Origin of the sequence: Streptomyces sp. MMG1533, assembly GCF_001279775.1 — a bacterium.
Lineage (GTDB): Bacteria > Actinomycetota > Actinomycetes > Streptomycetales > Streptomycetaceae > Streptomyces.
Genome location: NZ_LGDG01000266.1, coordinates 1 through 44,774 on the forward strand (window position 1 = coordinate 1; position 44,774 = coordinate 44,774).

Below are 44,774 nucleotides of genomic sequence, written 5' to 3' on the forward strand. Positions count from 1 at the left end.
GAGTTCTCCGGGCAGGCGGTCGGCGATGAAGCAGAAAACCCCACGGCGCGAGCCGTAGGAATCCCCCTCGTTAACGAGGGGGAGGAGGTCAAGAACGGCCCTCCTACAGGCCGAACAAACGACCCAAGGCGGCGATCACCAAAGCGTGAGTCGGGCCCTGGGCTGCTGTCGAGGCCTTCGGCTCACTGATCCGTGTTGCTCAGCCGACCGGTCCCGTCATCGCGTGCGGCCGTACCGCCGGTTCGAGCAGCGACAATGTCCGCTGCTGCGCGTCGAGGGCGACGCGGATGCCGACCGGCATCGGCAGATTCGGGCCGGCGTGTCCGAACTCGACGTTGCCCAGGACGGGGATGTCGCGGTCGCCGAGGACGTCGAGGACCAGCTCGGGGAGGGTCGGGGACGCGTCGGGCGAGTCGAGTCCGTCGATCGCGTGCGGGACGCCCACGACCATGCCGGCGATTCGATCGAGGATGCCGCTGTGGCGCAGTACCTGCAGATAGCTCCACACATACGCTGCTTGGCCGCCCATCTCCTCCCAGAACAGCACCGCGCCGTCGAACCATTCGAGCGGCAGCGCGTAACGTGTCGCCTGCGTCAGCACGATGCGATTGATCACCCCGCCGATCAGCCGGCCTTCGGTGCGACCGGCACGCCAGCACTCCCACGACGGGGTGGCCGGCAGCGCACCGATCGGCTCCGTACCGGTCAGCAGCGTCGAGTAGAGCTTTTCAAGTTCCGCTCTGCGGGCTGCGGGCGCGGCCTGCCAGTGCCCGCCGAGTCCAGGGGTGGCCACGTCGGCATGGAACCCGACCAGACCCGTGCGCGCGTAGAGCACCAGATGCAGCAGCGAGATGTCGCTGTAGCCGAGGATCGGCTTGGGGTCGGCAGTGATCGCCTCGACGTCGATCAGGTCGAGGTAGCCGAGCGCCGTCTGGCCGCCGTCGTGCGCGATGATCGCGCGCACCTCGGGATCACGCAGTAGTCCATTGAATTCCTCGGCGATCTCCGCCGGCGTAGCCGCGCTCCACCAATGGTGCCGCCCTGCTTCGAGGAGCGGTGCCCGACGTACACGGAATCCCATCCGCTCGAGCACGACCACAGCCTGCGCGAGGTCGGGCTCGTAAACGGCATGGAGCGGCCCGGACAGCGATGCGACAACGACGAGATCTCCGGGCCGCAGGGCACGAGGTCGAAGCAGCTGAGGCAGTGCAGAACCGGTCACCGACGCAGTATCCCGACACGCACAACAACACGCTACGCATATATCGATCGACCGCCCAGCAGGGTGCGTTCCAGAGCGGAGCCAACGGGGAGTGCGCAGCCGTGTCGCTGCGCGGCTGGTGCACGGGCGCTCAAGTCTGTCCCTCGGGAGACATCTCGCTCGACAGTCCGAGGGCCTCGTCTGTTACACCTCGCCGTCCGTCATCCGGTCAGCGGCCACTCTGAAGAAGCTCATTGAGTGGGCAGCCGCACACCTGGCCCGGTGCCAGTACCAAAACCCTTTGACGGGCGCGCCGCCCAGCCCCGACGATCAGGCGCGTGTCTGCCGCCCTGGCGCCTCTGCGCCACCGCCCGTTCCGTCACCTCTTCATCGGTACGACGGCCAACCTGCTCGGCAACGGGGTGGCCCCGATCGCCCTGGCCTTCGCCGTGCTCGATGCCACTGGCTCGGTCGGCTCGCTCGGGTTGGTGGTCGGCGCCCACTCCCTCACCAGCATCCTTTTCCTGCTGTACGGCGGGGTGTTGGCGGACCGGCTGCCGCGCGGCCCGCTGCTGGTCGGCAGCAGTGTGGTCAGCGCCGTGATCCAGGCGGTGATCGCCGCTCTGGTCCTCACCCACAGCGCCGCCATCCCCCTGCTCATGGTGCTCGCCGCGGTCAACGGGGCGTCAAGTTCCTGCTACCAGCCCGCCGCCCAGGCCCTGCTGCCCCAGACGGTGCCGGCCGAGTCCCGCCGCGCCGCCCTCGCGCTCTCCCGGATCGCGGGCAGCAGCGCGATGATCGTGGGCGCCTCGCTGGGCGGCGTACTGGTCGCCGCGGTCGGCCCCGGCTGGGGCCTGGCCGTCGACGCGCTCACCTTCGCGCTCGCCGCCGCGTCCTTCGCGCTGGTCCGCGTCCAGGTCGCGCCGCCCGAGCCCAGCCCCGGCCTGGTGCATGAACTGCGCATCGGCTGGCAGGAGTTCACCTCCCGCAGCTGGGTGTGGGTGATCGTGGTGGCCTTCTGCTTCCTCAACGCCGGCATCACCGCCTCGTTCACCGTCCTCGGCCCGGCCGTCGCCGACACCACCGGGATCGGCCGCACCGGCTGGGGCCTGGCCGTCGCCGCGGGCTCGCTCGGCGCGGTCGCCGGCGGCGTACTGTCGCTGAGATGGCGGCCCCGGCGCGCGATCCTGGTCGGCTGCGCGCTCATGGGCCTGACGGGGATGATGCCGCTGCTGCTCGCGCTCGCCCCGTACACCTGGGTGCTGGTCGTGGCCAACTTCGTGGCGGGCGTGGGTATCGAGCAGGCCGGCGTCGCCTGGTACTCGACCCTCAACGAGCAGATCCCCGAGGACCGCCTTGCCCGCGTCTACGCCTACGACGACCTCGGCTCCTACCTCGCGCTCCCGCTCGCCCAGTTCGCCGCCGGACCTGCCGTACTCCTCCTCGGCCTCCATGCCACCCTCTACGCGGCCGCCGCGCTCATCCTCCTCGCCACCCTCGCCATGGTCGCCACCCCCTCCATCCGCGCGCTGGGCCCGAAGATCGCAGAACCGCTGCCCGCCTCCGAAGATCCGGTGCCTCGCTGAGTTCGACTCTGACGCGTGAACAACCACGGGTGGGTGGTATTTCGGGGAACGACGGCGCGCCCAGCGGGTCCGTGCCCGCTGGGTTTCGTTCCGGAGGGTTCATCCGGTGCTCTCCATGGGGTCGAGGGTGTCAATCCCCCGAAAACGACCCGGCCTCCCCGGACCGCCAGGGCGCGACAGATTCGCACACGGGAACAGCGGTTTCGTTGCCGCTCGTTGCCAGGTGGGCTTCCGCGCGTCGATAGGCTGGCCCTCGAAGGGGCATTGTCTGTCTCACCGCGTACACCTGTTTCGCGGTACTCTGCCCGAACGCCCGGCACACGTGTAGCACCATGCCTGGTGGAGGCGACCAGAAACCTCGTCCTCCGTCGGTAGCCGCCGACGGTGTGCCAGGACGAGGCTCTGGCCCCGGTGACGTGAGCCCTGGCTGTGTGATCAGCTGGGGCTTACGTGTGTCAGGTCCACGGACGCTGCTCGACGAGCCACGCGATCCAGCGAAGGGTTTCGCCGGCCATGTGCACACGCTCACGGGTGAGATGCGGCCGTCCGTGGTGCCTGTACCGGTCCTTGAGTGACTGGATGAACGTCTTCAAGGACCTCTCCCTCCTGGCCTGTGGGCCAGGCGAGGCGGGGGTGCGCCCCGCTCCGCTGGGGACGATCGTCCACGCCCCCAGCTGGAAGGTGCAGCACGATGCCCCGAAGGATTGGACGTGACTCTACAGCGCCCGGGACCTGCAGTGATGCCAAAATCCCGAAGAAAGCTGCATATATGCAGGTCAATCGCTAGTTCTGTGTGCCGCCCGAGGGGGTGGCGAACCGAGCGAGGAGAGACGACCGGCGGCCGTGGGAATCTCCACGGGCTGAACCCTGCACAGACGAGCCGAACTGATGGGCACTCATGTTGCGGCAAAAGTCCGGCAATTGACTGCGCACAGTGGCATCCACGACCTGCAGGCCGCCCTCGCTCGCAGCGGCGGGCGCCGGGTGTCGGCGGCGGGGCGGTCCGCAACAGCAGCACCTCTGAGGAAGCAGCTCAGCCCTTGACGGCGGAGCTGGCGACGCCTTGGACGAACCAGCGCTGGAAGAAGGCGAAGACGATCAGGACGGGCAGGACGAGCAGGACGCCGAACGCGAGGATCTGGCCCCAGTCCGGGGGCAGTTGGGCCTGGAAGACGCTCATCTCCAGGGGGAGCGGGCGTACCGAGGGGTCGGAGACCATCAGAACCGGCCAGAGGAAGGAGCCCCACTGGGTGAGGAAGGTCAGGATCGCCACGGAGGCGAAGGCCGGCTTCGACATCGGGACGATGATGGCGAAGAAGGTACGCCAGGGGCCCGCGCCGTCGAGGCGGGCGGCTTCCTCGATGCTCGGCGGGATCGAGCGGAAGAAGGTGTGGAACTGGTAGATGGAGAAGGCGTTGGCGATGAACGGGATCGCCTGGATGAAGAGGGTGTTGCGCTGGTCGTTGAACATGTAGAAGAGCGGGACGGCGACCGACTCGAACGGAACCAGCATCAGCAGCAGGACGAGGGTGAAGACGGCGTTGCGGCCGCGCCACTTCAGCCGTGACAGCCCGTACGCAGCCATGGAGTTGACGAACAGGCCGCCTGTCACGACGACGAACGCCAGCAGCAGTGAGATGCCCATGAAGCGCCAGAAGTAGCCGGAGCTGTCGGAGTTGAGGCTGTCGAGGACGGCCGTGTAGTTGTCGAAGGACAGGTGAGTGGGGAGGAAGCCGGTCAGGCCGTTCAGGACTTCGTCGGACGGCTTGAGGCTGCCCATGAACAGGTAGATCACCGGCAGCACGAAGATGAACGCCAGCACGCTGAGTACGGCGTAGTCGAGGAAGCGGCGCAGGGGTGTGCGGGAGAGGCCCGTGTTGGTGCTCATGGTCAGTCCTCAGTCCTCGTTGTCGGGCCGGACGACGCGGCGCTGGATGAGGGTCAGGGCAACGACGATCAGGAAGAAGACGACGGTGATCGCGGACGCCTGGCCGACGTTGTTCTGGTCGAAGGCGGTGGTGACGGCCTGGTACATCACGGTGCGGGCGGCGTCCTCGTTGAGGCCGCCACCCTTGACGAGGACGTAGACCTGGTCGAAGACCCGGAAGGAGAGCACCGAGGTGAGCAGGGCGACGAAGACGAGGGTGCCGCGGATGCCGGGCAGGGTGACGTGGCGGAACTGCTGCCAGCGGCTCGCGCGGTCGAGTTCGGCGGCTTCGTAGAGCTCGCCCGGGATCTGCTGGAGGCCGGCGAGCAGGATGACCATCTGGAAGCCGACGCCTTGCCAGATGGACAGCACGATGATCGAGACCATCGCGGTGGCGGAGTCGCCGAGCCAGTCGAAGGCGCCCCAGTTGCCGAAACTCACCGCGTGCAGCGCGGAGTTGAGCATGCCCTGGTCGCTGCGGGCGAGGATGAGCCGCCAGATCACGGCGACCAGCGCCATCGGGAAGACGACCGGCATGAAGAAGAAGGACCGGAACAGGCCGATCGCCTTCAGCTTGCGGTTGAGCAGGATCGCCAGCCCGAGCGCCAGCCCCGTCTGGACCGGTACGACGACCACGGCGAAGGTCAGGTTGTTCAGCAGGGCCCGCAGGAAGGGGCCGGACAGGTCGGGGTCGGTGAACAGCCGCCGGTACTGCTCCAGGCCGAAGAAGGTGGGCGCGAGCGGGGAGCCGAGGCGGACGTTGTAGAAGGAGAGGACGACGGCGTAGCCGAACGGGATGCCGACGAAGGCGATGAGTCCGGCGACGGCGGGCGTGGACATGAGCAGCCCGTGCAACCAGTCGCGGTTCTTGCGCACGGAGCGCGCGGGACGCGCGGACTTGGCGGCGGTCACGGGTGGGGCCTTCTCCCGGGCGGGGGGCGCGGCGTGCGCCGGTTCGACGGATGTCACGGATGGGTCCTGTTCCCGGCGGGGGCAGGCGCGGCGCAAGCGGGCCCGCCCCCGGCCGATGGTCCTACGGGATCTTGTAACCGGCGTTGTCGGAGTAGTCCTGGTCGATGGCGCGGGCGGCCTTCTCCAGGGCGCTCTTGGGGTCGGCACCGCCGTAGATCGAGTTCAGGGCCTCACCGAACTTCGCGGTGATGGTCGGGTATCCGGCGGTCACCGGGCGGGTGACGGCGACGCACGTCTTGGTGATGTCGCTGTCGCCGCAGGGCTTGGCGAGCTGGTCGGCGAAGAGCTGGAGCGGTCCGCCCTGCTTGTACAGGGGGCTCGCGGCGAGTGCGGTCCTGGTGGCGGGCGGGGCGCCGTTGGCCGTCGTCATGGCGGTGACGTTGGTGTCGTTGAGGAGGTAGTCCATGAACGCGCCGGCGGCCTTGGCGTTCTTGCTGTCGGAGCCGATGCCCCAGGCCCAGGAGCCCTGGCCGGTCTTGGGGCCGTTGCCGAAGTCGGGTAGCGGCAGCACGACGAGGTCATCGCCGAGGGCCTTGCTGTAGGTGGGGTACATCCAGTGGCCGACCCAGCTCAGGGCGACGCGGCCCTTGGCGAAGGCGTTGCCATCGGTGTTGGGGTCGACGTACGTCTTCCAGGACTGGAAGGTCTTCAGGGCCGAGACCACGGCCGGGGTGTCGAGGGCGCCCTCCGCCTTGTCGCCCTTGATCAGCGTGCCGCCTGCCGACCAGACGATCGGGGCGAAGCCGTAGGTGCCCCACTCGGTGGCGAATCCGTTGCCCTCCTGAACGTCGAGGGTCTTGCCGTCGGAGTCCTTGGCCTTGAGTGCCTTGAGCGCGGCGGTGAACTGCGCGGCCGTCCAGTCGTCGGAGAGGCTGGTCGGGTACTTCACGCCGGCCGCGTCCAGCAGCTTCTTGTTGCCGTAGATCCCCAGGCCGGAGTCGTACATGCCCAGGCCGTAGTGCTTGCCGCCGATCTCGCCCTGGGACTTGCTCGCGTCGGTGGCGTTGGCCATCGTCTTGGAGGAGACGTAGTCGTCGATGGGGGCGAGCTTCTTGTTGTAGACGAAGTTCGCCATCGTGGGGCCGTCGAACTCCATCACGTCCGGCAGTTCGGAGGCGCTGGTGGCGGTGATGGTCTTGGTGTAGTCGTTGCCGGGTATCAGCTTCAGCTCGACCTTGATGTCGCTCTGCGAGGAGTTGAAGGACTTCACCGCGGCCTGCACGGCGGCGTCCTCGCTCTTCTGGCCCTGGTGGGCCCAGACGCTGATGGTGCCCTTGCCGCTGCCGCCCTCGGCGGAGGCGTCGGTGCCGCTGCTTCCGCCGCAGGCGGCCAGTGCCGCCAGGGGCAGGGCGAGAGCCAGGCCCGTACAGGCTGTGCGGCGGTACCTTCTGCTGGTCGAGCTCATGATCAGTGCCTCCGTGCTGTGGCGAGGGTTCGTGGTGCGGGAGTGTGTTTCGAGGCGTGGGGGTGTGGGGCTCAAAGGGGGTCCGGTGTTACTGCGGTCCGCGCGGGCGGGGCGGTGCGGTGGTCTCGCGCAGGACGAGGCGGATGGGCATCTGGACTTGCCCCGGGGATTCGGCGTCGGGTTCGTCGAGCTGGCGCAGCAGCAGCCGGGCCGCCTCGGCGCCCTGCTCGGCAACCGGCTGGGCGACGGTGGTCAGTCCGACCACATCGGCGAGTTCGTGGTCGTCGAAGCCGACGACGGACACGTCCTCCGGCGCCTTGAGCCGGTGGCGGCGCAGGGCGCGCAGCGCGCCCATCGCCATCTCGTCGGACTGCGCGAACACGGCGGTCGGCGGGCGCGAGGCGGCCAGCAGTTCGGTCATGGCCCGCTCGCCTCCCTCGACGGTGTAGTCGCCGTCCGCCTCCAGCGCCGGGTCGTGCTCGATCCCGGCGTCGGCCAGGACGTCCAGATAGGCGTTGCGGCGCTCGATGGGGGTGGTCCAGTGCAGCGGCCCGCTGGCCCCCGAGATCATGCCGATGCGGCGGTGGCCGAGGTTGACCAGATGCCGTACGGCGCTTTCGGTGCCGGCCCGGTCGTCGATGCCGACGACGGTGAAGCCGGGCCGGGTGCCGCCGACCGTGGTGGCGAGCGGCACCCCCAGTGAGCGCAGTGCGGCCGACTCCTCCTCGTCAGGGATGAGTAGCGACAGCACCGCGTCCACTCGCTTGCGGACCGGCAGCTTGGTGAAGAAGCGCTTGCGTGTCTCCGGCGAGCCCAGGTTGTACAACAGGACGTCGTACCCGGCGGTGCTGAACACCTTCTCGGCCGCGTCGAGCACGGTGCCGAAGAACCAGCGGCCCACGTAGGGAACCAGGACGCCGATGGTGTAAGTGCGGCCGCTGGCCAGGCTGGAGGCGGAGCGGGAGGCGGTGTAGCCGAGCTGGGCGGCGACGGCCGCGATCCGGTCCCGCACCTCGTCGGACACGCCCGGACGACCGCGCAGTGCGCGGGACACGGTGGACGCGGAGACGCCGACCGCCTGGGCGACGTCGTTGATGCTGGCCGTCACGGCTCAGTCCCTCCCGTTGGTTTCACGTCGATGTGATCTGTGGGTGACGTGACCGTAAACCCGGCCATCTTGTTGCGCAAGCGTTTGCGTTCATATTTACTTGGGCCGATTCCGAAGAGAGTCCGTTTTGATCAATGGTCAGCGCACGCGTTTGGGCGCTGTGAGCCGACAGGAACTGCGCATGCGATACGCCCCGCCCGGCCTGTGCGTGAACGACTTCGCCCTCCTGCGGGACGAGGACGGCACGTACGCGGTGCTGCACCTGCAGGGGCCCTGGACCGCCGAGTTCGACCACCTGCGGATGGAGACCTCCTACGGCCGGGCCACCTCCACCGACCTGGTCGACTGGCAGCCGCAGGGCACCGCCTTCGGGGTCGGCCTGCCCGGCCGCTTCGACCAGCAGGCCGTGTGGACCATGCACCCCATCCGGCACGGTCACGGAATGGCGATGTTCTACACGGGCGTGAGCGGACTGACGGCAGGCGGCTGGCCGTTGCAGTCGGTCGGGCTGGCGTACTCCGACCGCACCGACGGCACCGGCTGGCGCCGCCACGGCACCGGGCCGGTCGTCGAGGCCGACCCGCGCTGGTATCGCACCGGGGAACAGATGGCCTGGCGCGACCCGTTCGTCGTACGCGACGACGAGTCGGACGGCTGGGCGATGGTGGTCTGCGCCAGCGACGCCTCCCTCCCGGTCGAGGCCGGCGGCTGCGTCGCGCTGGCCACTTCCGGCGATTTGGAGCACTGGACGGTCCATCCGCCGCTCATCTCACCCGGCGACGTCGACGAGTTGGAGTGCCCGGTCCTGGAACGCATCGACGACGGAACCTGGCTGCTGCTCGGCTCCATCGGCGCCACCCGGGGCTTCGAGTCGTGGACCGCCCCGAGCCTGCGGGGCCCCTGGACCCGGCGCGGCCCCCTCGGCCCGACCGGTTCCTACGCCCCCCGCGTCACCGCCGCGCCCGACGGCTCCCGCGTCGTCCTGCACACCACCCCCCGTCAGGTCGGCCTCACCGACACCGGTGACCGCTGCCGCGGCATGCTCGCCCAGCCGAAGCTCCTGGTCACACCTGCGGACGGAGCACCGCGCCTGGAGTGGTGGCCCGGCCTGAACCCGTGGCTCGGCGAGGAAACCGACCAGCCCGCCCTGCACGCGGTCGGCGACCTCGACGTAACCTGCCCCGTCGAGATCACCCTGCGCACTCATACCGACGAAGGAGAACAGCCCGCTCTTGCCGTCGGCTGCGACGGCAAGAACCTGTGGGTCACCGGCCCGGACGGCACCCGCCTCGGCGAGGCGGTGCTGACCGAGCCCGCCACGACCCTGCGCATCCTCACCATCGGCGAGTACGTCGAGGTCTACGCCGACGGCGTCTTCGCCCTGACGACCCTGTGCTACTCCGGCCGTCCCGCCAGGTGGACGGCCGTCGCCGAAGGCCACGAACGTAATGTCCCTGTCCGCCCGATCCGGCTGCCCGACCCGCATCGCGACGATGCCTCCGCCGTCTGGTCCGACCCCTCTTCGCGCTGACCCGAGCTCCCCTCCGGCAAGGCCCACTCATGAACGTCACCGCCGACGGTCTCCGCCTCCCCGACGGCTTCCTGGGGGGCCTCCGCCGCCGCCCACCAGATCGAGGACAACAACGTCAACAGCGACCGGTGGCAGATGGAACACGGTGGCGGCGCCATCGCCGAAGCCCGCCTCGACGCCGCGGACAGCCACCACCGCTGACGCGAGGGCATGGACCTGCTCGCCGAACTCGGCTTCACCGACTACCGCTTCAGCCTCGAATGGGCCCGCATCGAACCCGCTCCCGGCCACTTCTCCAAGGCCGAGATCGCCCACTACCGGCGCATGGTCGAAGGCGCCACCGAACGGGCCTGCGCCCCATGGTCACGCGACCACTTCACCGTGCCGCGCTGGTTCGCCGAGCGCGACGACTGGATCGGCGTCCAGTCCTACGCCCGCACCAGGATCGCCACCGACGGCCCCATCCCCGCCCGCGACGACAGCAGTCGTACGGCTTCGGGAGGCGGCCCGCCGCTGCCGACGTCGATGTTCACGAGAACGGGAGGCATCCCGTCCCTGGCGGGCGTGGCTGTAGGGCCCGGCCCCTTTGGTGAGGGTGGGGCCCGGGCCGGTGGCTTGATCGGTCTGCGAGTCTTGATCGCTGCCGAGCCTGCTGATTGGGTGGCCGGCATGACTGAGCTCGGACCCGTCGCCTGGCCCCCTGCACCGATCAGGACCGAGAGGCTCGTGCTCCGTGAGCCCGAGGCCCGGGACCGTGCGGCGTTCATCGAACTGCTCGCCTCGCCAAAGGTGCACACCTACCTCGGCGGCTCCCGGCCGCGTGAAGAGCTTGAGCGCGAGATGCCCGAGGTGCCCGAGCGGTGGCCGGGGAGTTTCGTCGTTGATCTCGACGGGGAGATGATCGGCCAGATCCTGCTCAGGAGAGCACCGGAGCACAGTCGCCCGGCTGCCGCGGGGAAGGTCGATCTCGGCTACATGTTCCTGCCGCGGGCGTGGGGATTCGGGTACGCCGCCGAGGCGTGCGCGGCGGTACTCGACTGGTCCGACGGCGTCCTTCCCGGCGAGCCGGTGGTGCTCCACACCCAGGCTGCCAACGTCGGCTCGATGCGCCTTGCGGCGAAGCTGGGGTTCGCCGAGGTAGAGCGGTTCCAGGCCTGGGACGCCGAGCAGTGGCTCGGCCTGCGATCCCCGGTCACGCCCTCCGATTGAGCTCGTGCTCGACAGCGCGGATCCTCAACTCGACAGCACTACTGGGACGGAGCCCAGCGCTGTTGAGACTCGTGAACATCTCACCAGGCGTCCGACCTCCTGTCGCGAACCCTTATTTGCTTTCGCATTGAGCCACCGAGCACTAGTGTCCGGGTACAGCGAGTGGACCCACGAGGAGTTGCAGACATGGTCGGTCGCCCGAGCGCGCGTTGACGTTGTAGGCCGATCGGCCTGTCATCGCGTGCTGCCCTTGAGGTTGCGGCACAGCGAGCCTTCTCCTGCCTGAACCGTCGGCGCACCTGTCGTGTGCCCGGTAGCGGGCCTCGTTGTCGGCAACCCGAGAGGTCCCTGTGCCGTCCGCTTCCTCCGCTGTATCCGATTCCGGGCGACCCGTTCCGTCAAGCCTGTGGCGGGACAGCGACTTCCGCAGACTCTGGGTGGGGCAGACCGTCTCCCAACTCGGGGAACACACAGGGCTGGTTGTTCTTCCGCTCTTCGCCGTCCTGACGCTCAATGCCAGTGCCACCCAGTTGGGCGTCCTGCGCGCCGTGGGCCAGGCGCCGATCCTGTTGCTCTCACTCTTCGTCGGCGCATGGGTGGACAGGTGGCGCACTCGCACGGTGATGGTGCTGACTGACGTCGGCCGGACCCTGGCACTGGGCGCCGCCGCCGTGGCCGGCCTCTTCGGCGGGCTCGGCCTGCCCGCGCTCTTCGTGATCGCCTTCGCCGTCGGGGCCCTTTCCGTGTTCTTCGACGTGGCATACCAGGCGTCTCTCGTACGGCTGGTGAAACGCGATCAGCTGGTGCGGGGCAACAGCGCGCTCGAGGGCAGCCGGTCCGCGGCGCAGATCGGCGGTCCCGCCCTCGGTGGTGCGTTGGTGTCCCTGCTGTCGGCGCCGATCGCTGCCGCCTCCAGTGCGCTGTTCTTCGCGCTGTCGTTCCTGTCGATCCGACGAATCCGTCGAGTCGAATCGACCGCGGAGCGCCTGGAACGTCCCGCTTGGGTCTGGCGGCGGATCCACGAGGGACTCCGATTTGTCGTCAGCGATCCCTCGCTGCGGACCGTGTGCCTGGCCTCGGCCGCCTTCCAATTCTCCTTCGCGGCCGTGATGACCGTCTATCTGCTCTTCCTGCCGCGGGAACTGCACCTGTCCGGCACCGCCGTCGGGCTGGCACTCGCAGCGGCAGGGCCGGGCGCGCTCCTGGGCTCCATGCTGGCCGCCCGCCTGCCGAACCGGTTCGGGTACGGCCCGGTACTCCTGGCCGCGGCGGCGCTCGGCGACGGCGTGTTCTTGTGTGTACCCGCGCTGCACAGCTCCTCCGCGGTGACCGTTCCCGCGCTCATTGCGGCCAACTTCGTGTTCGGGGCCGGCGGCCAGTTGGTGAATGTGGCGGTCATGGCCGTCCGACAGACGGTCACTCCAGACGGAATGCAAGGCCGCGCGGCCGCGACGATCACGTTTGTCGGCATGGGGCTGTCCCCACTCGGCTCCCTGCTCGGCGGATTCCTCGCTGCGGAGTGGGGGTTGCGCACCAGTCTCTTGGCGACGGCCGCAGGCATGATGCTGTCCCCGGTGGTGATGGCCTTGTCCCCGCTCGCACGCCTTGGACGGACGCTACCGGCCGCGCCGCCGACGCCGTACGCGCGCAAGGGGCCTCGACCCTGAGGAACTGCGGCGACCAACCACCTCGGCCACTTCGCCCTGACCACCGGCCTGCACGACGCACTGGCCGCCGACGGCAAGGCACGCATAGTGGGTGTCAGCTCCAGCGGACATCTGATCTCCCCGGTCGTCTTCGAACGACATCAACGTCAACTACCGCCCCTGAGACCCGCTGGTTGCCTACGGGCAGTCCAAGACCGCCACCGTGCTCTTCGCCGTCGAGGCCGGCCGCCGCTGGGCGCCGACGGGATCACCGCCAACGCCCTCATGCCCGGCCCCATCGCCACCAACGTCCAGCGCCCCACGGGGGCCTCAAGACCCCGCCCGAGCGCGTAGGTCCGCAGTGCGCCCTGACCGAAACCGGCCGCCTCCGCCCGGCTCTGTTCGTGGTATGGGACGGCTGGCCGGCACGACGGGCAGCCGAAGGCATTCAGGTCTCGCTCACTACGGCCAAACGATGGGCGGACCGCTACCGCGAGCACGGCGAGGTCGGAATGCGGCAGGACCAATCGAAACGGGCAACCCGCCCACAACGCCCTGTCTGGCTGGTACCCAGTCCGGTGCCGTGCCGTGCCGTGCCGTGCCGTGCCGTGCCGTGTCGTGCCGGGCGCCGCGGCGTGCGATCGCGGGCACGATGCTGCGATCGCGGACTTGGTCGCTCTGGATGTCATGGTCGTAGCCGCGGTCGGCGAAGGGTGAGCCCGGCTTGCGGCGGGGACGGCCGACCCGGCCTCGGACCGGCGGGATCGCGTCGAACAGGGGGGAGTAGCTGGGTGATTTCGTTAAGGTTGCCGCCGGTGCGCAGGATCGCCAGCGGGGTGCCCTGCCCGTGAGGAGGTCTCCGGCACCAGCCTCAAGCTCAAAGTGCCTACGGGGAGTTCGACCAGCCTGACATCTCGGACGCGGACAAGATCATGTACGGCAGGCTGGAGATCCCGAGCGGCCTCACCCTGATGGGCGCCGACACTCCACCCGGCATGGGGCACACGCCGGGCAGCACCTTCTCGGTGCGCCTCAGCGGCGGCGACGACACCGAACCGTGCGGTGGACCGGCAAGTGCCCGCCCTTCTCCCGTACTTGGGGAACGACCGTCAACAGGCCTGACATCGATGGATGTTACGTGTGATTGCTGTTGCTATCTCGTTAACTGGAACCCTTGACGCTGAACGCGCTTACGCAGTTGGCTTTCACCACCTGGTCGCCAGGCTGCTCTCTAGCCCCGGAAGGCACCTGCAGTGAACGCTTCACCCGTCATCCGCTCCGCCGCGCGTCGTTTTCCCCTTGTCGTGGCCGTTTCCACATCGACCCTGTTGCTCGCCGCGTGCGGCGCCATCGAGGGCATCGCCGGGAGCAGCAGCTCCGTGAGCCCGACGAAGGGAGACGACATCACGGTGGGTCTTCTCCTGCCCGACAAGGACACGAGACGCTTCGAGAAGTTCGACTACCCCCTCATCAAGGAACGGGTTGCCTCCCTCACCAAGAAGAAGGGCACGGTCCGCTACGCCAACGCCGGAGCGAGCGCGGCCAAGCAGAGCCGACAGTTCAAGGAGATGATCGACGCCAAGGTGGACGTGATCCTGGTGGACGCAGTCGACGCCAAGGCCATCTCGTCCGACGTCCAGAAGGCCAAGGACGCGGGCATCCCGGTCATCGCCTACGACCGGCTCGCGCAGGGGCCGATCGACGCCTACGTCTCGCACGACAACGAGCTCGTCGGCCAGGTGCAGGGCCGCGCCATCGTCGGTGCACTCGGCGACAAGGCCAAGACCAGCAAGATCGTCATGATGAACGGCTCGCTCGCCGACCCGAACACGGCACTCTTCAAGGAGGGCGCGCTCAGCGAGTTGGACGGCAACGTCATCATCGCCAAGCAGTACGACACCAGGGAGTGGCTGCCGTCGGTCGCCAAGGCGAACATGGCGAAGGCGATCCAGTCCGTCGGGCTCGACAACATAGCCGCCGTCTACTCGGCGAACGACGGGATGGCGGGTGCCGTCATCGACGCGCTGAAGGAGGCGGGAGCGAGCAAGATCCCACCGGTGACCGGGCAGGACGCGGATCTGGCCGCGCTGCAGCGGATCGTCTCCGGCGAGCAGTACATGACCGTGTACAAGCCGTTCCTGCTGGAGGCGGACAACGCCGCGGAGCTGGCCGTGGCCAAGGTCCAGGGCCGCTCGCTCGAGTTCGACGCGCTGACCCCCGACTCCGTCGACAGCCCGACGGAGAAGGACATCCGGTCCAACCTGGTGCAGGTGGTCGCCGTCACGAAGGACAACATCAAGGAGACGGTGATCCGGGACGGCGTCTACACCGTCAAGGACATCTGCACCTCGCAGTACGCGGCGGACTGCGCGGCGATCGGGCTGAGTTAGCGAGAACCCGAGCGCGGGCGAGACGCTCCGCCGAGGGCCTCGCCTCGGCGACCTCCTCGGGCGGGCCAGGCGGCCGGTCGGGTCTGCCCGAGCAGTGCACGACGCTGCTCCGGGGTGAGAGCCTGTGTCTGAACCACCGTCGTCTGCCCGAAGGGCAGGCGCAGCGCCGTTCGGTGCGTGCTCTCGGCGTTCGGCGTCGCAGGTCATGTGGCGGCGTCATGAGCGACGTAGTGCCGGGTGGGTCACGGCCCGCCGCCCTGGTGTGCCGACCAGACATCACCGAGCAATGCTCAGGACTTGTGGATCGGTTCGGGGAGGACATGCGCAGGGCGTACCTTCCCGGAATGATCCTGTGATGGTCACCGAGTAGGCCCGCGTTCGCAGCGCGGGTCGGGAAGGCACGCCCGTGCTCAGCGTAGTGAACGCCGACGGCTCCACCGAGTCCGGCTCCCTGATCGACGAGATCGTCCGCGAGTGCGCCCGGCGGATGCTCGCCGCCGCGCTGGAAGCTGAAGTCAACCAGTACATAGCCGAGTTGGCCTCGGAGACGGACGAGGCCGGGCGCCGTCTGGTGGTCCGCAACGGCCACCACCGGCCGAGGACCGTGACCACTGCCGCAGGTTCCGTCGAGGTCACGGCCCCGCGCGTCAACGACAAGCGGGTGGACGAGGCCACCGGCGAGCGGATGCGGTTCTCCTCGAAGATCCTGCCGCCGTGGTGCCGCAAGTCACCCAAGGCCAGTGAGGTGCTGCCGCTGCTCTACCTGCACGGGCTGTCCTCGGGGGACTTCGTGCCCGAAGCTGGAGCAGTTCCTCGGCTCGGCGGCCGGCCTGTCGCCGGCCACCGTGACCCGGCTGACAAAGCAGTGGCAGGACGACCACGCCGCCTTCCAGCAGCGCGACCTCGCCGAGTCCGACTACGTGTACGTGTGGGCCGACGGGGTGCACCCCAAGGTCCGGTTCGGACAGACGCACTCCTGCGTCCTGGTTCTGATGGGTGTGCGCCTGGACGGCACCAAGGAGCTGATCGCACTGGCCGAGGGGCTGCGTGAGTCGACCGAGTCGTGGGCCGACCTGCTGCGCGACTGCCGCAGACGCGGCATGCGCGATCCCGAGCTCGTCGTCGGCGACGGCGCGATGGGCCTGTGGAAAGCGCTCGCGGAAGTGTTCCCGGCTGCCCGCCACCAGCGGTGCTGGGTCCACAAGGCCCGCAATGTCACAAACGCCCTGCCGAAGTCCGCGCAGCCGGGCGCGACGAAGGCGATGCAGGAGATCTACAACGCCGAGGACCGCGGCCACGCCGAGAAGGCGATCGAGGCGTTCGCGAAGACCTACGGCGCCAAGTTCCCCAAGGCCGTCGCGAAGATTACCGACGACCGCGACGAGCTGCTGGCGTTCTACGACTTCCCGGCCGAGCACTGGATCCACCTGCGGACCACGAACCCGATCGAGTCGACCTTCTCCACCGTCAAGCTCCGAACCAAGGTCACCCGCGGCGCCGGCAGCCCAGCCGCGGCCGTCGCGATGGTGTTCAAGCTCGTCGAATCCGCCCAGGCCCGCTGGCGCGCGGTCACCGGAGCCCACCTCGTCGCCCTGGTCCGCGCGGGCGCCAAGTTCGAAAACGGCATCCTCGTCGAGCGCGCGGAGGCCGCAGCCGCCTAAAAGGCCGCGATCGGATCGGTGGCGCGTTCGCGGCGGGCCAAGGTGCGCATCACCGGAAGGACGCCGTGACGAATCACGGCCATGCGGGTGAGGCAGGCGATGACCAAGTCGGTGGCCTCGGCCGGCACCGACGGGGTGGGTGCCTCCAGGCTGACGGCAAGGTCGTCGAGGTGGACAACAAGTTCCACGAGCCGGGTTAGCAGACACTGATCGAGCGGCAGTACGTGGGCGAACACGCCGACAGGCTGGTCGAGCTGCATGGTCGGCAACTGCACTGCGAGCCGGGCGCGAGCGGCGTCAAACTCCTCGACCAGGGTGGCAGGCCCACCGGCCGCCTCCTGCTCGCCCACCTCGCGGATCCGACGCGGCACCGCATCCTCCAGATGCGGCGCCGGGCCGGCGCCAGACAGGAAGTACGCGACAGCATCGATGGGCGTCCCGCCCGCCGGTGGCAGCTCGGCCAGCCAACGCTCGACGTTGAAGACCGCCCGGGCCAGATGCCCGGCTAGACCGCTGATCCGGAACTCGGCCAGTGCGCTCGGCTGCTCCCACCGTTCGGCCAGCACCGGCGAACGCAGCAGCCGGGACGCGACCTCGGCCGTGTCGAGAAATGCGGAGATCACACCGGCAGGCTAGCGGCTGGCCTGCCACGTTGCCATCCGCTGTCCGAGATTTCCATGGCGGCCCCCTCTGACTATGCGCGTGATCCGCCAGACAGGCCCTAATCACAAGTCACACGATCCACAACTCTTGACAATTACTCGACATCACCTCTCCCTGCCGTCCCTATAACTTTTCAGGTTGCCCCCGCATGCTCCTGAAGGAGAATGCGGGGGCAGCTATTCGACATAGGGGGATGCGTGACGTCTTTCAGCAAGGGTGCAGTCGCGATACTGACGGCGGGAGCTGCCGTCCTTACAGTGGGGCTCGGGGCTTCGCCGGCATCAGCCAAGGCGTCTGACGGCTTCGTCCGCGGTTACGACAAGTTCACCGACGACTTCGACGATGAGGGCACGCTCAGTACGACGGTCAACGAGAAGTCCAATGCGACCTGTCTGTGGCAGTCGATCCTGTGGGCGGAAGGAATCAACGCCAGCAGGGACAGCGTCGACGGGGTCTTCGGCGACAGGACGGCCGAGGCCACCCGCATTCTCCAGGACCGGTGGGGCCTGACGAACGACGGCGTGGTGGGCAAGGGGACCTTCGCTGAGGCGGGAGATCGTCTCGAGTATCGCAACGGCAGCACCTTCCGCGGCGAGGAGCTCGGAGTGACGTACAGGGGAAGCAAGTACGCCATCTGGCTTTACCGAGACGTCCAAGGCCGATACCAGTTCCGAGACGGCAACGGTGACATGCGTATCGCCGGGTACGACCACTGGACCTGCACGACCTGATCGCGGACCGCCCCGTGCGCCGTGAGGCGTACGGGGCGACGTTCCCTCGGCCTGACGAAAAGACGCGGGAGTGGAGGCTTGCCCTGACGGAACGACTGTTGGCGGCGCAGGACTGCGCTGAGCGGCTGGCCGATGAGAACCGTCAGCTCGCGGAGGAGAACTGGCAGCTCAGGCTGGCGCGCTCCCGAACGGTCATGCGGCTTGTGGCATCACGTAGCCGGGGGCGACGTCGCGCCGTTCGGCCGGACGATGCGCGCGGCGGGTGAGCCGCCGGGTCATGAGCGTGATCGCGGCCCAGGTCATGAGTGATTCGCTCATCTCGGGGAGTCGTTCGTGGTCGCGGCAGTGCCTTCGGGCCCTCATGATCCACGACCATGATCGTTCAACCGCCCAGCGGCGCGGCAGGACGACGAAACCCTTGGTGTCCGGCGGCCGGCGCACCGTCTTGACGGTGATGTCGAGGTACTTCTCCGCCCAGGGAATGAGTCCGTTCTTGGCGTAGGCGGAGTCGGCCCAGACGATGGCGATCTCCGGATGCAGGAACGCGAGGCGGAACAGCAACTCGCGGGCGACCAGGGAGTCCTGGGCGTCGGCGGGGGTGACCATCACCAGCAGCACGAGGCTGCGATGGTCGCAGATCAGGTGCCGTTTCCGCCCATTGATCAGCTTCCCGCCCTCCCATCCGCGGGTGGCTTTGCTGACGGTCTCGGAGGCTTTGATGGACTGGCTGTCCACGATCACTGAGGCAGTGTTGGGTGCCTTTCCCGCGGTGAGGCGGATCCGGCGGCGGAGCTGGTCGCGGATGACGCCGATGACCCCGGCCGCCGCCCAGCGTCTGGCGAACCCGTAGATCGTGCGCCAGGGCGGGTAGTCGGCGGGCATGGCACGCCATTTTATTCCGTTATCGACCAGATAGCGGATGCCGTCAATGATCTCCCTGCGGGGCCACTTCTCGGGATGGCCGCCTCGTTTGGTCTGGCAGGCGGGGGTGGGCAACAGCGGTGCGATGAGGGCCCATTCGGCGTCGGTGGTGTCGGAGGGGTAGCGGGATGCGCGCATGAAATAGGAGAAAGGGGCCGGTCCCGGGGTGCGGACGGCGGGCCGGGCCGACCCCCTGTTCTCCTTCGTGGTGGTGGGCTCCGCCGCTGCGGCTACTGGATCTGCGGGCGGGCGATCATGTCGAGGGCGCTTTGGACCGCGTTCATCTGGGCGACGACGTACTTCACCCAGCGGCTCTTGGGAAAGAGCCTGGCGTGCGGGGCCAGGACACCGGTGATGACCCGGCTGATCTGCGTGAACTTCACATCAGCCCACTGCTGTTCCCATTCCTCCAGCGCGTCGGGGTCCAGGCAGAAGCGGTAGCCGTCCCTCGGTGACCACACCAGCGGCGGCCAGTCCTTCTCGCCGGCCAGTTCACGGAAGGCGGCCAGCCCGCGCACCAGCTGGGAGCCGGACAACTCGGTGACCGCCATCAGCCGGGGCTTCTTCAGCCCGGCCGGGGCGACCTCCATCAACGCGAGCCGGATCGAGTCGGCGTGACGGCCCGCCGTGGGCGAGCGGCGTCTGTCACGCTCCGTCGTTCGGGAGCGCGCCATCACTTACTCGCCCCGCAGGAGCCGGGCCAGTGCCTCGTCCACGTCGACGTCGCCGGTTTCGACGGCGTGCTCGATCCATTCGAGGGCGGCCCTCACCCGGGCGATGTTCTCGCCCAGCACTGCTTTCTCGTCCTCGCGGACGGTGCGGCCGTGCAGGCCGGGGACCACCCGGTTGGCGGTGGCCACGAAGGTGTGACAGGCCCCGACGAGGTCCAGGAACTCCGCCGTCCGCTCGAACCGGTGGACGGCCGGCGCCAGTTCACTCGTTCGCTCGTGGTGGTGCGCCCGCCCGACACCCCCTCCCCGCAGACCCTGCGCAGCAACTATGTCCACGACGACAGGTACATCGCCGCTGACGACAAGCGGGTACGGCGCGTGGAGCGCGACGTCCACACGGGCGTGAGCAGTAGCGAGGTAGGGCAACTGGTGGACCGGAAGGTGTTCTGCGAGCCCGAGGCGGACGACGACACCGACGAGGCCCGCGTCGCCGCGATCGTGGAGGCCGTGTTCGCGCTGCTGCCCGTCTGCGCGGGCCCGTGCGAGCAGGGTGGGGTGGGGCGGCGCGGGCCGATCGGCGAGCCGTTCCCGCTGGAGCAGGTGGGCCGCTGGACGTGGGTGCAGGGCCCGCAGGGGCCCGTCATCATCCCCGACCGCCTCGAACGCCTCACCAACTGGTGCGTTGAGCGGCGCCCGCCGTTTCGAGCAGCACCGCCGCGAGCGTCGCCCGACAGAGCACACCGAGCTTCGCGCAGACATGCCCGAGGTGGTTCTCGATCGTCTTCACGCTCAGCAGTTGCTCCCGCCCGATCTGCCGGTTCGTCAGCCCGGTCGCCGTCAGCCGGGGCACGGCCAGCTCCTGCGCGGGGAGCCACGCGCCGCTCGCGTCCCCGCCCGTTGGTGTCCTGTCTCAAGCAAGTCCGGGCAGGAGCATGCGTTGACCTGCGGTGCCCGGACTTGCGTGAGACGGGATCTTTCGTCGCGTCTCACGCAAGGCCCGGATGCAGGTCGCGTCTTCGGGATCCGTGGGCAGGTCACTCGTACTGTGAGTCTTCGCCATCTTCGAACATGCAGGTCGGAGGCTCTGGCGTGGCGCTCGCTCGGGACACTCATGCTGATCTCGGGCGGGAGTCTGCGGTCTTGATCATCTGTCATGTCGTCGGTCGGCTGTCACATTTGGGTCATCGAACCCAGCCCAGCCAGCCGGGTTGTCAATGTCAAACAGCCGCTCGCGGCGGCGCGGCCCGAAGGGCACATCAGCCCCCAGCGTCATCTCCCGGTGCGGTACGCTCTCGCGGCCCACGGCCGGCGACGGCGTCCGCGAGGGGCGCAGCCAGCTCTCCGTTGCATGTAGCGTGCGGAAATGACAACAAGCGAGCGGCTCGCGGAGCAGCTGGACTGGTACTGGCACAAAAACCTGCGGCCGCGGCTGGACGGTCTTACCGATGAGGAGTACTTCTGGGAGCCGGTGCGCGGCTGCTGGAGCATCCGCCCACGTGGCACGTCGGCCGCACCGATGTCGGCAGGTTCGGGGGAGTGGACGATGGACTTCGCGTCCCCTGACCCGGTGCCGGCGCCGGTGACCACGATTGCCTGGCGGCTGGCGCACATCATCGTCTCGTGCCTGGGCTATCGGGTCGGATGGTACTTCGGCGGCCAGGACGTCGACTCCGAGACATTCGCTTACGCGGGGACCGCTGACGAGGCGCTGAAGCAGCTCGATGAGATGTATGGGACATGGAACGCGGGGGTCCGCGAACTCTCGGACGCTGACCTGGAGAATCCGCCCACGGTGGGTCCCGAGCGGTTTCCCATGGAGAACAGGGTCCTGCACGTCAACAGGGAGCTGATCCATCACGGCGCCGAGATTTCCCTGCTGCGCGACCTCTACCGCTGGCAGGACGGAGCCGTACCGCGCCGAATATGACTTTCCGGTAACCGGCGATCGAGCTTCGGAAACCTACGTGGACTCCGTGACGCTCCGTGGCTGCGAGCTTCAGTGAAGCTGCGCCCTCTTGAAGTAGCTGGTCAGGGTGGTGGCGTGAGGGTCGTTCGGGGTGGTCATGCTGGTGTTGGGCGGAGGTCTCGGGTGTAGATCATCTGTCAGCGGGCTCCTTGAGGTTCGTCAGGACGAACAGGGCGCGCAGCACGCCGGTCGCGCGGGCGGGATCGGTGCGGAGCTTGGTGAGGATCCGCCAGTTCTTGAGATGGGCGAAGCCGTGCTCGACCGGGGCGCGTGCGGCGGCGAGCGCCCGGTTCGCTTCCTTTTCGCTGGTGGTGAGCTTGCGGGCGCGGGTGGCCTTGAAGCCGGTGACGACCACGGGGTCATCCGGGTCGTCGTCCAGGCAGAGGAAGCCGAGATCGGCCAGGGCGCCGAGGCCGGCGGCGCGTAGGTGGGACAGGATGCGGTCACGTCGGGCGGCGGTGATGTCGTGAGTGCGGCCGGGCCGAGCCGCGGAGATCCAGATCATACGAGGACCCGCAAAACCAACCCTGCCAGCCGATCCACACCTCAGACTGCCACCCACCACCAGCACGAGCACCCCGAACGACCCTCACGCCACCACCCTGATCAGCTACTTCAAGATGGCGCAGCTTTCTATGATGGGCCCGTTTCCGCTGATGTCGCGTCAAGGATTGCGAGGTCGAAACCGGCCTCGGTCAGGACAGCGGCGGCAACTCCGCGGCCGACCTGGGCGAGACCGATCAGCAGGTCGTCGCAGTCGATGCGGTCGGAGCCCTTCTGCTGGGATCGTGCCTCCGCGAGGTCGATCGCCTTGCGGGAGTAAGGGGTCCAGGCGATCCGTTCGGCCGCTTGGGAGGCGCCCATGCTCAGCCGGGCTCCGACGGACTTGTGGACCGACTCGGGAGAGATGCCGGCGGCCTGCAGGAGGCGGGTTGCGCTGTTGTCCTCGGCGGTAAGGCCCCGCAGCAGGTGCTCTGTGCCGATGTAGTTGTTGCGGTGGTGCACGGCCGCTTGCTTGACGTGGACCATCGCTTGGCGGAGGTCGTCGGTCATCGTCTCGGGGCTGTAGCGCTTATGCGGGGCGTGGAAGCGCTGCTGGACCGCTTGCCGGGTCACTCCCAGAGCGGTGCCGATGTCCGTCCATGAGGAGCCGTGCATCCGGCAGTGCTCGACGTAGTCCTCGACCAAATCGTCCGCCAGGGCCTGTAGTTGGCCTGCGAGTTGCGCGGCAACCGTCAGCAGGGCGAGCCAGTCGGGCTGCTCTTGGCCGCCGGAGTGGTGAGCGGTGTCGCATCTCCGGTCGACTTCCGCGATGAGATCGTCCAGGTCTGGAAGAGCCATGAGGCAAGTACGCCTTGACAGTTCCAAATTGTCAAGACGTACTTGCCTCTCTTGCTTGGTGGTGCAGTGGCCGGACATGACTGAGACGTCAGCTCACTTGCCCGGAGATCTCCGAGACTGCCCGGACATCACAGAGACAGGACAGTTGGGCCGCTCCCGGCCGCACGCCGCCGGCTCGGCCGCCGTACGGGCTTCGTACGGTACGGCGCCCAGCCCTCGAACAGCGCGTGCGCCGCCTCCAGGTCACCATGGGTGCGAGTAGCCCGGCCGCCGCCCTTGCGACGGGGTTCAAGCTTGCCGAGTCCGCCCGGGCGCGCCGGCGTGTGGTCACCGCACCCCACCTCGTCGCCCTCGTCCGGGCCGGCGCCCGCTTCGAGAACCGTCAACTCTTCGAAGTCCCGAGGAACCCGCCGCAGCGTGACACACCTCAACCGACCTGCAACTCCTGACAGTTGCTCATGGAACCAGCGCCGGTGGCGCTACGCTGCTGTGTCGTGCAGGAGACGCGCCTCGACACTGCTCGGATCCGGGCGGCTCGCCGGGTAATCGACCCGGTCTTTCTCGACACTCCGCTGTACCGCTGCGAGGCTCTGGAGCCCGAGCTCGGGTGCACGGTGAGCATCAAGCTCGAAACGGCGAACCCGGTCCGCAGCTTCAAGGCCCGCGGCACCGAGGTAGTCGCGAGTCTGCTCGCCGAAAGCGGCTCGCGAGCCGTGGTGTGCGCCAGCGCAGGCAACCTTGGCCAAGCCCTCGCTTGGTCCGGTCGCGGCCGGGGGCTCGACGTGACCGTTGTGGCATCCCGCTTTGCGACTGTGGCCAAGCTTGATCGCATCCGCGCATTGGGCGCCAGGCTGGAGCTGGTGGACGGCGACCACGAGATGGCTCGCGAGCGGGCGGCGGCCATCGCGCGGTACGACGGCATCCGGCTGGTCGAAGACAGCCTGGACATCGAGACCTGCGAGGGCGCTGCGACCATCGGCCTGGAACTGGTGGACACCGCGCCGTCGTTCGACACCGTCCTGATTGCTCTCGGCGGCGGGGCGCTGGCCACCGGCGTGGGTCATGTGGTGAAGGCCTTGGCACCCGAAGTCGAGGTGATCTGCGTCCAGCCGCTGGGCGCACCGGCGCTGACGCACTCGTGGCGCCAACGACGTGTCGTCACCACCGACTCCACCAACACCATCGCCGACGGCGTCGCCGGCCGACGTCCCATCCCGGCCGTCCTGGACGACCTCCTCCTGGTCGCTGACGACGCCGTCCTGGTCCAGGAGGCGTCGATCACCGCCGGTATGCGGATGCTCCTCGACCACGCCGGCCTCGTCGTCGAACCGTCGGCCGCGCTCGGCATCGCAGCGATCCTCGAAGACCGTGACCGCTTCGCCGGCCGACACGTAGTCACCATCGTGTGCGGTAGCAACGTCGACGTAGACGCCTATCACCGCTGGGTCGGTGCGGCTCCCATCCACAAGTCTTGACGGGGGCCTCGCACTGCTCAACGACCCCGTTTGGGGCATCGGGCACGCGTCGGGGTTGTGGCTTGGGCGGCGGTGGACGACCGGGAGGCTGCGAGAGCGCCGCCAATGGTGCCAAGAACTGCAGTGGCTGCGGCGACGGCCAGATGCAGCCGGGTGCGGTTGGCCCTGCAGCATCCAGTGTGGCGCCGGGCCGGACGGACCCCTCCTTGTTGCCGTCGGGAGCTGAATGGAGGGGCTGCTGGGTGCCTTCGGTGCCGGCTTGCGGAGCGAGGGGTTCACCCCCGCCGGATGGCCTGGTCTGGATACGGTTTTCTCTGGGACGGCTGTGAGGGCTGCTCGGGCCGAGGGGGCGGGGTGGGGCTGAGTTATCAGGATGCTGTTCGCCTGCTGGGGGCATCGCAGGGGCGTACGGTCGAGGCGCTGGACCGCTTGACGGGAGGACTGCTGCTTGCCACGTCGGCCACGGGCATCGGTCTGCTCTCCAGCCTGTTCGACGCCAGGGGCGAGCTGGCCCGGTTGAGCGCGGATCTGGTGCGCGGTGTGAGTGAACAGGCGCGGGGGCTTGCTCGTTTCGATCGCAGTGAACGCCTGGCCGCGGCCCACGCCGTAGTGGTTCTCTCGGCCTATTTCGAGATCCTCTCCGAGACGGACCTCCCGTGCGACGCACGGGAGTTGGAGCTCACCCGTGCCGAGCAGGCAGCCCTCGCGGGGAGCGATTCGGTGGCTGGCCGGCGGCTGGGTTCCCTGGCCGCCGGTCTGCTTCAGGCCGAGGTTCCGATGCCCGTGCCGCAACGGCCTTACGAGGTGACCCTGCAAGCCCTGTCAGAGTTCTATCAGCGCCTGTCCGGCGAAGTGACCCGGTTCGTGTCGGGCCTCGTGGTGTGGGACATCCTCGACGACACGCGCAGAGAGCGTTTCGCGCAGACACTCTCGAACGATCTTCCTGGGCGGGCCGTCACCCGTTACGAGGAACTGTTCAGGCAGTTGGCGCTCGACTGCCCGGAGGTTGCCTTCTGGGCCAACCTGGTGGATCACCGGGCGACGCGTGCGCACCTGCGGACGGTGAGCGCCGGGCTGGAGGGGCTCCAGGAGGTTCTCGCCCAGATCGCGCAGCGCAGGCCCGCCGATGCCTGGATCACCGCGCTGGCGCGTGCTCATGCGGCCGTGCTTGATCGTCCGATCCTCACCTCCCGCGATGCCCTGGACGGGGTGAGCCTTCCGGTTCTGGGCACCGCGTACGTCAATCCGGACTTCCGGGTCTGCGACGTGGGCCCGTCCGACCCGTTCGCCACCGAGAGCTGGTGGCAAGAGCAGCCGGTGCGCGCCGACCTGGAGGCACTTCTGCTGGGACACCTGACCTCTTTGCAGGCCGTACGTCCCCCGCTGATCGTGCTGGGGCAGCCCGGGTCGGGCAAATCCGTGCTCACGCAGGTGCTGGCGGCACGTCTGCCGCCCGCCGACTTCCTCGTCGTACGCGTGATATTGCGGGAGGCTGCCGCCGACGCCGACCTGCAGACCCAGATCGAGCAGGCGGTCCGGGCGTCCACTGGCGAGTTGGTGAACTGGCCCGAACTCGTGCATCGCGCGAAGGGGGCGATGCCGGTCGTCATGCTGGACGGGTTCGACGAGCTGCTGCAGGCGACCGGTACCAGCCAGACGGACTATCTGCTGCGGGTGGCCGAATTCCAGGCGCGCGAGGCGGGCCAGGGGCGCCCCGTCGCCGTCCTCGTCACGAGCCGCACGGCGGTCGCCGACCGGGCACGGCCCGCGCGGGGCATGATCGCCGTGCGCCTGGAGCCCTTCAACGACAGCCAGGTGGCACAGTGGCTGCAGGTGTGGAACGCCACCAACGCAGCCGGCTTCGCCGCGCGAGGACTTCACCCCCTCACCGCGGACACCGTACTTGCACACGGCGAGTTGGCATCCCAGCCGCTCCTGCTCCTGATGCTGGCGCTGTACGACTCTGATCACAACGCGCTGCAACTGCACAGCGCCGCGCTGGGCCAGGCGGAACTCTACGAACGCCTCCTCACGAGCTTCGCCGAACGAGAAGTCCGCAAGAAGGCACCCGCGCTGACCGAGGGACAACTGGGCGAGGCGGTGGAGGAAGAACTCACCCAGTTGTCGATCGTGGCGTTCGCGATGTTCAACCGCGGCCAACAATGGATCAGCGCAGCGGAACTGAACACAGACCTCGCCGCCCTCACGCCGGATACCGACAGCCGATCCGCCCCCACCGGCCTGCGCGCCACCCTCACCGCCGCGCAACTCCTGCTCGGCCGCTTCTTCTTCGTCCACGAGGCGCGGGCAAGCCGCGAAGGCCGGACCCTGAGCGCCTACGAGTTCCTCCACGCCACCTTCGGGGAGTACCTGGTGGCCCGGCTCGCCACGCAGGAACTGCACGACCTGGCCGAGTCGGCGCGCCATCACACCCCCCGCAGCCGGCCGGCCACCATCGACGACGCGTTCCTTCACGCGCTGCTGTCCTTCATGCCCCTGACCACACGCGGAACGACCGTCTCCTTCCTTGTGGAACGGCTGCGGGGATGGCCGCAATCACTGCGGGCGCAGACGCTCACTCTCCTTCTCGGCCTCTTCCACCGGGCGCTGCACACACGCCACGACACCCGCTACGACGCCTACATGCCGCAGCGTGTGACGGTGCCGGCCCGACCGGCGACGTACTCCGTCAACCTGATGCTCCTCGCAGCAGCCACCGCGAGCACCGACGGTCTCCGCGGCGACGACCTCTTCCCCGGCGCCGGCGAAATAGTCGCCGCCTGGCGCCGCTTGGCGCTGCTGTGGCGTTCCCAGTGCCCGCCGGAGGGCTGGAGCGGGCTCATCGCCACCGTGGAGATCGAGCGGCTCTGGGAAGACGGCCGGCGGCAGATTCGGGTGCGCTTGCGGGACGATGCGGAACCCGAGTCGTTCAGCCCGGACCCGTACTGGAGCTACGATTTCGGGCCGGACCACCAATACCGGCCTCGCACAGACGACTCCTGGTTCTCGTGGATCCGGGACGACAACCACCAGCTGCAACAGCAGACGCAATTCCTCTGCGACGTCGCCGATGACATCTTCGCGCATGCACTGCAGCCCTGGGCCGGCCCGTGGGACACGGCAGTCGTCACCTTCCACGCAACCAGAGAACACCCCGCTGCATCCGCGACGAACGCACTCGTCCGCCTATGGCTGACCAGCGACCAGGACAGCACAACGGCGGACCTCACCGCCGCCTTCGACGTCTGCCTCCACATCGCCCTCAACGGATTCGCCCCCGTCGATATGGACACCAGGCGGCGCTTCCGGCTGGTGTTCTTGCGCCGTCTTGCCGCGGACTGGGAACGGCTCGAGCACGACTGGGTGGAGCAGGCCATGCGGGCCATCCACGAAGGCGGGAACAACGCCTCGGACGAGGGCCCGCAGTTCCTTGACGCAGCTCGAGAGATCCTGCCCTCCCATCTCACAGCCCTGTGGCGCAACGGGCGTTACTGACTGTCCCGCTGATGCGTACCTTTCCAAGGCCGCCCGGCCGGCCAGGGCACATCCCGGCCATGCCTGGCTGGACCGAGTGCTGTCGTTGGCAGCAGCCGGGCACCGGGCACCGGGCACGCTCGGGTGCGGCCGGGCCGAAGCCGGTCCGTCACCCGAGGCCAGTGGTGATGCACTCCCACACGTCTGCCGGCCTGCTCAGCCCGGTACTCCCCGTCTCGCACGGAGCACGATGGCGCGAGGAGGCAGGCTGAACTGACTGCTCTCCGTTCAGCGGGTGAGCCAGAGCGTGGTACTGAGGGAGCCGGCGATGCCGCTGAGGAGGGCCAGCAGGCGATAGGGCAGACGCTGGGAGGCCCTGCAGCCGCGGGCAGCCGACGACACTGTCCCGCTCATCACGCCCGCTCCATCGGGCTGGGGGCTTTTCCGGTTACGGGGCGCCTGTTCTGTGGTCAACGCACCGAGGCTGAGTGTCCGCAAACCCGTTCAGCACTCCGGTCCCGCCCAGCCCTGTGGCCGTGTCGTCGCGGGGCGCTGGGCGGCCAATCAGTCAAAGCCACAACCACGGCATGAGCTCCTTTAGCCAACCCAGGCCCCTGGGTCTGCCGATCGTGCGAAGGACCGGAATCAACCCGCCAACAAGGTAAGGAGTACTTCAGTTGGCCACGTCTGTGATCTTCTGGCGGAACCGTCCGTTCCTTGTACGTGATCGGCAACAGACTTACGAGGCACACGTGTTGAGGGCGATTCCTGGTGCAGACTCTGCTCGCAATCGAGCGTCGAGAGTGGACGCGTACGGCCGATGACGGGGGAACACCATGAATGCTGCTGCCCGCAAGAACCGCAAGAACCGCAAGAGCCCCAGGGGCTGGAAGTCCTACGTCCTCGGGGCCGCGGCGGTCGCCGCGCTGCTCGCGTCCACGGCGTGCGAGCCGGGCGCGGCCGAGGGCTCGGATGACACCAAGCCCTCAGACCAGCCGAGCGCGACGAGTTCGGCGAAGTCGACTGAGACGGCTTCGGCGACGCCGGGTGGCGGTTCCGGCGAGACCGGCGGAAGCGACGACAGTGGCACCATCGCCGCCTGTACCGCAGAGCACCTCGCGGTCTCCGCCACCGTGGAGCCCGCGGAGGACAGCAAGGACACCAGGCATCTCCTCGTCACCGTCCAGAACACCGGCGACAAGAAGTGCGACGTCTACCACTATCCCTACATAGAGATCGGTGACGCCCAGGCCCCGACCCCCGTGATCGAGGACAGCGGGGACCCGGAGGAGCTTACGACCATCGCTCCGGGTGAGGAGGCGCACGCCGCTCTGCTCGTCGCCGGCGGCGCCAGGGATGAGTACGAGGCGAACAGCATCACCCTCACCCTCCACGGCAGCAAGCTCGGCAGCAAGGCGGGCGAGCCGATCGACGTCCCCATGCCCGTCGACACGTTGTACGCGGACGACGGTCAACTTGTCACCTACTGGACGACGGCCTCCGGCTATGCCCTGGACTTCATCATGTCGAAGTAACGGACATCGATCGGGACCACATCCGTGCGTGTCCCGTCTCGCTGAAGGCAAGGCAAGGCAAGGCAAGGCAAGGCAAGGCAAGGCAAGGCGGCGCCCCCTGACCTGGTCGCGACTGCCGGGGGCCCCGCCTCCACGACCGGCCTGGACCCGGCAAAACGGGTACCGGGCCGCAAAGGGGCACCGGCCGTGGACGTGCTGGGCCCGGTCATCGCCGTCACCGTCCTCGCCGCCAGCACGCACGACAACACCGCGGGCATCGCCCGCTGGACCCGGTCGCCGACCACACCGGCGGCACCGTCCGCAACGCGCTGGTCGACCAGGGCTTCAAGAACCAGGTCGCCGCCCACGCCACCCGCCTGGGCATCGACGTCGAGACCGTTGAACGCAACCCGCAGGACAAGGGATTCGCCCCGCAGCCGAAGCGGTGGAGGGTCGAGCAGACCTACGGGACCCTGATACTGCACCGGCGCCTGGTCCGCGTCTGCGAACATGGCCCGGCCTCCTCCGCCTCCGGCGTCTACTGGGCGATGACCCACACCATGACGGGTCTTCGATCTTGAGCGGTGCGCATGCTCAGGGCCTCTGACGTTTCGTTACGCTCAGTGAGGGCACTTGGTGGCTGCGGCCAGGGCCGCAGGCGCGCCGGGCCCCCGGGGCACTACACGGCTGCGGTCCCTCTCCGTGACTACGGGTGCAGCTTCTCGCCCTTCGCCAGCATCGCCACGTACTTCTCTATCCGGCGCGCCCGGGTCTCGGGCTTCTTGGCGTCTTGGACCCGGTACAGGATCGCGTAGCGGTTCTGCCGGTCCAGTGTCTCGAAGAACGTGGCCGCGGCCGGGTCGGCGGTCAGGGCCGCCGCGAGGTCGTCCGGCACCGTGGCGGTCTTCGCACCGTCGTAGGCCGCCTCCCAGCGGCCGTCCGCCTTGGCGCGGTCGACCTCGGCCTGCCCCGGCGGATGCATCCGGCCCTGCTCGATCAGAGCGGCCGCCTTGTCCCGGTTGACCTTGGACCACTTGCTGCGCGGCTTGCGCGGGGTGAACCGCTGGAGCCACCACTGGTCGTCGAACTTGGCCTTCTGGCCGTCGATCCAGCCGTAGCAGAGTGCCACGTCGAGCGCCTGGGCGTAGTCCAGCGCGACGATTCCGGGGCCCTTCTTGCGAAGCTTGAGCCAGATGCCGGACGAGACGGCGTGGTTCTCGCCGAGCCATGCCTGGAATGCCTCGGCGGATTCGAATGCGACGATCTCCAAGTCCTGAGTCACCCCAGCAGCGAACCACACCCGGCCGATTGTCGTGACGGATTCGGGCACGGCCCCGGATGCAGGATGCCCGTGGACCTGCGTGATCATCCCTGTTCTCAACGCAGAACGATCATGCAGGAGCCACGGGCTTGCTCAAACGACGTTGCTGCTCGACCTCGACGGGGTGTCCGTCGCGCGGGTTGAGCGGCTGGCCGACGGAAGGCGCCGAGTTCACCTGGTCACGGCCGACGAGACAGCCAGGGCCTGCCCGGCCTGCGGGGTGTTCGCCACCCGGGTGAAGGGCTCGGCGGAGACCCGCCCGCGCGATCTCCCTTACGGCGAGAGCGGATTGGAGTTCCGCTGGCACAAGCGCCGCTGGTGGTGCCGCGAGGCCGGCTGCCCTCGCCGGTCCTTCACCGAGCAGATCCCGCAGATCCCGGCCGGTGCCATGCTGACCGCCCGGCTGCGGGATACGGCCGGGCGCCGCATACGCGATGCCGGCTCCACGGTCATCCAGGCCGCACGGGATCTGCATCTGTCCTGGCCGGCCGTGATGGAAGCCTTCCGCACGCAGGCCCGCGACGTCACCGAGGCACCACTGCCGCAGGTCACAGTCCTGGGCATCGACGAGACCCGCCGCGGACGGCCCCGCTGGGAACAGGATGCGGATACCGGCAAGTGGCGTCTGACCCGGGACCGGTGGCACACCGGCTTCGTCGACGCCCTCGGTCACGGCGGGCTGCTCGGACAGGTCGAGGGCCGCCCCGTCGCCGACGTCCTGGCCTGGCTCGCCACCACCGACCTGGACTGGAGAAGGGGCATCGGCTACGTCGCCATCGACATGTCGGCCACCTACCGCGCCGTGATCCGTATCGGCCTGCCGCACGCCACCGTCGTGGTCGACCACTTCCACATGGTCCAGCTCGCCAACAAGATGCTGTCCATCGTCAGGCGCCGCACCACCGCCTAGACCCGCGGCCGGCGCGGACGGGCGAGCGACCCGGAGTGGAAGGCCAGACGGCGGCTTCTGCGCAACCGTGAGGACCTCACCGACGACCAGTCTGCTGGACGTGCCTCGGCAGTCGCGCTCGGTTGGACTGCCTGGCCGATGTGGGCCTGTTGCGGGCCGAGCCGGCCGTGTTCGGGTCGGCGGCCTCCGCCCGTCGATCTCCCGGGTGATCAGCAAGGTGGCGTGGGCGCGGGCAGCGGGTCCTGGCCGCGCTGCGCATCGCCCGCGCCGAAGTGCGCGAAGGTGTCTGGCGGTTGGCCGGTGAAGCGGCGCCGGACGCGGGTGGGCATGTGATCGCGGACCTGGATGGCGTCCTCGTCCTGGCGCACGCCGAGAAGCAGGACGCCGCCGCGACCTGGAAGAAGACCTTTGGGCACGATCCGCTGATGGGGTTCGTCGACCACGGCCGCGGTGGGTTCGGCGAACCCGTCGTGGCCTGTTGCTGTCTGCGAACGCGGATGTCGATCGCGTAGCCGATGCGCGTACTCGGTGCGCTGCGGGCTCGAAGCCGCCACGGGCACCCGGAAGTGCCTCGTCCACGGGAACAAGGACATCAGCACTCCCTGTTCCCGCCGACAAGAGGCACTCTCTCTGCGCCGGGGGCAAAGGTCAACGGTCGCCCTACATGAAAGCCGGGGTCAGTTGTAGACGTTGAATTCTGCGACTGACCACCAGCTACGCGCAACGTTGCCGGTGTTGACGACCTTGATGTAGCGAGCTGTCTGCGTGGGGAAGGAAATCAGGTGGACTCGTTGGCCGTCCGCTACGGAAGAAACCTTGGTCCAGTCGGTTCCATCCGTGGATACGTATACGTCTGCGCTCCGCGCGTAGTCGCTGACACTGCCGCCGACATCCAACACAATCTTGTCGAAGGTCTGCGTTTGCCCCATGTCCACCTGGATCCAGAGGCCGTCGTACTGCCCTGTTCCGGAGCTGTACCGAGTGTCGGAATTGCCATCGATCATGTTTCCGGGCGCATCCCACTGACTTGCGTCCGAAGCCTTTGCGGTCCAGCTCGTCCGGGGCAGCGCAGGACCTAGATCGATGACGTCGAACGAAGATCCACCTGCATCCACTCCGCTGGTTCCCTTCACGGAAACCGTGACCTTCCCCGCCGGAAGTCCCTTCGGAACGTAGGCGCTGATGCTGGTGTCCGACCAGGTGTCTATTTCGGCATAGCTCGATCCGAAATACACCGTACCCAGCCCCTGCGCATCGCCGAAACCAGAACCGCGAATTGTGAACCTGGAGCGCGGCATGCCTCGTTCAGGCTTCAAATCGCTGAACGTCGGCGATGGGAAGCTCGACAGCTTCTTGGTGGTGAACATCGCCGAGGTGCCGCCCGGCAGCGTATAGGTGTACGAGCCGTCGGTGGATATCTTGAAAATCTTACTGTCGGTGGTCCCGTTGAATACTACGGTTACCTGCGACCCTTCCTTGCTGGTCCAGGTCTTCAGCTGGAGGCCGTTCGATACCGCTGCCGGAGCTGTGATCGAGCCGGTTCCACGCGCAGACCCGTACACCTCGATGTCGCCGATGGCCCACCAGAAACCGGATGCCGCGGTACTGACGATGCGAATGTACTGTGCCGTTCGGCTCGGCAACGTGACGGCTATCTTGCCGATGCCCCCGCTGCCGCTCGCAATCGCGCTGCCCCAGTCGACTCCGTCGTTCGAAACGTATATCTGGTACCTGGTGACGTAGTCGAACGAATTGTTCACGCCGGTGTCGAGGACGATTTTGTCGAAGCTCGTGGGGTTCCCCAGGTCGATCTGGAACCAGTCGCCGCTCGTCGGCCCGTGCCCGAGACTCCACCTGGTGTTGATGTCGCCGTCGATCGCGTTCGCGGCCACCCCCCAGTCCGGCTGCGCGGAAGCCGTGGCGGTCCATTTGCTGCGGCTCAGTGCACTTCCCGTCGTCTGGATGGAAGCTCCGGTCGGAAGGGAGTACGTGACCAGCTTGTTTCCGGTACGGATGGAGTTCTGGTGGGGCAGCAGTGCCGGGTCGTACGTGACGGTGACCGGACCGGATGCCGACGTGAACGTGAAGTCGTGTGTCGGGTCCGAGACCTTGGTCGCTGCGGGGGTACGCCCGCTCTGTGCAGGCCCGGCATACGTGAAGGTGACGGCGTCGCCGGCGTTCAGGGTGTAGTCGAACGAGTGCGTCCCGTCCGCGACGCTGAAGGTTTTCGCTGCGCTTCCCGAGTTGTGCGCGATGAGGACCTTCGATCCGTCCGGGTTCTGGAACGCGACGTTCTCTATGCTGCCTTCCCCGAAGGTGTTCGAGTAGATCCGGCGTGCTCCGGGCGTGACGAACCTGCTGGCGTGAGCGAGGGCGTAGTAGTCCACGTTGTAGGACACCCGCCCGTCGGCCGGATCGATCGTGAGCAAGCCCCGAAGCATGGGTATACCGGCCGTGTCGCTGTTGAGCGGGCCCCGATCGGGGTCGAGTGCGATGTTCCACAGCATCACCCCGTTCGCCCAGTTGCGCGTTCCGTTGATGATCCACGTTCCCAGTGCTTCACTGAACGCCGTCTGGTCGCTGTCCTGCCAAACGCCTCCGGTGGCTTCCGTGATGAACGTTTCCTTGCTCGGGTAGTCGTTGTGGACCAGCGTCTGGTAGTTCGGGTTTCCGCTGTAGATGTGCCACCCGGTTCCCGCGGTGTACTTGGAGGCTGCGGGGTCGCTGAAGATCGTCTCCGGATACGAGGGCACGTCCCAGTTGTGGTCCCAAGCCAGGATCTTCGTGGAGATTCCGTTGGCTTCGAACGCCTTGCCGATCTCCTGGATCAACTCGGCTTCCTGGTAGGCGGACAGGAACATTCCGGGCCAGGTGGGAGTACCCATGGGTTCGTTCTGCGGGGAAATGTAGGAGATGGGCACGCCGGCTTCGCCATAGGCTTGTATGAACTTGACGAAGTAGGTGGCCAGCGCGGAGGTGTAGTCGCTCTTGAGGGTGCCTCCGATCATGGAGTCGGAGGTCTTCATCCAGCCTGGCGGGCTCCACGGGTTGGCCATGATCTTGATGGACGGGTTGAGTGAGAGGGCCTGCCGCAAGGCCGGAATGATGTACGGCACGTCATGCTGGACGGAGAAGTTGGACAGCGTGGGGTCCGTTTGTCCCGCGGGCATGTCGTTGTAGGAGTAGTTCCCGGACGCGTTGAAATCCGTGGCGCCCATCGGAGAGCGGAGCAGGCTGAGGCCGATTCCCTTCGAGGGATCGAACAGCTTGTTCATCAGCTTGGTCCGCTCGGCAATGGACAGCTTGTCGATGAGCCAGGCGGAGGAGTCGGTCATGGCCGCGCCGAAGCCTTGGACCTTTTGGTACTTGACGCTGTCGTCGATCTTGATCGTGAGCGGGTTGGCCGTTCTCTTCGCCTCGAACAGCACATCGTCCTGGCCGGCGACCCACTTGTCGGCCGATACGTCCGTCAGCCACACACGGACGGAATTGTCACGTGAGGCTTGCTTCAGCTGCGGGGCGGCGATGGCGTTCCCGGAAACCTGGGTCCAGGCGGCAGCGACACCAACGGCGGTGGCCAGGAACTGGCGTCGTCCGAGACCGTATGACCTCATGGAAGATCCTCCTTCGGACCTGCTTGGTCAGTACTTGGGAGAGGGGGTGGGACACATTGCTGAGGTGGGGGATCGACCGGTTGGAGTCGGTTCTACGGCGACGTCGGCGCCGGCTCTGCGGCGCTGGTGCTCGGCTCCTTGATCACGAGCGGGTGCAGCTCCCACGCGTCGACCGCGAAGCCGAGGCGCGTCCCCGGTGCGCTGCGGGCCTCAAGTCGCCACGGGCCTTGCCCTGTGGGGTAGAAGCGCAGGGTGAGCACCTGGCCGGTGGTGGTCAGGAAGATTTCGGCGATGGAGTGGTCGACGACCACGCGCAGCTCGACCGGCTGACCAGTGGGGCAGGGCATCCGGTAGGAGCCGCCGCGGGCCCGGGGGTCCAGTGAGGCGTGGTCACGGTCGACGACCAGTTCGCCCGCATCGGTATCGACGCGGATGTCGAGGTGCTCGGAGCCGTCCGGGGTGGTGAGCAGCCGCAGACCGGCGTTTCCGGTCGGCTCCAGACGGGCCGTCAGGTCGAAGGCTCGGCCCACGCTGCCGAGGTCCACCGGCTGCGAGCCGTGCGTCGCGCCTGCGGCGTGGATGGTGTGTTCGCCGCGCAGGGCGAGCAGCTCGGTGGCGGGCTGCTGGCGCAGTGTGCCGTCGCCGTCGACATGGATCTCGCGGGGCAGGGTGAGGACCCCGGCCCATCCGTCCGCGACGGCCCAGGCTTCGTCGCGGGCTTCCCACGACCAGCCCCACAGCAGCCACCGGTCGCCCGGTGCCCGCAGCAGGGCGGGGGCGTAGCAGTCGGGGCCGTGGTCGACGGGCACCGCTGAGCCCGCCTTGAAGTGGCCGTCATGCTCTTCGCCGATCAGGGCCGCGACGCTCTGCGGACCGGTGGGTTCGGTCCAGGTACTGAAGAGGAGGGCGCCGCGTCCGTCGGCTGCCGGGAGGTATTGGGGGCATTCCCAGCCCTCGCCGGTGAGCAGGTCGGTGCCGCTGATCGGCTCCTTCTCGCGGGCCGCGAAGGGCCCCCGGTAGGTCCAGGTCTCCAGGTCGGGTGAGTCGTAGAGCAGGGCGGCGGCGCGGCCGTCCGCGAGGGCGGCGCCGACCAGCATCCGCCAGCCGTCGCCGTCCTGCCAGACGTACGGGTCGCGGTACATGGTGCAGCCCTCGGACAGCTCGGGGATGACCAGTTCACCGCTCGGGCTGAACGTCCGGCCGCTGTCTCGGGAGACGGCGCGGGTGACCGGCTGGTGCTGGAACGAGCGGTCCTCGCGGTGCGCGGAGTAGAAGGCGACCAGCCGTTCGCCGTCGGAGACGGCGTTACCGGAGAAGCAGCCGTCGGCGTCCAGGCCACCGGGGGTCGGGGACAGGGCGATCGGCAGCGGCTCCCAGGTCAGCAGGTCGGGGCTGCGGAAGTGGCCCCAGTGCATGTTGGCGTGGTTCGCTCCGTGCGGGTTGTACTGGTAGCACACGTGGTAGTGGCCGTCGTGGAAGACCAGCCCGTTGGGGTCGTTGATCCAGTTGCGGGGCGGGCGCAGGTGCGCGACGGGGAAGTGCGGATCGCGGGGTGGGGTGGACACACGCGTGCCTTTCGGTATGACAGGGGACCGCCCCGCCGGCCCTCTGGTTGGCGGGGCGGCGGGCCGACGGGGCGGTGGTCTTCAAGCCTGTGTGCGGCCTTCAGGTCCGGATGCGGAATTCCACGCTCAGCTGCTGCTCCCGCCGTGAGCTGGGGCCGACGCGGAGTGCGAACTCGCCTGGTTCGACCACGCGGCGGTTGTCGGCTGTGACGAGAGAGCACTGGGAGGCAGGGATGCTGATGCGGACGTCCAGGCTTTCGCCGGGAGGTATCTCAACCTGGGTGAAACCCTTCAGCTCCTGCTCGGCCCAGGTGACGCTGGTGGTCAGGTCGCTGACGTACGCCTGGACCGTTTCCACGGCCCTGCGGCTGCCGCTGTTGGTGAGCCGCACCGTGGCGTCGACGGTGCCGTCGGCGGGGACCTCCGGGTCGTGCACGACCAAGTCGGAGTAGGTGACCGTGGTGTAGGTGAGGCCCTCGCCGAACGCGAACAGGGGGTCCTGTGTGAGATCCGCATAGCGGCTCCCGTGCTGGCCTCGCACCTGGTTGTAGAAGACCGGTTGCTGTCCGACGTGACGTGCGAAGGAGACCGGGAGCCGGCCACTGGGATCGACGAGTCCGAGAAGCAGTTCGGCGACGGCGCGGCCGCCGCGCATGCCCGGGTTGAACGCCTCGATGAGGGCTGCCGCGTTCAGTGCCGACTCCGGGAGGGTGCTCGGCTTGGACTGGGCCAGTACGACGATCATCGGTGTGCCGGTGGCGGCGACCGCGTCCAGCAGCGCGATCTGGCCTCCCTGGAGGTCGAGCGTGGCCGTGGAGCGCACCTCGCCGGTGAGGGCGATGGTGTCTCCCACGACCACGACGGCGTAGTCGGCGGCCTCCGCGGCGGCGGTGGCCTCCCGAAGCTGTGCCTGGTCGACCGGGGCTGGGGTGAAAACGGCCGGCTGCGGTTGGCCGTCGGGCCCCAGGGACCACTCGGAGTTGGATGCGGGGCTTTCGATGTCGGCTCCGCGGGCGTACGTGATGGCCCAGTCGGCCGGTGCGACGGCGCGAAGGCCGTCGAGCACCGTCTCCACCGACTCGCGTGGATGTCCCTCGGGCATCCACGGGACCTGGCCGGAGGCGCCCGCCCAGTCGCCGAGCATGGCTTGCGTGCTGTCGGCGTTGGGGCCGATGACCGCGATCGTCCGCGGCCTGTCCCGGCTCACGGCGCGCCCCGTTCCGTCCGAGGTCAGCCCGCCCTCGAGGGGCAGGATCCCCTCGTTGCGCAGCAACACCAGGGAGCGACGGGCGGTCTCCAGGTTGAGGTCCGCGTGTGAGCGGCAGCCGATCACCTGCGCCTGCCGCTCGGGGTCGGGGGCGCGGGGGTTCTCGAACAGTCCGAGCTCGAACTTCAGCCGCAGAACCCGCCGTACCGCGTCATCGATCTGCTTCTCTTCCATCAGGCCGCGGGCGACCGCCTCCTGGGCGCCCTCGAAGAACTGCGGTGTGGCCATGATGAGGTCGTTCCCGGAGTTGACGGCGACCGCCGCCGCCTCGGCGTAGTCGGCGCAGGTCCGCTGGTCGTAGACCATCCGGCCGACGTTGTCCCAGTCGGTCACCAGCGTCCCGGTGAAGCCCCACTCGCCCTTGAGCACGTCGTTGATCAGCCACTGATGCGCGGTGATGGGCACCCCGTCGATGGACTGGTAGCCGAGCATGAAGCCGCGGCAGCCGGCCCGTACCGCCTGCTCGAAGGGGGGCAGGAACCACGAGCGCAGCTTGCGGGGGCTGAGATCGGCTTCGCTGGCGTCGCGCCCGCCCAGGGTTTCGGAGTAGCCCGCGAAGTGCTTTGCGTACGCCAGCACGGCTGTCGGGTCGCTGAGGCCGTCGCCCTGGTAGCCGCGTACCATCGCCGCCCCGAGTTCACCGATCAGGAACGGGTCCTCGCCGAACGTCTCGTTGATCCGGCCCCAGCGCAGGTCCCGGGTGATGCACAGGACCGGGGAGAACGTCCCGTGGATTCCGGTCGCCGCGATTTCGGTCGCGGCCGCTCGGGCGACTCGGTGGAGCAGGGAGGGGTCCCAGGTGCAGGCCATGGCCAGCTGGGTCGGGAAGATGGTCGCCCCCGGCCAGAACGAGTGGCCGTGGATGCCGTCGTCGGCTGTCAGCAGCGGTATGCCGAGCCGTGTCCGCCGGGCCAGTTCCATGGCCTGCGGCATGAGGTCGGGAGACACATGCAGGACTGCCCCGGCCAGCTTGGCCGACACGATGTCCGCCAGGTCCCCGTGTTGTGCGTCGAGCATCAGCAGCTGCCCGACCTTCTCCGGCAGGGTCATCCGGGACAGCAAGTCGTCGGTTCTCGCTTCCACGGACGCTTCCGGATCCAGGTACGCGGCAGAGTGGACCGGCTGTCCCACGGTGTTCTCCAAGAGATGAGTCGTCACAGATCAGAGAGTTGATGGGCGACGGTGAGTGCTTCGTCGCGCGAACCTTGCCGCCCGACGCGGCGGGGCTCGCGTGCCGTCCGTCCGCCGTCCCGGGCGGGACCGGTACGGCATGGGACGGCGGGGCGGGAACCGGGGTGTCACTTCAGGCCGGTAGTGGCGATGCCCGCCACGAACTGTCGCTGGAAGAGCAGGAAGACGATCATCACCGGCAGCAGGACGACCATGGCACCGGCGAGCAGGATGCCGAAGCGGGTGAAGGACTGTCCGCTGCTGGCCAGGGCGAGGCCGACGGGGAGGGTGTACTGGCTCTCGTTCTGGGCGACGACCAGGGGCCACAGGAAGTTGTTCCAGGAGCCGAGGAAGGTGATGATCCCGAGGGTGGCGAGGGCGGGCTTGGTCAGCGGAAGGATGATCTTCGCGAAGATGGCCAGTTCGCGGCAGCCGTCGACGCGGGCGGCGTCGATCAGTTCGTCAGGCAGGGTGGAGATGAACTGCCGCATCAGGAACACCCCGAAGGGCGTGGCCAGGAACGGCAGGATCAGCCCGAGCAGGGAGCCGGTCAGCTGCATGTTGGCCACCAGCACGTACAGCGGTACGAAGGTGACCAGGCCGGGGATCATGAGGGTCCCCATGACCAGCAGGAAGACGGCGCGCTGTCCGCGGAACTCCAGTTTGGCCAGGGCGTATCCGAGCATCGAGCAGAAGATCAGGTTGCCCGCGGTCACGGCGAGGGCCACGATCACGGAGTTGGCGAACATGCTCGTGAAGTCGAGCGTGCTGAACAGCTCGCCGTAGTTGGCGGTCGTGGGCGCCGTGGGTATCAGGACGGGTGGGACCCTGCGGATGTCGGCCTCGGGCTTGAACGACCCGGACAGCATCCACAGGAACGGCGCGATCATCAGCAGCAGGGCGCCGGCGAGCGGTATGTACAGCCAGGGCTGACCCCAGTTCTGGCGGATGCGGCGGCGCCTCAGGGCGCGGTTCGTGCCCGGTTGTGGCGTTCGGAGAGTAGAGAGGGTGCTCATGAGGCATCAGTCCTTGTCTCGCAGCACGCGGAACTGCAGCACGGTCAGCGCGACGATGAGGACGAAGATGACGTAGCCGGCGGCCGACGCCATCTCGTAGTTGCCGTTGCCGAACTGTTTGTAGGCGTACAACGTCGCCGACAGGGTGGAGTCCAGGGGTCCGCCATCGGTCATCACGAACGGCTCGTCGAAGAACTGCAGATAGCCGATGCCGGTGGTCACGGCGGTCAGCAGCAGGGCCGGCCGCAGGAGCGGGAAGGTGACCCGCCAGAACCGCTGCCAGGGCCCGGCCCCGTCGAGTTCGGCCGCTTCCATCAGGGACTGGGGCACGGACTGCAGACCCGCCAGCATGATGATCATGACCGTGCCGAGGTTGCGCCATATCGCCATCACGATCATGACGGGCAGGGCGAAGCGGGTGTCCGCCAGCCAGGCCGGACCGTCGATCCCGAACCAGCCCAGGACGAGGTTCGCCAGTCCCGCGCGAGGTTCCAGGAGCGTCTTCCACACCACGGCGACGGCCACGATGCTGGTGATCACCGGCAGGTAGAAGCCGACCCGGAAGACGGCCCGGAAGCGGCGGATGCCCCGGTCGAGGGCAACCGCCGCCGCGAGCCCGGCGGCCAGGGTCAGGGGCAGGGCCACCAGGACGAACACGGCCGTGTTGCGCAGGGCCGTGAAAAACTGCGGGTCCTCAAAGAGGCGTACGTAGTTGTCGAAGCCGACGAACGACACGTTCAGCGGTGTGCGCAGGTCCGCGCTCTTGGTGTCGGTCAGGCCCATCAGCAGTGACCACACCACCGGCAGCAGCATGAAGGCCAAGAACAGCGCGAGGAACGGGCCGGCGAGGACCCAGGCGGCCCGGGCCTGCCTGCCGCGCGCCGTGCTCCGGAGCCCGGAGTGCCGGCGATCGGCACTCCGTTCCGACCCTGCGGTGCCCTGCTCGTGGGTGCCGCCCCGCTCGGGGAGCGTTTTCGTGGACATGGATGTCATCCGTCCGTGCGAGGGTTGTCCATACGAGGGGTACTCACGCGGCGGCGCTCAGCGGCCGGTGCCGATGCTGGTGGCCTTGGACTGCAGCGTCTTCTGCACCTCGGCGACGGTGGCCTTGCCGAGGGTCAGCTTCTCCAGTTCGGAGTCGATGGTGTCGGCGATCTGCTGCCAGGTCGTGATGGCGGGCGGCGCCTTGCTGACCTCGAGCTGCTCGGCGAACGCCTTCAAGTTCTCGTCCTCGGTCAGCTTCCCCTCCGTCCACGCCTGGGGCGAAGGAGGCAGGCTGCCGGTGGCCTTGGAATAGGTCGCGAGGTTGGCGGGCTCCGTCAGGAACTGGGCGAACTTCCATGCCGCGTCGGGGTTCTTGGCCTCGTTGAACACCGCCAGGTCGCTGCCGCCGGCGAACCCGGCGGGCTGCTTGGTGTACGGCATCGGCATGGTCTTCCACTTGCCGTCCAGCTCCGGGGCGTCCTTGTGGAGGCTGCCGCCGGCCCACGCACCCTCCTGGTAGACCGCGATCAGCCCGTCGCGGAAGCCCTGCACGTTGTCCGACCTGTCGGTCGGCGCCAGGCCCTGCTTGGGGACGCTCGCGTAGTCCTCCAGCGCCTTGGCGACCTCGGGCGAGTCGAAGGTGAACTTCCCGGTCTTGGCGTCGTAGATGTCACCGCCCTGCTGCCAGACCATCGGCACCCAGAAAATCCAGGAGTTGAAGCCCATCACCAGCCCGCCGGCATGGCGCAGCTTGGGGTTCTCCTTGCCGGCGGTGGCCTGGATGGCCTTGAGGTCCTTCAGGTACCCGGCCCGGTCGCTAGCCAGGGCGCCCTTGATACCGGCCTTCTTGGTGATGTCGGTCCGGTAGAAGACCGCTTGGGTGTCGGCGATGAACGGGACGCCGTAGGAGGTGTTCTTGTACTTGGTGGTGTCCCACTGGCCGGGGTAGAAGTCCGAGGACTTGATCGACGTCGGGGTGGCCTGGAAGCCCTTCAAGGCTGCCATCTCGGCCATCCAGGTGCTGCCGACCAGGGACATGTCCGGTGTGTTGCCGCCCGCTATCGCGGTGGTCAGCTTGTCGTGGGCACCGTCCCACGGGACCGCGGTGATCTTGACGTCTGCGTCCGGGTTCTCCTGCTCGAACTTCTTGGCCAGTTCCTTCAGGTCTTCGTCGGGGTCGCCCATGGACCACATGACCACCGTCCCCTTGGCCTTACCCGCGGCTATCTCGGCGGGTGCGTCGTTGCCGGGGCCGGAGTCCTCGCTCCGGCCACAGCCGGTGGCCACCAGGGCTGCCGTGACGGTGACGCACAGGATCTGGACGGTTCTGACGGTGTGACGGGTGGTGATACGCATGATGCGGCTCCTTGCCGTTGGGCGATACAGGCGCGGGGGGCTAAGGGTGAGAGCGGGCGGACGCCCGGATGGGCCGGCGCACGGGTGGGGACCGTCTGCGGTGACAGCGGCATCGGCGGTCAGCCGCAGGGCGCGGCTGGAGCATCCGACGCGGAGTGGGTAGGGCCGGGCAGGGTGGGCCAGGCGCGCCGTTCGGTGTCCCGGATCGGGAACGCGCGAGCGGAAGGGTGCATGTGGGCGGTGCCGCATGAACGCGTGTGCAGCCGCCATGGTTGCGAGGAAGGCGAGGCCGAAGTGGGTCGCCGAGGTTTCAAGGAGATGAGGGGCGGTGCGTCACCGGCGACGCACCGCCCGGCTGCGAGGCGCCATCACGTACGCACCGCGATGACGTCGCGTCAGTTCGAGCTCGGCTCCAATGTCGAACCGCGGATCACGAGGCTGGTGGGAATGATGCGCGAGGGGGCGGCCTCGGGCGATCTGCGCACGTGGTCGAGCAGCAGACGCGCCGCTGCCTCACCCATCTCCCGCATCGGCTGGCGGACGGTGGTCAAGGCCGGATAGGTGTACGACGCCACCTCGACGTCATCGAACCCCACCACGGCGACATCCCGCGGAATCTTGAGGCCGGCCTCGTGCAAGGCCGCGAGCACGCCGGCCGCCGAGGGGTCGTTGTGCCCGAAGACCGCGTCGAACTCCACGCCGTCCGCGAGAGCTTGCGCCACCGCGCTCCGGCTGCTGTCGAACAAGAAGTCGCCGCAGATGATGCTGCGCGGGTCGAGCTCGATCCCGGCCTGCGCATAGACGTCGACGAAGCCGCCCAACCGTTCCCGGGTGCAGCCGTACTCTTCTGGACCGGTCACCACCAGAGGGCGACGGCGACCGAGGTCCAGCAGGTGGCGCGCCGCCTGCTCACCGCCCTCCCGGTTGGTGGTGGCCACGTAGGGGAATCCCGGCCGCTGGAAGCGGTCGTCTATCAGTACCACCGGCAGTCCGGCCTCGTGCAGTTCCGTGATGGATCCCAGGGCCCCCTCGGGCTCTATCACCAGCAGACCGTCGAACGACTTGGCAGCGACCTGCAGGCCCAGCCTGCGCAGTGACTCCTCACCGCGGTTCCAGGTCAGCATCCGCAGCCCGAAGCCCTCGGCCTCCAGCGTCTCGACGACCGCCTGCACGATGCCGGCCCAGGCCCAGGCCAAGTCAGGGACCAGCATGCCGATCATCTGTGTCGTGCCGCGTGCCAGCCCCACTGCCCCGGCGCTCGGCACATAGCCGAGCTCCGAGATCGCCTTGCGGACCTTCGCGACGGTGTTCTCGTGGATCTCGCCTTTGCCGTTCAGCACCCGCGAGACCGTCGTCTTGCTGACGCCGGCCCGCGTGGCCACGTCGGCGATAGTGACTCCCATGTCACCTCCCCTCCCTTCCTGCAGAGGCGGAAGACTTTCCTCCCGCACCGAAGGGCCGATCGTACAGAGACCCGTGTAACCGGTACCGGAAGCAGTCCCGGAACCGGTTTCGGTACCGGTTCCGGAAGTGAAGCACCGAGAGGCCCCACCGGTCAACACCCCGGAAACAACTCGTTGACGCAGCCGGTCTCGGTCTCGCACGATGCCGCGGAAGCCTGCCGGCTGCCACCCAAGCCACCGCTCTGACCTGCGCGGTTGCCGACCCCAACCCGCCATGGCCGAGCTCATCGGCGCGGCTGCCGGCCGCCGACGACGCCCGACGGACCGCAGACCCGTCCCGGAGCAATCGCGCCCGCACCGTTGACGCGCTGGCCGGATTGCCCTTCATAATCGGGCACTCGCTGTCATCGATGACATACGTCGTCGTTGACACCCCAGTCGGCTGCGTGGACGTCGACGCCGCTGGGATGTCACTTTTCGGTCCGTCCGCGCCGGGGCCGCAGTCAGTGCTGCGCCGACGAGCCGCGGGACTAGGAGACACCATGAGCTCTGCACGCGTATCCCGGCATGCCCGCATACGGATGATGGCGGCGGTGGCGACCGTCTGCGCCCTGTCCGCAGCCCCGCTCGCCCCCCAGGCCGTAGCCGCCGACACCCTGCCGTACTCCGAGACCTATCGGCCCCAGTTCCACTTCACGCCGGAGAAGAACTGGATGAACGACCCCAACGGCCTCGTCTACTACAAGGGCGAGTACCACCTCTTCTACCAGTACAAC

At 68.2% G+C, this 44,774-nt stretch carries 33 protein-coding genes and 9 pseudogenes; 19 read left to right on the plus strand and 23 right to left on the minus strand.

Features of this window, described 5'->3' with window-relative positions:
* Nucleotides 1-199 precede the first annotated feature (199 nt).
* Nucleotides 200-1,222, minus strand: a complete 1,023-nt coding sequence (locus ADK57_RS40460) for a S66 peptidase family protein (protein ID WP_053754732.1) — start codon at nt 1,220-1,222, stop codon at nt 200-202.
* A 317-nt stretch (nt 1,223-1,539) separates the two neighbouring features.
* Here ADK57_RS40460 and ADK57_RS40465 point away from each other — a divergent pair, with 317 nt between their 5' ends.
* Complete coding sequence (locus ADK57_RS40465; RefSeq protein ID WP_053754733.1) at nt 1,540-2,787, plus strand: MFS transporter; 1,248 nt, start codon at nt 1,540-1,542, stop codon at nt 2,785-2,787.
* Between the two features lie 455 nt (nt 2,788-3,242).
* On the opposite strand, the gene ADK57_RS50275 is transcribed toward ADK57_RS40465, so the two are convergent.
* The 5 genes from ADK57_RS50275 to ADK57_RS40485 form a co-directional block, all read right to left on the minus strand.
* On the minus strand, nt 3,243-3,380 hold the full coding sequence (locus tag ADK57_RS50275) for a hypothetical protein (RefSeq protein WP_159050230.1): 138 nt from the start codon (nt 3,378-3,380) through the stop codon (nt 3,243-3,245).
* 440 nt (nt 3,381-3,820) lie between these two features.
* Nucleotides 3,821-4,675 carry a carbohydrate ABC transporter permease gene (locus ADK57_RS40470; protein ID WP_053754734.1) on the minus strand — a complete coding sequence of 285 codons (855 nt, stop codon included), beginning with the start codon at nt 4,673-4,675 and terminating at the stop codon, nt 3,821-3,823.
* Nucleotides 4,676-4,684: 9 nt separating this feature from the next.
* Complete coding sequence (locus tag ADK57_RS40475; RefSeq protein ID WP_053754735.1) at nt 4,685-5,683, minus strand: carbohydrate ABC transporter permease; 999 nt, start codon at nt 5,681-5,683, stop codon at nt 4,685-4,687.
* 64 nt (nt 5,684-5,747) lie between these two features.
* On the minus strand, nt 5,748-7,091 hold the full coding sequence (locus tag ADK57_RS40480) for an ABC transporter substrate-binding protein (RefSeq protein ID WP_053754736.1): 1,344 nt from the start codon (nt 7,089-7,091) through the stop codon (nt 5,748-5,750).
* Nucleotides 7,092-7,179: 88 nt separating this feature from the next.
* Nucleotides 7,180-8,199 (minus strand): LacI family DNA-binding transcriptional regulator, encoded by a 1,020-nt coding sequence (locus tag ADK57_RS40485; protein ID WP_053754737.1) that lies wholly within the window; start codon nt 8,197-8,199, stop codon nt 7,180-7,182.
* A 181-nt stretch (nt 8,200-8,380) separates the two neighbouring features.
* On the opposite strand from ADK57_RS40485, the gene ADK57_RS52125 reads away from it, so the two are divergent.
* The 6 genes and pseudogenes from ADK57_RS52125 to ADK57_RS48435 all read left to right on the plus strand — a co-directional run.
* Nucleotides 8,381-9,730, plus strand: coding sequence for a hypothetical protein (locus tag ADK57_RS52125; protein WP_053754738.1), 1,350 nt, complete (start codon nt 8,381-8,383; stop codon nt 9,728-9,730).
* 29 nt (nt 9,731-9,759) lie between these two features.
* Nucleotides 9,760-10,144 (plus strand): annotated as a pseudogene (locus ADK57_RS49525) (family 1 glycosylhydrolase); the annotation flags it as partial.
* Between the two features lie 255 nt (nt 10,145-10,399).
* Nucleotides 10,400-10,939, plus strand: coding sequence for a GNAT family N-acetyltransferase (locus ADK57_RS40495; protein WP_053754757.1), 540 nt, complete (start codon nt 10,400-10,402; stop codon nt 10,937-10,939).
* A gap of 350 nt (nt 10,940-11,289) precedes the next feature.
* The gene (locus ADK57_RS40500) at nt 11,290-12,606 is read left to right on the plus strand and encodes an MFS transporter (RefSeq protein WP_053754739.1); all 1,317 of its coding nucleotides are present in this window, start codon (nt 11,290-11,292) and stop codon (nt 12,604-12,606) included.
* A 9-nt stretch (nt 12,607-12,615) separates the two neighbouring features.
* Nucleotides 12,616-12,912: pseudogene (locus ADK57_RS51770) on the plus strand (oxidoreductase); the annotation flags it as partial.
* A 41-nt stretch (nt 12,913-12,953) separates the two neighbouring features.
* Nucleotides 12,954-13,100, plus strand: a pseudogene (locus ADK57_RS48435) (helix-turn-helix domain-containing protein); the annotation flags it as partial.
* A 103-nt stretch (nt 13,101-13,203) separates the two neighbouring features.
* Here ADK57_RS48435 and ADK57_RS48440 read toward each other — a convergent pair.
* Nucleotides 13,204-13,426: pseudogene (locus ADK57_RS48440) on the minus strand (IS5/IS1182 family transposase); the annotation flags it as partial.
* 463 nt (nt 13,427-13,889) lie between these two features.
* Between ADK57_RS48440 and ADK57_RS40505 the strand changes: the two are divergent.
* Both ADK57_RS40505 and ADK57_RS40510 read left to right on the plus strand, forming a co-directional pair.
* A complete protein-coding gene (locus ADK57_RS40505; RefSeq protein WP_078973608.1) occupies nt 13,890-14,975 on the plus strand; it encodes a sugar ABC transporter substrate-binding protein in 1,086 nt (361 codons plus the stop codon).
* Between the two features lie 406 nt (nt 14,976-15,381).
* Nucleotides 15,382-16,636: pseudogene (locus ADK57_RS40510) on the plus strand (IS256 family transposase).
* Here the strand turns inward: ADK57_RS40510 and ADK57_RS40515 are convergent.
* Entirely contained in the window at nt 16,633-17,259 is a 627-nt protein-coding gene (locus tag ADK57_RS40515) for a maleylpyruvate isomerase N-terminal domain-containing protein (RefSeq protein WP_053754740.1), read from the minus strand. The pseudogene ADK57_RS40510 and the gene ADK57_RS40515 overlap by 4 nt on opposite strands.
* Before the next feature lie 237 nt (nt 17,260-17,496).
* Here ADK57_RS40515 and ADK57_RS40520 point away from each other — a divergent pair, with 237 nt between their 5' ends.
* A complete protein-coding gene (locus ADK57_RS40520; RefSeq protein WP_234390561.1) occupies nt 17,497-18,030 on the plus strand; it encodes a peptidoglycan-binding domain-containing protein in 534 nt (177 codons plus the stop codon).
* A gap of 195 nt (nt 18,031-18,225) precedes the next feature.
* Here the strand turns inward: ADK57_RS40520 and ADK57_RS40525 are convergent.
* The 4 genes and pseudogenes from ADK57_RS40525 to ADK57_RS40540 form a co-directional block, all read right to left on the minus strand.
* A pseudogene (locus tag ADK57_RS40525) lies at nt 18,226-19,089 on the minus strand (IS5 family transposase); the annotation flags it as partial.
* A 92-nt stretch (nt 19,090-19,181) separates the two neighbouring features.
* Entirely contained in the window at nt 19,182-19,625 is a 444-nt protein-coding gene (locus ADK57_RS40530; RefSeq protein ID WP_053754759.1) for a hypothetical protein, read from the minus strand.
* Between the two features lie 3 nt (nt 19,626-19,628).
* Entirely contained in the window at nt 19,629-19,958 is a 330-nt protein-coding gene (locus ADK57_RS40535) for a DUF6192 family protein (protein WP_159050231.1), read from the minus strand.
* Nucleotides 19,959-20,289: 331 nt separating this feature from the next.
* Nucleotides 20,290-20,478, minus strand: coding sequence for a LuxR C-terminal-related transcriptional regulator (locus ADK57_RS40540; protein WP_078973604.1), 189 nt, complete (start codon nt 20,476-20,478; stop codon nt 20,290-20,292).
* Between the two features lie 507 nt (nt 20,479-20,985).
* Here ADK57_RS40540 and ADK57_RS40545 point away from each other — a divergent pair.
* On the plus strand, nt 20,986-21,549 hold the full coding sequence (locus ADK57_RS40545; RefSeq protein WP_053754745.1) for a DinB family protein: 564 nt from the start codon (nt 20,986-20,988) through the stop codon (nt 21,547-21,549).
* A 169-nt stretch (nt 21,550-21,718) separates the two neighbouring features.
* Here ADK57_RS40545 and ADK57_RS40550 read toward each other — a convergent pair whose 3' ends face one another.
* Together ADK57_RS40550 and ADK57_RS40555 are read right to left on the minus strand one after the other, a co-directional pair.
* Complete coding sequence (locus ADK57_RS40550) at nt 21,719-22,093, minus strand: transposase family protein (RefSeq protein WP_078973605.1); 375 nt, start codon at nt 22,091-22,093, stop codon at nt 21,719-21,721.
* Between the two features lie 128 nt (nt 22,094-22,221).
* Nucleotides 22,222-22,929: a Clp protease N-terminal domain-containing protein gene (locus tag ADK57_RS40555; protein ID WP_234390562.1), complete on the minus strand. Its 708-nt coding sequence runs from the start codon at nt 22,927-22,929 to the stop codon at nt 22,222-22,224.
* A gap of 233 nt (nt 22,930-23,162) precedes the next feature.
* Here ADK57_RS40555 and ADK57_RS51780 point away from each other — a divergent pair.
* From ADK57_RS51780 to ADK57_RS40565, 3 genes and pseudogenes are all read left to right on the plus strand, one after another.
* A pseudogene (locus ADK57_RS51780) lies at nt 23,163-23,378 on the plus strand (hypothetical protein); the annotation flags it as partial.
* A gap of 45 nt (nt 23,379-23,423) precedes the next feature.
* On the plus strand, nt 23,424-24,404 hold the full coding sequence (locus ADK57_RS40560; protein WP_053754746.1) for a threonine ammonia-lyase: 981 nt from the start codon (nt 23,424-23,426) through the stop codon (nt 24,402-24,404).
* Between the two features lie 354 nt (nt 24,405-24,758).
* Nucleotides 24,759-27,899, plus strand: coding sequence for an NACHT domain-containing protein (locus tag ADK57_RS40565; RefSeq protein ID WP_159050232.1), 3,141 nt, complete (start codon nt 24,759-24,761; stop codon nt 27,897-27,899).
* A 267-nt stretch (nt 27,900-28,166) separates the two neighbouring features.
* On the opposite strand, the gene ADK57_RS52130 is transcribed toward ADK57_RS40565, so the two are convergent.
* Nucleotides 28,167-28,292 (minus strand): hypothetical protein, encoded by a 126-nt coding sequence (locus ADK57_RS52130; RefSeq protein ID WP_267890802.1) that lies wholly within the window; start codon nt 28,290-28,292, stop codon nt 28,167-28,169.
* Nucleotides 28,293-28,714: 422 nt separating this feature from the next.
* On the opposite strand from ADK57_RS52130, the gene ADK57_RS40570 reads away from it, so the two are divergent.
* Nucleotides 28,715-29,413: a DUF4232 domain-containing protein gene (locus ADK57_RS40570; RefSeq protein WP_078973606.1), complete on the plus strand. Its 699-nt coding sequence runs from the start codon at nt 28,715-28,717 to the stop codon at nt 29,411-29,413.
* Nucleotides 29,414-29,527: 114 nt separating this feature from the next.
* Nucleotides 29,528-29,973: pseudogene (locus ADK57_RS52330) on the plus strand (transposase); the annotation flags it as partial.
* Nucleotides 29,974-30,098: 125 nt separating this feature from the next.
* On the opposite strand, the gene ADK57_RS40580 reads toward ADK57_RS52330, so the two are convergent.
* Nucleotides 30,099-30,692, minus strand: coding sequence for a YdeI/OmpD-associated family protein (locus ADK57_RS40580; protein WP_053754761.1), 594 nt, complete (start codon nt 30,690-30,692; stop codon nt 30,099-30,101).
* Between the two features lie 124 nt (nt 30,693-30,816).
* On the opposite strand from ADK57_RS40580, the gene ADK57_RS40585 reads away from it, so the two are divergent.
* A complete protein-coding gene (locus ADK57_RS40585; RefSeq protein ID WP_053754749.1) occupies nt 30,817-31,623 on the plus strand; it encodes a transposase in 807 nt (268 codons plus the stop codon).
* A 102-nt stretch (nt 31,624-31,725) separates the two neighbouring features.
* Nucleotides 31,726-32,099: pseudogene (locus ADK57_RS51785) on the plus strand (transposase); the annotation flags it as partial.
* Between the two features lie 201 nt (nt 32,100-32,300).
* Here the strand turns inward: ADK57_RS51785 and ADK57_RS40595 are convergent.
* The 7 genes from ADK57_RS40595 to ADK57_RS40625 form a co-directional block, all read right to left on the minus strand.
* The gene (locus ADK57_RS40595) at nt 32,301-35,237 is read right to left on the minus strand and encodes a discoidin domain-containing protein (RefSeq protein WP_053754751.1); all 2,937 of its coding nucleotides are present in this window, start codon (nt 35,235-35,237) and stop codon (nt 32,301-32,303) included.
* Nucleotides 35,238-35,329: 92 nt separating this feature from the next.
* Entirely contained in the window at nt 35,330-36,802 is a 1,473-nt protein-coding gene (locus ADK57_RS40600; RefSeq protein ID WP_053754752.1) for a glycoside hydrolase family 32 protein, read from the minus strand.
* Nucleotides 36,803-36,902: 100 nt separating this feature from the next.
* The gene (locus ADK57_RS40605) at nt 36,903-39,200 is read right to left on the minus strand and encodes a glycoside hydrolase family 3 N-terminal domain-containing protein (RefSeq protein WP_053754762.1); all 2,298 of its coding nucleotides are present in this window, start codon (nt 39,198-39,200) and stop codon (nt 36,903-36,905) included.
* 167 nt (nt 39,201-39,367) lie between these two features.
* Nucleotides 39,368-40,255 (minus strand): carbohydrate ABC transporter permease, encoded by an 888-nt coding sequence (locus tag ADK57_RS40610; protein ID WP_037667824.1) that lies wholly within the window; start codon nt 40,253-40,255, stop codon nt 39,368-39,370.
* Nucleotides 40,256-40,261: 6 nt separating this feature from the next.
* Nucleotides 40,262-41,248, minus strand: a complete 987-nt coding sequence (locus ADK57_RS40615) for a carbohydrate ABC transporter permease (protein WP_053754753.1) — start codon at nt 41,246-41,248, stop codon at nt 40,262-40,264.
* A gap of 48 nt (nt 41,249-41,296) precedes the next feature.
* A complete protein-coding gene (locus ADK57_RS40620; protein WP_053754754.1) occupies nt 41,297-42,595 on the minus strand; it encodes an extracellular solute-binding protein in 1,299 nt (432 codons plus the stop codon).
* 395 nt (nt 42,596-42,990) lie between these two features.
* Nucleotides 42,991-43,998, minus strand: coding sequence for a LacI family DNA-binding transcriptional regulator (locus tag ADK57_RS40625; RefSeq protein ID WP_053754755.1), 1,008 nt, complete (start codon nt 43,996-43,998; stop codon nt 42,991-42,993).
* 542 nt (nt 43,999-44,540) lie between these two features.
* Between ADK57_RS40625 and ADK57_RS40630 the strand changes: the two genes are divergently transcribed.
* The coding region (locus ADK57_RS40630; RefSeq protein ID WP_199830789.1) for a hypothetical protein at nt 44,541-44,774 on the plus strand (234 nt) is incomplete at its 3' end.

Coding starts and splice junctions, on each gene's coding strand:
- ADK57_RS40470 (WP_053754734.1), bottom strand. CDS start 4,675: ATGAGCACCAACACGGGCCTCTCCCGCACACCCCTGCGCCGCTTCCTC.
- ADK57_RS40480 (WP_053754736.1), bottom strand. CDS start 7,091: ATGAGCTCGACCAGCAGAAGGTACCGCCGCACAGCCTGTACGGGCCTG.
- ADK57_RS52125 (WP_053754738.1), top strand. CDS start 8,381: ATGCGATACGCCCCGCCCGGCCTGTGCGTGAACGACTTCGCCCTCCTG.
- ADK57_RS40495 (WP_053754757.1), top strand. CDS start 10,400: ATGACTGAGCTCGGACCCGTCGCCTGGCCCCCTGCACCGATCAGGACC.
- ADK57_RS40530 (WP_053754759.1), bottom strand. CDS start 19,625: ATGGCGCGCTCCCGAACGACGGAGCGTGACAGACGCCGCTCGCCCACG.
- ADK57_RS40545 (WP_053754745.1), top strand. CDS start 20,986: ATGACAACAAGCGAGCGGCTCGCGGAGCAGCTGGACTGGTACTGGCAC.
- ADK57_RS40550 (WP_078973605.1), bottom strand. CDS start 22,093: ATGATCTGGATCTCCGCGGCTCGGCCCGGCCGCACTCACGACATCACC.
- ADK57_RS40555 (WP_234390562.1), bottom strand. CDS start 22,929: ATGGCTCTTCCAGACCTGGACGATCTCATCGCGGAAGTCGACCGGAGA.
- ADK57_RS52130 (WP_267890802.1), bottom strand. CDS start 28,292: ATGAGCGGGACAGTGTCGTCGGCTGCCCGCGGCTGCAGGGCCTCCCAG.
- ADK57_RS40570 (WP_078973606.1), top strand. CDS start 28,715: ATGAATGCTGCTGCCCGCAAGAACCGCAAGAACCGCAAGAGCCCCAGG.
- ADK57_RS40595 (WP_053754751.1), bottom strand. CDS start 35,237: ATGAGGTCATACGGTCTCGGACGACGCCAGTTCCTGGCCACCGCCGTT.
- ADK57_RS40610 (WP_037667824.1), bottom strand. CDS start 40,255: ATGAGCACCCTCTCTACTCTCCGAACGCCACAACCGGGCACGAACCGC.
- ADK57_RS40615 (WP_053754753.1), bottom strand. CDS start 41,248: ATGACATCCATGTCCACGAAAACGCTCCCCGAGCGGGGCGGCACCCAC.
- ADK57_RS40620 (WP_053754754.1), bottom strand. CDS start 42,595: ATGCGTATCACCACCCGTCACACCGTCAGAACCGTCCAGATCCTGTGC.
- ADK57_RS40625 (WP_053754755.1), bottom strand. CDS start 43,998: ATGGGAGTCACTATCGCCGACGTGGCCACGCGGGCCGGCGTCAGCAAG.